Genomic DNA, 57,671 nt, shown 5'->3' with positions numbered 1-57,671 from the left:
GTTTTAAACGCATTGCAGATGACAGAGCCAAAATTGTCTTTTGTTCTGTCTTAGCGGTTGGCCAGTGATTTTTAAAAGCTACCTTCTTGATAATAACAAAATAAATATTAAAGCCGAATAAATTGAAACCATTTTTTGACTTGTTTGCTATAAATTTACAATGGTTGAAGGAAGGACGGCATCCGTTTCAAATACAAGAAGCGGGTGTCGCTTTGTCACTCAAAAGAAGCGATTTTCAGGTAAAAGAGGCTGACTCAAGTAGTCTTTGTCAGCTGTCATCCAGAAAGTAGAGTCAACGCTGCGTTGTCTCATATGAAAACACGGCGGAATTCCTAGGAAGACCAGAAGTTAACGAAACCATCGTCAATACAGTTTAGCACAGATGCTAAAACAGCATCTGTGCTTTTTTTTGATGGCAGTATGGCGTGCGTGAATGAAAACCAAAAAAATTTTTTTAGAGCGTCTGGTCGAACAGTGTTAGTCTTAGCTGATCATATAACGGTGGAATATTGCGAGATAAGTGTTGACTTTCCATAAAAAATTGGCAATAATGTAAGTGGTAGGTACCAGTTGGTTTTGGTACGGAATCCTTTATTGTCTGTCCGTAAAGGGTGAAAATAAAAAATTGACAAAGGAGATAAGCAATATGTTGAAATGGTCTGAAACGCAGCTTGAGCAAGCCGGTGCAGCAATTACCACGAAAGAAATTATGCAGCAGCCTGAACTCTGGGAGGAAACGCTGGCGATATTTGAGGACAAGCGAACCGACTTGTATCAGTTGTTAGAAGATTTTCAGCAGGAAGCAGCGCAAAGAATCAGAGTGATTTTTACAGGTGCTGGCACATCAGCCTATGTAGGCGATGTTGTGCGTCCGCATCTGATACGCTATGGGGACACGGATGCGTATCAATTTGAATCGATTCCGACAACAGACATTGTTGCGGCACCGCATGATTATTTGAAAGGCAACCAGCCGACCCTGCTTGTGTCGTTTGCCCGCAGCGGAAACAGTCCTGAAAGTCTTGCGGCAGTGGATTTGGCAAATAAATTAGTGGACAACATCCGGCATTTGATTATTACGTGTGCAGCGGATGGCCAGCTGGCTGTGAACAGTCAAGGAGATACAAACCGTTTTGTGCTGCTGATGCCGGCACGTTCGAATGACAAAGGATTTGCCATGACCGGCAGCTTTTCCTGTATGACACTGGCAACGCTGCTGACATTCGATCAGGCACACCGCAACCATAGCGAGCTGGTGGCGGGGATTGTGGCAATGGGCAACCAGGCGCTTGCGCTGGAGGAGCGTGTGCAGACAATTGTGGAGACCGACTTTGACCGGGTCGTTTACTTGGGTTCAGGCAGTCTTTCAGGGTTGACCCGCGAGGCACAGCTGAAGCTGCTGGAGCTGACTGCCGGAAAGATTGCGACTGTGTTTGATTCGTCGGTCGGCTTCCGGCACGGGCCGAAATCATTTATTGATAACCGGACCATCGTCTTCGGTTTTGTCAGCAATGATGCGTACACGGCTAATTACGATTTGGATGTCTTAGAAGAAATCAAAGAAGACGGCATTGCCGCAAAAGTCACGGCGATCGCGCAAAACACTGCCGGTTTCAGCGGAGATACTTTGGCACTCGACAGTCCGACAGTCATTCCTGACGGTTTTGCCGCATTGCCGTTTATTATAATCGGTCAAGTAGCGGCGCTTTTGACCTCTGTCAAAGTTGCCAACAAACCCGACACACCTTCACCAACAGGAACAGTCAACCGTGTCGTGCGCGGCGTCGTCATTCATGATTTGCCAGTTCAGTAAAGGGGAACATTAAAAATGAAACAGTTAACACAACGAAAAAAGCAATTGATGACTCAATTATCCACCAGTAACGGCATCATCGCCGCATTGGCTATTGACCAGCGGGGAGCTTTGCGAAAGATGCTGCAGAAAGAGCAGTTCAGCGGTGACGTAGAGGAAGCGGTCGTCACCTTTAAAAAGCTGGTGTCGGAGGAGTTGACACCTTACGCGACCGCCATTTTACTTGACCCGGAGTACGGTCTGCCGGCCGCCCGTGCTAAAGATGCCGATGCCGGCCTGCTTTTAGCATATGAACAAACCGGGTATGACGCGACTGAACCGGGTCGTTTCCCTGATTTGATTGAAAACATGTCTGTGCGCCGGTTAAAAGAAGCCGGTGCCGATGCGGTCAAATTCTTGCTGTATTACGATGTTGATGAACCGGCGGCGATCAATGACCGCAAGCATGCGTTCGTGGAACGAATCGGTTCGGAGTGTCTGGCAGAGGATATCCCGTTTTATTTGGAACTGGTGTCTTATGATGCCGAGCTTGCCGACACCGGCAGCAAAGCGTACGCGGCTATAAAACCGCATAAAGTCAATGACATGATGGCGGAATTCTCGAAAGAAAAATACCACGTGGACGTGCTGAAGATGGAGGCGCCGGTCAATATGAATTACGTTCAAGGCTTTGCGGAAAATGCTGCGGATGTGGTTTATACACGCGAAGAAGCACTGGCACATTTTCAGGAACAAAGCGCCAAGACCAATCTGCCGTTTATTTTCCTCAGCGCTGGTGTCAGTGCCGACTTGTTCCGGAAGACACTGGAGTTTGCCCATGAAGCCGGTTCGACGTTTAATGGTGTGCTTTGCGGACGCGCCACATGGAAAGGCGGTGTGCCGGTCTTTGCTCATGAAGGCGAAGAAGCTGCAAGAGCCTGGCTGAGGACACAGGGCCGACAAAATATTGAAGAACTGAATGAGGTGTTGAGCCGGACAGCCCGGTCATGGCACGATAAATTTTCGACAGGAGAAGAATAGCCGATGATACTCACAGTGACAATGAATCCTTCAGTAGACATTTCCTATCAGCTGGCTGAATTTTGCATCGACGACATCAACCGGTGCGAACAATACAGCAAAACAGCCGGCGGCAAGGGCTTGAACGTGACCCGGGTCGTTCATCAGATGCGGCACCCGGTATTGGCCACCGGGCTGCTTGGCGGTGAACTGGGCGCGTATATCGAGCGCCAATTGCAACAAGAAAAGATTGCCCACCGCTTTTCACCCATCGCCGGGGACACGCGCAACTGCATCGCTGTTCTCCACGATGACGGCAAGCAGACCGAAATACTGGAAAGCGGTCCAGTCGTCTCATCAGTGGAGGCGGCCGACTTCGAACAATTGTATGACAGATTGCTGGCTAATGTCGATGTGGTGACTATTTCCGGAAGTTTGCCAAAAGGGGTGGATGATGCCTTATACACGCGGCTGATTCAGCAGGCCAATACATTAGGAAAAAAAGTGGTTCTGGATGTGTCGGGTGCTGCATTGACACAGACACTGCAGTCTGACAGCAAACCTTACGCCATCAAACCGAACCGCGACGAACTTTTGGCGATTGCCGCTTATCAGCCGACCGGCGATGATGTTTCTGATTTGCAGGCAATATTGAACTCCGAGTTGTTTGCTGGTATTCCGCTAATTGTTGTCTCGCTGGGAGCGGACGGTGCGTTTGTCAAGCATGGGGAAATGTTTTACAAGGTAACAATCCCCCGTATCAAGGTCGTCAACCCTGTCGGCAGCGGCGATGCAACAGTCGCCGGCTTAGCGCTTGCGCTTGCGGACGGGCGCGATTTAGCTGATGTTTTGAAAATAGCGATGACACTGGGCATGCTGAATACCATGGAACAAAAAACAGGTCACGTAGATGTTACGAAATTTGCTGAATACGTCGCACAAGTACAAGTTGCAGCGCTTTAGTCGGCTTTGCTGTTTGATGCAGTGCTGAAAAAAGCTGACACACTCTCTTGGTAATTTTTCTGAGGGTGTGTTTTTTATTTTCACCTGAGTGTTTGTACAGATGTGCTATACTGGATTCATCAACAGGAACAGAAGGGATGACAGCATGAGTTTATTTTTGGAAATTCCGGAGTGGCCGCTGGGTATTCGTTTTAGAACATTCAATAACTCCGGCGAAATCGTCGTTCCGCCGCACTGGCATAAAGAAGTTGAAATCATCTATGTCACAAAAGGGTCGGTGAACATCGGCTATAATCACAAAATTTTACAAGTCCATGAAGGCGAGATTTTTGTCTTTGAAAGCGGCGTATCGCATTTTTTTCTGGCATCGCCGGAAAGTGAGCGTCTTGTTTACCAGTTTGATGAAGGTCTGTTCCGTGAGGGCTTGTTGGGGATTGCCGAGCCTAAACAGATAAGCACCTTGTTCAACGAGGCCGAGAACCACAGCGCGCAGTGGCCGCATCAGACGACTATGACGATGCGCCGCCATCTGGAGACAATCTATCAGGAAATAACCGCGCAGCCCCCCGGCTTTCAGTTTGCTATTATCGGTGCTCTCAATGATTTAGTCACATTGTATTTCCGGGAAATACCCAAAAAGCAGCCGTCGCATATCAGTGAGTCTTTTTCCGAGGCGGCCCGCAATGCAGAAACGCTGGCACGTCTGAACCAAGTGTTCATTTTTCTGGAGGAACACTATCATGAAGGTATCCAAATCAAGGACGTCGCCGACCATGCGGGGTTCAGCCCTTATTACTTCACCCGTTTTTTCAAAAAACATACTGGCTCAACGTTTATGCAGTTTTTGACAGAATACCGCATCAATCAGGCAAAATATATTTTAGCCCATGAAAATCTGCCAATGGCGGAGGTGGCAGAAAAAGCCGGCTTCAATAGTGTGAAAACATTTCATCATGTGTTTAAAGAAAAAGTCGGCCAGTCGCCGCTGAAATATCAAAAAGCAATATTCGGGAATAATTAGCCGTTATTCAAGGAAGAAAACCTTGTCAATGTTTTGTATAGTTAAACTAACAAAACAGGTGATGGAGGTTTTTTTTATGATGTTAAAAGTCGGAATTATCGGCTGCGGCGGTATCGCCAACGGCAAGCACATGCCGAGTTTAGCGCAAGTCGACGGGGTTGAAATGACTGCTTTCTGCGATGTCATCGTCAGCCGTGCACAAAAGGCAAAGGAAGAGTTTGGTACGGCCGAAGCGAAGGTGTATGAGGATTACAAGGAAATGCTGGCAGATGCGGACATTGATATTGTCCATGTGTGTACTCCGAACAGTTCGCATGCGGAAATATCAATTGCCGCGATGACTGCCGACAAACATGTCATGTGTGAAAAACCGATGGCCAAGACAGCTGAAGAAGGTCGGAAAATGGTGGCAACAGCTAAAGCAACCGGCAAAAAGCTGACGATTGGCTATCAAAACCGTTTCCGCAAAGACGCGGTCTACTTGCATCAAGTATGCGAAGAAAACGGTCTGGGTGATATTTATTTGGGGAAAGCGCATGCCATCCGCCGCCGGGCAGTACCAACTTGGGGCGTGTTCCTTGATGAAGACGCGCAAGGGGGAGGTCCGCTTATTGATATTGGTACTCATGCCTTGGATTTAACGTTGTGGATGATGGATAATTACCAGCCGAAGTTTGTTGTCGGTAATACATATCACAAATTGTCTGCAACCGAAAACGCTGCGAATGCATGGGGCCCGTGGGATCCGGAAAAATTCACAGTGGAAGATTCTGCATTCGGCTATATCGTGATGGAAAATGGTGCTTCTGTCATGCTGGAAGCCAGCTGGGCGCTGAACAGTCTTGACGTCGGGGAAGCACAAACCACGCTTTGCGGAACTAAAGGCGGAGCAGACATGAAAGACGGTTTGCGCATCAACGGTGAAGACCACGGCCTATTGTACGAAAAGCGCATTGAACTGGAAACAGGCGGCGTGGATTTTTATGACGGTGCATCATCGACACCGGAAATACTGGAAGCCCAGTCTTGGATTGATGCTGTCCGAAACGATACAACGCCGGTCGTTACACCGGAGCAGGCGCTAGTCGTCACTGAAATACTGGAAGCTATTTACCGTTCAGCTGAAACAGGCAAACCTGTCTATCTGGCAGAGTAAGGAGAAGAAACGATGAAACCAAGCATCAGCTTGCAGTTATGGAGTGTCAAAGAAGACTGTGAGCGGGATTTTTTACACACGTTGACCCAAGTCAAGGCATACGGCTACGATGCAGTTGAGTTTGCCGGCTATCACGGGGTACCAGCCGAAACATTGCGGGCCCATCTGGACAGTATCGGCTTAGGCATTACCGGTTCCCATATCAGTTTTGAACAATTGACAGATCGTTTTGAAGAAACACTGGCGTTTGAAAAAACACTGGGTAACCGCCGCATCATCGTTCCTTACCTAACTGCTGCAACAATGGCGGAGTGGCACAAGTATTTTAGACAGCTCAGCCGTTTGTCAGGGCGTCTGGCACAAGAAGGATGCCAGCTGGGATATCACAACCACGCCCATGAATTGACGGAAACCGGTCAGGATGTACTTGATGCCATGACGAAAGAAGTTGCCGGACTGACGCTGGAAGTGGATACTTACTGGCTGGCCTACGCGGGTGTGCCGGTTGTTCCGTGGTTGACGGCACACCGTTCAGTTATCCGGGAGCTTCATTTGAAAGACATGCTGGCAGAGAATAGAGAAAGCACTGAGCTGGGCAAGGGCTGTTTGCCGCTTGAGGACTATGTCGCTTTTGCCAGAGAAAATGATATCCGGCATTTAGTAGTGGAACAAGAAGCTTTTCAGCAGCTGACACCCATGGAAAGTGCGCGCATGAATGCGAAAGTACTGAAACAACTCGTTGGTAACGATTAGACAATGTTAAAAAGAAAGCAGGGAATCTTATGAAATTAGGTGTCTTTACGCCATTATTTAACCAATTATCGTTTGAAGAAATGATTGAAGCGGTAGCGGAAAAAGGTCTGCAAACCGTGGAAATCGGAACAGGCGGTTCACCAGGAAACGCGCACTGCGACATCGATAAATTGTTGGCAAGTGCCGAAGCCCGCCAAGACTATTTGGCCAAATTAACGGATAAAGGTTTGACAATCAGTGCGTTCAGCTGTCATAACAATCCAATCTCGCCAAATGCCAAAGAAGCCGCAGAGGCAGATACACTGATTCGAAAAACTATTAAACTGGCGTCATTGATGAATGTGCCGGTCGTTAACGGTTTTTCGGGGGTCGGCGGCGGCAGCGATACAGACCAGACTGTCAATTGGCCTGTATTGCCTTGGCCGACAGATTATACGGACATTTACCATTATCAGTGGGAGAAAAAACTGATTCCTTACTGGAAAGAAATTAACGGTGTGTGCGCCGCTGCCGGTGTGAAAATCGGCATCGAGCTGCACGGCGGATTTTTGGCACATACACCTTATACAATGTTGAAACTACGTGACGGAGCCGGCACAAACATCGGCTGTAACTTGGACCCGTCACACTTGTGGTGGCAGGGTATCGAGCCGGTCGGCGCCATCAAAATACTTGGCAAAGCCGATGCCATTCATCATTTTCATGCCAAAGACACGTTTTTGGACCAGGAAAATATAAATATGTACGGGGTAACTGATATGCAGCCGTACAGCAATGTCCAGACACGTGCCTGGACATTCCGCTCAGTCGGCTGCGGTCATAGTCTGCAAGAGTGGTCCGACATCATCAGTGCATTGCGACTGTACGGTTACGACTACGTGCTGAGTATCGAACATGAAGATCCGCTGATGTCGGTTGATGAAGGTCTGGGCCGCGCCGTGACTAATTTGAAATCCATTATGATTAAAGACACACCGACTGATATGTGGTGGGCATAGGGAGTGACACAAATGACAACAATCAAGCTGGATATTATCGGTTACGGCGGCATGGGACGCTATCATGCCACCACCATCATTCCTAAAGAAACAAACATCATGGTCAACGGTGTGTATGACATCGACCCCGAAAGGTTGACATTGGCAGAAAAGGAAGGGTTCCGCATCTATTCCTCTTTGTCTCAGCTGTTGAACGATACGGACAGCGAAGCCGTACTGATTGCAACACCTAACGACTCGCATAAGGAACTGGCGTGTAGGGCAATGCGTGCCGGCAAACACGTAGTGTGCGAAAAACCGGTCATGATGAATTCTCAGGAATTTGCAGAAGTGCTTGACGTAGCCGAAGAGACAGATCGAGTGTTTATGGTCCATCAAAACAGACGTTGGGATGAAGATTTCCTGATCATAAGGCAGCTTTACCAGACACAGGAAATCGGTGAACTGTTTCAAATCGAATCACGCGTCCAAGGTGCAAACGGTATCCCCGGCGACTGGCGCCATCTGAAGCAGCACGGCGGCGGCATGCTGCTTGACTGGGGCGTGCATCTGCTTGACCAGCTGCTGTTTTTGGTGGACAGTCCGGTGAAGTCGGTAGTTTCCGAGTTGAGCTATGTCTTAGGCGATGAAGTCGATGACGGCTTTATCAGTTACATTACTTTCGACAACGGCGTCAAAAGTTTAATAGAAGTCGGTACATCCAACTTTATAAAACTGCCTAGATGGTATGTCAAAGGCTATTCAGGCACAGCTGTGATACATGACTGGGATTTGTCAGGCGATCTGGTGAAACAAGTCGGTCAAGTCGCACATCATGAGTTGATTCCGGTCCAAGCAGGTCAAGGTTTGACGAAAACGATGGCTCCACCTTCAGAAGATGCCGCACAAAGACTGTCCTTGCCGGCACCAGTGTTTGAACACCCGACATTTTACACCAATTTTTATCAGGTAATCAGACAAGATGCGGCACCAGTGGTAAAAAATGCAGAGGTCATGAGAGTCATGCAATTAATTGAAGACATCTTCGCATCCGCCGAAAAACGTGCCGTTATTCATTACTAAACAGTGGACTGTAACAATTAAAAGACAGATGCTTGTTTATTAAAGCATCTGTCTTTTTTATCAAAAAGTAAGAGTATGATTTTAATTTAAACCCGCTTTAATAAGCGGAGGCCGTTAAACAAGACAATCAATGTACTGAATTCATGGGCGATAACGCCGACCGGCAAGTTCATCAAGCCAAACACATTCAGCACCACAAGGATAACTACAATCAGCATGGCAAATGCAATATTTTGTTTGACGATGGTATCCAGCTTTTTGGCCACGCGATGGGCATAGGCCAGTTTTTCCAAATCATTTTTCATCAGCACAGCATCTGCGACATCAATTGCTATATCGGTCCCTTCACCCATGGCGATACCGATTGTTGCTTCTGCCAGAGCCGGCGCATCGTTCACTCCATCGCCGATCATCACAGTTGTGCCGTTTTCAGCCTTGATTTGTTTGACCATAGCAGCTTTATTTTCCGGCAAGACATTACCGATGACTTCATCAATACCGATTTGCTTTGCAACAGCCAGTCCTGTCTGCTCGGCATCGCCGGTGATCATGATGGTGCGGATTCCCTGCTCTCTTAAATAGCGGACGGTGTCTTCCGCCTTGGCATCCGGCAAATCCATCAGTGCGATGATGCCAACAACGCGTGTATCTTGAGCAAAGTAAACAACCGTTTTTCCTTCTGCAACATATTGTTTTTTAAATGTTTCCAGCTGCTCAGGCACATCATTGAAAAGTGACGGTTTGCCAATACGGTAACGATGTCCTTGATATGTCCCGACTAATCCGGAGCCTAACTCAACATCCGTGTCGACTGTTATTTCGTCGGTTGGTGTGAATGCGTTGATGATGGCAGCGGCTAGCGGGTGATTAGCCTGTTTTTCCATCGCCGTGATAATGTTGATGAACAGCTGTTTTTCTTCTGGTGTGTCGCTGTCGATAAAGACATCGGTCACTTGCGGTTTGCCGGCCGTTAATGTACCGGTTTTATCAAAAGCAACGGCTTGCACTTCCGCTAAGTTCGCCAAATAAGAACCGCCTTTGAAAAGCACGCCATGTTTAGCCAGATTGGAAATAGCCGCCAATGTTGCCGGCACAGCACTGGCCGCCAGCGCACACGGCGAAGCAACTGTCAGAAAGACCATTCCTCGGTAAAAGCTGGTGTACCAGCTGAGGTTCAAAACAAACGGCGCCAACAGAATAAACAATACGGTCAGCAGCAGAACAATATTCACATAGGCCGGTTCAAATCTTTGAATCCAAGTCGCTGTTTTAGATAAATCTTTTTGTGATTGTTCCACCAGTGTGATGATTTTGGCGAAGACGGTGTCGCTGCTTTCTTTTGTCACCGTCATAGTAAACATGCCGCTTTGATTGATAGTACTGCCAAAGACAGCATCTCCGGTCGTTTTTTCGACGGGGATACTTTCGCCGGTAATGGCTGATTCATCAATCGCACTGTGCCCTGAGGCAATAATGCCGTCTGTCGGAATCTGGTCGCCGTTTAGCACTTGCAGCTGATCGCCAACGTTCAACGTTTCAACAGCAACAATGGTTGTCGAGCCGTCTTCTTGAATTAAGCGTGCTTCGGCAGGATTCATTTCCATCAGACTGGTAATTTCTTTTTGACTTTTCTTCTCCACATAGTCTTCCAAAAAGTGGGCGCCGCCAAAAATCAGAATCAGCAGAGCACCTTCCCTGAAATCACCGATGACGGCTGCACCGAATGCAGCGAGAGCCATCAAAACATGGACATTTGGCGTAAACTTTTTCGCTTTCTTAGTTGCTTGCCACGTATCTATGAAGCCTTCCTCAATAACATGGTAGCCGGACAAGATAATCGTTGCAGCATACAATACATTTTTTACAATACTTGCCGGCAGAAAAAGCGCGATTAAAAAAGTGATCAATCCGATGAAAAACAATACGACGGGCAGTTTGCCGTGTGCATGTTGGTGCTCATGATGCTGGTCATGCTGATGGCTGTCCGCTAGTGTATGTGTGTGATTGGTCATCATAATCATCTCCTTAGGTTTCGTGAGGGTTCGTTTATATATGAACCACTGTTCATATATTCATTATAAATCATCTCAAACGAAAAGGCAAGTTTTCTTTCGTGAAAGTTGCGGCATTAAAATTAAAAAATGATGAGAATATGTGCTTAAAAAAAGAAAATGATTTGTTTTTTCTGAATTTAATAATAGCGTAAAATTTTTTCAGTGAAAGTTGTGCATGTATGTGCCAACAGTTAACTAAAAGAGTGGAGGTAGTTGTATGGACAGTTTTATGACGGGGATTAATGTTGTGAGGGATATTTTATGGGATTATCTGCTGATTTTTGCCCTTATCGGGACAGGTCTTTTCTATTCTTTCAAGACGCGTTTCATTCAATTCCGCCGGTTTGGCAAAAGTTTTAAACTGACTTTCGGCAATGTCAGTTTATTCGGTGACAAAGCCGGGGCAGAAGGTATGACATCATTTCAATCATTGATGACATCCATTGCGGCGCAAATCGGTACGGGAAACTTGGCAGGTGTGGCAACTGCAATGGTACTTGGCGGTCCGGGGTCGATTTTATGGATGTGGCTGAGTGCGATTCTGGGTATGGCAATTATTTATGCGGAAGCCACTTTATCACAAATCTACCGCCAAGTCGTGAAGAACGAAATTGTCGGCGGCCCTGTATACTATATCAAAGCGGCTTTTTCCGGTCGGCTGGGACATCTGCTGGCTGTTGCTTTTTCCGTTTTGATTATCCTTGCACTCGGTTTTATGGGCAACATGGTCCAGGCTAATTCGGTCGGGCAGGCAGTCGAAGCCGCTTTTGGGATTGACGCAGTTATCACAGGTGTTGTGTTTGGGTTGATGTGCCTGATTGTTTTTGTGGGAGGGACGCAGCGTGTTGCCGCCGTTACAGAAAAAGTCGTTCCCACGATGGCTGTTTTCTTTGCAGTGATTTCGATAGGCGTAGTCATCGTCAATTACCGGATGATTCCTGAAGCGTTTCGCGAGATTTTTCTTGGCGCATTCAAACCGGAAGCTGTGGCCGGCGGTGTGCTCGGAGCGACTGTCCGCGAAGCCATGCGTTACGGTATCGCCCGCGGTCTGTTCACCCATGAAGCTGGTATGGGTTCTACACCGCATGCGCATGCGCTGGCGAAAGTCAACAATCCTTGTGAGCAAGGACTGGTCGCGATGATGGGTGTCTTTATTGATACGATTGTCCTTTTGCCGATGACAGTGCTGGTCATTTTGACTACCGGTGTTTTGGGAACAGTCAACGAAACAGGTGAATTTCTTGACGGTATCGAACTGACACAGATGGCTTACTCGCAAACACTGGGTGAATGGGGCTATCCGTTTATCGCCGTGTGTGTCGCTCTGTTCGCTTATGCCACAACAATCGGCTGGTATTTTTTCGGCGAACAAAACGTGAAATATTTGTTCGGCAAAAAAGGGGTCCGTGTGTATTCGGTGCTCGTAGCCATTTTTATTGTTGTCGGCTGTGCGCTGAAAGTGGAATTGGTCTGGTCTTTGGCTGACCTGTTTAACGGTTTGATGGTCATCCCGAACCTGCTTGCGCTATGGGCGCTGTATAAAGTAGTCATCACCCACACGAAGGATTTTGAACGAGAACTGGATGACCGGGATTGAGTAAATCCCGCTGCTCATGTTTTACAAAGAAAAGGGAAGGATGTATAATCGGTTATAGCGAAAGCGCTTAAATAAGGAGGGGTTTTAGTGAAGTTTTTCTTGGATACAGCTAATGTTGCCGATATCAAACGCATTAATGCCTTGGGACTGGTGGACGGAGTCACGACTAATCCGACACTGATTGCTAAAGAAGGCCGTGATTTTGAACAGGTCATCAAGGAGATCGCCGGAATCGTGGACGGCCCGGTTAGTGCGGAAGTCATCAGTCTGGACGCTGAAGGCATGATTGAAGAAGCTAAAAACCTTGCTCAGTGGGCAGACAATGTGGTGGTTAAGATTCCAATGACGGAAGAAGGCCTGAAGGCGACGCACGAATTGAAAAAACTGGGCATCAAGACCAATGTCACACTGGTTTTCAGTGCCGCTCAAGGGCTGCTGGCTGCCAAAGCCGGAGCTACTTACATCAGTCCGTTTTTAGGCAGATTGGATGATATCGGTACAGACAGTCTATCACTCATTTACCGTCTACAAACGATTATGGACAATTATGATTTTGACACAGAAATTATTGCTGCAAGCATTCGCCACATGGACCATGTCATTGATGTAGCAGAAGCCGGTGCGGATATTGCGACAATACCAAGCTCGCTCTTCCCTAAACTTTGGTCCCATCCGCTGACGGATGCGGGTATTGATCTATTTTTGAAGGATTGGGAAGCCTTTAAACAATAATCTCCAAGAAACAGAAACACGCCGAGCAGCTGGACTGCTAGGCCTGAATCAGCGTATCATGCCGGAATAGAGCAAGCTATTCCGGTTTTTTGTGTGCCGAGCACGCATCTTTACTGAAATATTACAAAAAACAAACGAAAGGCAAACATCCTTTAGGTAGACTGTTTTTGTAATAAGAATGCAAGGGAGTGTTTCTGTGAAAAATTTGAAAGTTATGATGTTATTATTAGTGAGTTTTATCAGCACGGGCTGGACTGTGAGTGCTGTACATGGCGAAACGACGGATACTGTTCTTTTGCCTGCAGCCAGTCAGTGGCATTACCATGATTTAGGACCTGACCAGTATCCGGGAGACAACTGGATGGCTCAGGATGCGGATGTGTCGCAATGGAAAAACGGGGCGGCACCATTAGGCTATTCGACTAAGGCCAACATAGCGACGACACTGAACTATGGTGAAAACCGCGAAAAAAAGCACCCCGTTTATTTTTTTAGACAGCAGTTTGATGTGGCGAACGCAGAATCATTAAAAGAAGCCGGCGGATTTCTAAATTTACAGTATAAAATTGATGATAGTGCGGTTATTTATTTGAATGGTCATGAAATCAGCCGGATTAATTATCCGGAAGATGCGGTGGTTAATTTTAAAGATTATTCTGGCAGACTTGGAGACGACGGCACGGCATACACCAAGCTCATGCTTGATATGAATCAAGTCTCCGATTATTTCGTTGACGGCACGAATACAATTGCCGCAGCAGTTTTCCAGCAATCGGGGACAAGTTCGGATTTGGTATTCGATTTAGGGGTGAGCGTTGGAGAGGCGGCGGCTGAAGCGTACCAGCCGACAAAAATCAGTTCTGTTTACCACGGATCGCCCGCATCGACTAGGGGGTTGACTTGGCATACGGCACTTGCCGCATCGTCCATTGTCCGCTATGTTGCTTCGCCTGTCGCTCCGACAGACTGGTCGCAAGCTGAGGTTGTTGAAGGCACGTCCACATCAGTACCGGTAATCGACGGGTTTAGTCATAAAGCAATTTTGGAAGGTTTGCAACCTGACACAACTTACTGGTATCAAGTGGGCGATGCAGTGCATGATGCCTGGAGCGACACACACACATTTAAAACCGCAAAGACAGGCGGGCCTGTCCGCTTTTTATACTTTGCGGATGTCCAAGGTAGTTCCGAGTATGATTATGACATTGTGGCAAAAACCTTTTATAAAGGGCTGACTGTCAACTCGGCGCCGGACTTTATTATCCAAGGCGGGGATTTGGTCAATGACTCGGACAACAGTGAACAGTGGCACTGGCTGTTTTCCAAAATGCCTGATATCTGGGCCAACCAAACGATTATGGCGGTGGCCGGCAACCATGATGCTGTCCAGCAAACATTTGCCAATCACTTTAATTATTTGACGCCGGCGTCAGGCACCCAAGCAACTGGCAGCTATTATTCCTATGATTATCAATTTGCCCACTTTGTTATGCTGAACACCAATGATCTAGTGAATAATCAGCTGAATCCTGTTCAAGTGGAATGGATGAAGTCAGATATTCAGCAGGCTAAAGCGAGAGGTCAGAAATGGGTGATTGTCACAATGCATAGAGGGGTTCAAACAATCGGCAACCATATCGGCGCACGGACCACTGTCGGTCTGAGACGTCAGCTGCAGCCTATTTTTCATGAGCTGGGTGTGGATGTGGTGCTCCAAGGGCATGACCACACTTACGCGCGCACCAATCAAATGGGACCGGAGACGCCGATTGACACGATAACTTACGAAACAGTTGATGGTGTCATGACAGCTAAGAAGGCAAGCGGTGTATTATATTTGACTGCGAACTCAAGCGGGACAAAATTTTACAGCATGAAAAGTGCTGAGGTGATTAAAGAGCAAGGCGTATACCCTGCAGTGAAAGGCCAGAACTACAAACAAATGTTTACCGACTTTATTATCACAGCCGACAAGCTGTTGTTGACTTCCTACGAATATGATGCGGAAGATACTGAAAGTCTGACGATCTTTGACCGGTATGCCGTCGAAAAATCAAGCGAAACAACAGAAAGCAGCACGACGGAAGGCAGCAGCACGACGGAAAGCAGCAGCACGACAGAAAGCAGCAGCACGACAGAAAGCAGCGGCACGACAGAAAGCAGCGGCACGACAGAAAGCAGCAGCACGACGGAAGGCAGCAGCACGACGGAAGGCAGCAGCACGACGGAAGGCAGCAGCACGACGGAAAGCAGCAGCACGACGGAAAGCAGCAGCATGACAGAAAGCAGCGGCACAACAGATACCCGCGGGACAACAAGCACAAGTGACGTAACAAAAACCGGTATGACATCAACTTCCAGTCAGACATCGCGTTCAAGCAACCGGACAAGCGGCATTGTTTACCCGACTAATAAGAAAAATCAAGGAAAACTGCCGCGGACTGGTCAAAAACCCGCTATGACTATCGTGATTGCAGGTTTGTCCATAGTAGTGGGAACAACGGCGGTATGTGTATCGGCACAGCGACGCAAAAAGAATGAGCGTTAAGCAAAGAACCATTAAAAAGCCAGTAGATATGATAAGTCACTATCATCTCTATTGGCTTTTTTTATATCTAAATGTGTATATTTGATTTCTATTTTGCTGAAGTATCTGGAAGTTTTTCAATTTCATCCCATGAAACCAAAAGTTTTGATGTGTCTTTGATAGAAGGAGGTCCTGTACCATCTTCCATCGTCTGAACGGCTTTTCTTTCTTTTTTTGGGTCCGTGATACAAATACTTCTTCCAATATTTAAATGATAGTCATTAAAAATATTTTCCCTCTGGCTCAAGATAACAATGGTACTTTCTTTATTTCCGCCGAATAGTTTATATTCTCCATGTATGAAGACTTGAATGTTTTCAGAATCCTCAGCATTCCTTAACCCGCTCCGATTGGCTAAATGAACGAATGGCTTGTCGGTCTTGAAGTGAATGGTAGTTTCAACATCTTCCGGGAGAGTGATGATTTCACCGCTGCCGGGAAGCGATACTTTTTTCTCAGGCAAGATTTTCTTTTCTACCTTCGTTACGGTAATGTCATTATATTGAAGAAAGGCGCCATCAATATATAAACCAAAACCAATAATTGACAGCAAACTGATAGTAGCAATGGTCAGCACTACTAGTAAAATTTCCAGTAATTTTTTCTTAGCAGTGTCAAAGGTTAATTCTTTAACAATGTATTCATCTCCCTTTAAAAGCTCATCTAAAGAAAGATTGAAACGTTCACTCAGTTTGACTACTTGTTCCAAGTCAGGATAGCTTTTGCCATTTTCCCATTTTGAGATGAGCTGTCGCGAGACGAACAGTTCTTTTGCCAAATCCTCTTGGGTCAGATTTAATTCTGTTCTTTTTTGCTTGATTACTTTTCCAATCTCCATTTATATCTCCTTTTAACACATCTAACTCATGCGTCTGAACCCCGTATTGACGGGGATGCAACATAAGGTGACACAATAAAAAACAGTTTAATTAGTCTGTCACTATACGTATCATTCTTATTTTTCAAAGTCATGTTTTGTTTCTTTATTTCTCTTTGACTGATTAGTATGATGTGATTCAAAAAGAAAGGAGTTATTATGAATCACTCGCAGTCATCAAACTACACACTAATCACCATTATACAATATATTGCTTCTGTTCTGATCATTTTGGTCCATTGCGGCCGGCTTTTTCAACAGGATGCTCTCCATTTTTTTATCAAAAGCATATTATGCCGGACAGCTGTGCCATTTTTTCTGATAACCACTGGATACTTTTTTTATGAGAAAAGCCGGAAGTTTTCAGGATATTACTCACAATATACACGGCGTTTACTGAAACAATATTTATTTTGGAGCGTCATTTATTTGCCCTTTGCGGTGTCATTTTTATGTCAGCAAAATGTACCTTTTGTTTTGTTTCCCTTGGCACTGGCCGGTGCTTTTTCTTACATCGGCACTTGCTATCATTTATGGTATTATCCCGGCTTATTTGCAGGACTATGGATTACCCGAAAGCTGAGTAAATTCAAACGCATATTTGTCCCTCTTAGCTTGTTGCTGCTGCTTTACAGTTTTGGCGCATTAGAAACATATTCATCTTATATAGAAAATACAATGCTCAATCTTATTTATTCTTCATACCGCAAGTTGTTTTTCACCACCAGAAACGGTTTGTTCTACTCTCCGATATTCGTTTGGCTAGGGTTTATTTTAGCACAGAATCAGCATCGGTCAATTTTTCAAAAGTATTTGAATGGGAAATTATTTTTTAGCATTTTATGTTTCAGTGCGGAGGGCTGGGTTGTTTTTCAACGTCAGGGAGATGATAAAAATTTCTTTTTCAGTCTCATCCCATTTTCTTTGTTTTTTTTAGCACGGATATTGCAATTGAAACAGCCGGTATGGCGGCAGCAAAAATTTGTCCGCTTTTTAACACAAAAAAATTTCTTGTTACACCCGGCTTTCTTGGAGTCTATCAAACAAGTGTCGGCAATGTTTTTCAATGGAAAAGAGATTACAGGCATGGAGTTATTTGCCGCAACTTTTGCGGTCACCAGCTTTGCCGGTCTCGCGCTTTGGAAAATGAAAAGTGCCGCATATCATTATCCAATTGGAGGTGAGACAAAATGAGAATTATGGGTGAAAAAGATGATTATAGGTTCTGATGCGTCGGTTCATTCTAATAGAGGATATGACCGACTGCTTTCTTATTCCACGATACTTACCACGGCTTTCACAATCTGTTGACTGCTTTTAGGAGCAAAGATGCTGCCAATACTTAAAAGACTTGCCGGGCATTGAAACAGAAAGTACAAAACCTGCTAAAATAGGAAGCAGGCCTCCCTCATATTAAAGTATTGAAACTAGTGTCTAATTCTACTTGATTCCAAACTAATTTTTACTCATCTTTGGAAAAAAAACCCAAAAAAGCCGCTGACCTGTAACAATCAGCAGCTTTTTTGCATATGATCATAAAGATGATTTGAAATAGTCAGTTCTCCTACTTTGGAAAACCCTTTGTTGACATACAGACTTCTGGCATGATGATTGATCTGGTCGACATTGAGACCAATTTTGTCATGTCCCGCTTGGTTTGCCAAATCGGGTAATGTCTGTAACAAACGAGTGGCAACTCCTTTGCCGCGAAAGTTTGCTGAAGTGACCAGAGTATCCAAATACCACTCGTTTTCATAAACTTCTGGTTCATTAAACAGTCGATAGTGCTCAGGAACTGACTGGGATTTTAAAATCGTGTTGAAAACGTCATCGATAATCGGTTCATCATTGGCGGAATAGCCGAAGGCAATACCTGCCACTTTGCCGTCAAGTTCGTTGACCAGCGCATTTTTAAAACCGTAGCGATACGTTTTCGTCGAATGAAATGCTTCGATGAGCATGTCACGCAACTGTTCTTCTGGCAATTGTGTCAAAATAGGCAGCTCCATGTCCCGCAGGACGATGGTCAATAAATCAACTGCTTCTTCAGCGTCGGCCGGTGTAGCTAAACGAATCATAATACTATCTCTCTCCTAACAGGCTCCATCTTAGCGCACCGTCAGGGATATTGTCAATTGAAGTGATTTGCCGGTCGGAAAAACAAACTGTATGCGGTATTGTCTGTTGAAAGCGAGAACGAGATTGTTTTTAATTACCTCAGCTGGCTCCCATCATCTGGCTGATAATCCGTGCGACGATTTCCAACAGGACGGTGAAGGTGAAGCTAAGAGCGATAAACACTAAATGGCGGGTTTTCGTCATTTCCAAGTAACCGATGTACTCGCGGATGAACGCCGCAGGAATGTAATATCCTTTTGTTTTGGCACCGGCCCCTCTTGCGCGGATGCCGAGTTTCTTCGCAATTTTGCCGGCTCGCAGCAGGTGATAGCTGCTGGTGGCGATGGCGATTGTCTGATGTTGAAAATTTTCAATACCGTCGTTGGCAACTGCCAGCTGCTCGGAAAACGTGATGTTTTCGTAGGTGCTGGTTGATTTGTCTTCTATATAGAGCGTATCGATATGATAGCCTTTTTCTTTGATATAGTTGTACATAGCATGGGCTTCCGGGATTTTTTCATCCGCGCCCTGACCGCCTGAAAGGATGATGGTCGGATGGTGATTCAGCTTCTCCGCCTGTTTATTGTACAGGGCGATACCGGCCTCGATTCTGCCGGCAAGGAGCGGCGTCACTTTATCTCCGCTTAACCCGGAACCAAGAACGATGATGTAGTCGACTTTTGAACGAATCGGCACCAGTTTATAAAGCAGTGCCGTCAAGGAATACATAAAGAAAATCACGACAAAATAAGTCAGGCAGCTGTTAAAGAACGTAAAGAAATTAAACAGCAGGCTGTTGCTGAAAAAGCGGTTGACAATGAAAAAGCCGACTTCAAATAAAATCAGCAGCACGGCAATGATGGCAGGCAGGAAATTCCCCAGTGATTTGCCTTCTTTTTTTATCAGTATCCGCTCATTCAGCAGGAGAAAGATGATTGAGATTTGACTGCTCAATGTCAACAGTGCAAGGGCAGCCAAAATCGGGATACTGACGACATACATCAGAGTTGAACTGATTTTATACAGTGTCAAGATGATGATGAATGAGCAATCTGCGATAAAGACGATTCCCCAAAAACCGGTCCACAGACTAGTCGGCCGGCAGGCTAGATAAAAACCAAAAATAATAGTGCACAATAAAAAAAACAGCCCAAACAACGTGATAATTGGATCATCAAAAAATGGCATAACAGACTCCTCCAGACTGGTAGATGTGAATGAATACATGTTGAGTGTATCAAAAAAATTCCATCGGTGCTACAAGTATCGCATGAATCAATCTGAAAGATGTTCCGTTGTATGTGACAAGGTGTTTTATTTGTGTGAAAAAATCCTATTTCAGATAGCTGACACTTTTTGATTCGGAGCGGCTGTATTCACTCTCGGGCTGGTTTATACTGACAGTGAGGAAAAAAACAAGGAGGAATCATGATGACCAAAGGATTAAAGATTGTCACAATCGGGGGCGGCTCCAGTTATACACCGGAATTGATGGAGGGGTTTATTGACCGCTATCAGGAACTGCCGGTCAAAGAATTTTGGCTGGTGGATATCGAAGCCGGGAAGGAAAAATTGGACATCGTCGGCAACATGGCCAAACGGATGGTCAAGGCAGCCGGCATTGATTGTGAAGTGCATCTGACGCTGGACCGCAGAGAAGCACTGAAAGATGCGGACTTTGTCACGACACAACTGCGGGTCGGCTTGCTGGATGCCCGTATTCAGGATGAACGGATTCCGCTGAGTCATGGCATGATCGGTCAGGAAACGAATGGCGCAGGCGGTATATTCAAAGCACTGCGCACGGTACCTGTTATTTTAGATATTGTGGAAGATATGAAAGAGTTGTGCCCGGATGCTTGGCTCATCAACTTTACCAATCCGGCCGGTATGGTGACAGAAGCAGTCTTGCGCTACGGCAAGTGGGATAAGATCATCGGTTTGTGCAATATACCGGTCAACGCGGTCGTCGAGGAGGCCAAACTGCTGGGGCGGGATACGCGCGATTTGTTTTTCCACTTTGCCGGGTTGAATCATCTGCATTGGCACACGGTCAAAGACAACCGCGGCAATGATTTGACAGCTGAACTGGTTGACGTCATGTACGGTCAAAAAGGAACAGATTCAATCGTTGCCAATATTAAGGACAACGAGTATCTGCTGGAACAAATCAAGCATTTGGGAATGATGCCGTGTCCGTATCATCAGTACTACTACATGACGGACAAGATGCTGAAAGAGGAGCTGGCGGATTTTGAAGTCAACGGCACCCGGGCGGAAAAAGTCAAACGGATTGAACATGAGCTGTTCGAACTTTACAAAGATCCGGCGCTGGATTACAAACCGCAGCAGCTGGCCGAACGCGGCGGAGCCAGATACAGCGAAGCGGCTTGTGAAATCATCAATGCCATTTACAATGACAAACGGCGGGTGATGACTGTCAGCACACGGAACAACGGCACGATTACCGATTTGCCGGATGACGTTGCTGTGGAGGTGACGTGCATGATTACCGGAGCAGGTCCTGTTCCGTTTCAGTTTGGCAGCTTCCCGCCTCAAGAAAGAGGGTTGCTGCAGTTGATGAAGGCCATGGAGCTGCTGACTGTGGAAGCGGCAGTGACGGGTGACAAGGGCACGCTGCTACAGGCATTCACAATGAATCCATTGATACTCAGCGGGTATGCCGCCAAAGAGGTCATGGAGGAACTGCTGGCAGCGCACAAAGAATATTTGCCGAACTTTTACCGGAATTAAGCTAAAACACCTTAACTAGTAACAACTACTGGTTAAGGTGTTTTTTTACGGAACTGGCAAGCTGTTCCAAAATATACATCGCCGGAATTTGCGACGTGACATCTGCATCCTGAATCTGCTTTTTTGTAATGTAGTAAGGGATGTTGACATCAGACAAACGGGCGATGGTGCTGTTTTGGCTGTTGGTGATTGAAATAATGGTTGCCTGCTTGACTGTCATCTTGTTCAAAAAGCGGATGATTTCCCGTGTTTCGCCGCTGACAGAAAGGATGATGATGCCCATATTCCGGGCATCTGTTTCATTGAGAAAATCGAAAGGATAATTTTCCGGGTCTTCTATCCGCAAAGCCATTTTGCACACAGACGAAAAATGTAGCGCCCCGTAGCTGGCCGTGACACCGGAGACGCCTTTGCCGATAAAAAGCAACAAGCTTTTGTCTTGCAGCTGCTCGGCCGCTTGAGTAATAATCTGCTGAAAATCAGGTTCCAGTGTGCGGCTGATAAAATGTTTGATGGCGTATGCATCAAATGTTTCGCCGCCGGCAACAGGCGCCGATTCTTTGAGGTAGAGGTTTAATCTGATTTTAAATTCGGAAAAACCGCTGCATTCAAATTTCTGACAGAACCTGAGGATGGTCGTGGTACTGACGTGGGTTTCCTGAGCCAGCTCGCGAATGCGCATATAAACCACTTTGTCCAAGTGATTGGCGATGTATTTGTAGACATCCAGTTCGATTGGTGTCAAATCCGGTGTGAAATCTAAAAAAAGCATAGTGTTCCTCTTTTCGCATGGACAGGGGAAATGCCTAGAAAAATTAATTCTAGGCATTGTGTTGTCCAGTTACTCCTCTTCTTTTTTCTTTTGCGGCAAGGTGCGATTGTCCAAATCAGTGCGTACAATCAGCACATCGCACAGCGCATGTCTGGATACGTAGCTGGAAACTGAACCGATTAAAATCCGTTCGACTGCGTTCAAACCAGTGGCGCCCATCATGATTAAATCAATTTTGCGTTCTTCCGGGAGCTGTTTCGATAATAGCGGTTTTGGCGAACCGTATTCAATGCTGTAGGAAACATTTTCCAGCCCGTGTTCGTTTGCGTATGTGATGTAGTCGTTCAGCGTTTCTTTTGCAATGGCGGTTGCTTCATCTGCCAAAGTTTCGTCAAAGGATGAAATGGACTGAAAAGCTCTCACATCAATGATATGGCTGATCAGCAATTCCGCTTCGTTTCTTTTGGCTACCTCGACAGCCTTTTTAAAGGCCAGCTCGGATTCTCTGGAACCATCAACTGCAACTAAAATTTTCGAGTATTGTTTCAACATGGTATTCATCCTTTCCGGTTCGAAATTCATGACAGACAGTGTCGAGCAACAAGTAATGCCGATGTATAAACAAAAAGCAACTTGCCGATGCAAATTGCTTACCTGTCTCTTTAAAAATATCCGTAGATGCCGTTTGTCGTTCCTGAGTATTGAACCCGCTTCTAAGCAGGTGGGACTTGCTGCAGCAATCGCAAACTACCAAGTGATAAGGCATGTTTTTAAAAGCTGCTCGTTAAATCCCAATGTAATACTAATTTGTTCGGTCAACACTAAATGGAACAATGCGCACATCACAGATATTCTATTAGTATAGTATCATAAGAGAGGAAAATGAGCAATTTAAAGGAAAACAGTTTTTCTATTTTTGACTTTTTTTCTTCAGCTTGTGCAGCTGCTGGGCGAGTACTTGTTCGTATTTTCCTGAGAGTTTGGGCTGATAGTAGGAACGGTTTTTCAACTTGTCCGGCAAATACTGCTGGTCGACCCAGTACTCTGGAAAATCGTGGGGATATTTGTAGCCGACGCCCCGGTTTAATTTTTCTGCCCCGCTGTAATGGCTGTCTTTCAGGTGGTCAGGCACTTGCCCGATTTGGCCTTTGCGGATATCACTCAGTGCGGCATCAATAGCTGAGATGCTGGAGTTTGATTTAGGCGACAGGCATAAATCAATGACCGTTTCTGCTAATGGAATCCGCGCTTCCGGCAGCCCGAGTTTTTCAGCCGCCTGCACTGCGGAAACCGTCCGCGCGCATGCTCCCGGGTTTGCCAGCCCGATGTCTTCATAGGCTATCACCAGCAGTCGGCGGCATAGAATAACCAGCTCGCCGGCCTCGCACAGCCGGGCCATATAATGCAAGGCAGCATCCACATCACTGCCGCGGATCGACTTTTGAAAAGCCGAAATGACATCATAATGGGCGTCGCCGTCTTTATCATGGACGAGGGCTTTTTTTTGAATGCATTCTTCCATGATTGGCAAAGTGAGATGAATCGTGCCGTCGGCTTCGGCAGGTGTCGATTTGGCGGCCAGCTCCAGACCGTTCAAGGCACTGCGCAAATCGCCGCCGGTGGCTCTGGCAAGATGTTGCAGCGCTTCCGGGTCCAGAGTGATAGGCATTTCGCCGAGCCCCCGCTGTTTGTCTGTCAGTGCCTGCTGTACCGCCAGCTCGATTTCCTGCGGCAATAGCGGCTTTACTTCAAAAATTTGAGTTCGGCTGCGAATCGCCGGATTGATGGTGATATACGGGTTTTCAGTTGTGGCGCCAATCAGGATGATTTGCCCGCTCTCAAGATGGGGCAGCAGAAAATCCTGTTTGGTTTTGTCCAGACGGTGGACTTCATCCAGCAACAGGATGACCGTTCCGCTCATTTTGGCTTCTTCAGCCACTACTTGCAAATCTTTTTTTGTGTCCGTCGCTGCATTCAGCATGCGGAACGCATAGCGTGTCGAGCCGGCAATGGCACTTGCGATACTTGTTTTACCTGTCCCCGGCGGCCCGTAGAGTATCATCGACGACAACATCTTGGCATCGACCATCCGGCGAATGATTTTTCCGGGACCGACCAGATGCTGCTGCCCGACGACTTCATCAATCGTTGTCGGCCGCATTCGAAAAGCAAGGGGTTTTTGCATCGAATACCCTCCTTCCAGTCACCTATATTATAACATAGTTTTTTCAGACCACTCTATCATAGCAATCAGTAAAAGATTCCTGTATGATAGAGAAGAAAAATAAAATGGAAAGTACTGAGTAAGCGAATGAAAAAAGAAAATATGTTGACGCGGTTAGAGCGTGCCGTGGAGAAAAAATTGCCGGAAGATGCTGACTTTGCCATCGACTGGGACCGTAAAAATCACACTGTGGAACTGATTGTCGTCCTCTATGCAGCCAATCCTGAAAGTCAGCAGATTGAGGATGCAGATGGTGTCCTGTCAGAAGAGACAGTTATTGAATTTGAAGACAGCATCTTGTTGTATCATCCGGAAAAATCAGTGTTTGATGCGGAAGATTATTTGGCGGTCTTTCCGTATCAGGGGAAAAAAGGTTTGCCGACAGCCTTCATCGACCAGCTGGCCGGCTATTTGGCTGATGTGGTGACCGACGGACTGTCCGATTTGCTGGATTTTTTGGCAGACGAAACGGCTGAGGTTTTTGAGCTGAACTGGCAGGATGAAGAGTTTGAAAGACGTCTTGCCTCAGCCGACTTGACGGACTTTGCGGCATATCCAAATTATTAGGTAGGAGGTCAAAAGATGAAGTGGCATGAAGTAAAAGTCGAGACAGCAAGCGAGGCAGTCGAAGCTGTTTCTAATATCATGATGGAATTCGGCGCCAGCGGTGTGGCCATTGAAGACGCACTGGACATTGAAAACTTCAGCAGCGACCCGTTTGGCGAATATTTGGACAAATCCGTGTTTGACCATATCAGCGAAGGTGCGCAGGTCATGGCTTATTTTCCGGAGACAGTTTTTTTGCCGGAGATATTGCCGGCCATCACCCAGCGCATCACCGAGTTGGCTGATTTCGGGCTGGCCATCGGGAAAAATCAGGTGTCGGTTGCGGAAGTTGAGGAAAGCGACTGGGCAACGGCTTGGAAAAAATATTATCATCCGGTCGCCATCACCCGTTACTTGACAGTGGTGCCTGATTGGGAACAGTACGAGCCGGCACACGCGGACGAATGTGTCATCACGCTCGACCCGGGCATGGCATTTGGTACGGGGACGCATCCGACGACCCGGCTGAGCCTGCAAGCACTGGAGACGGTGATGCGCGGCGGCGAAACGGTGATTGACGTTGGGACGGGGTCTGGTGTCCTCAGCATTGCAGCAAAATATTTGGGTGCCGATTCAGTTTATGCGTATGACCTTGATGAGGTGGCGGTGGACTCGGCCAAGGCCAACATGGCGCTGAATGATATTGCCAAAGACGTCCACGTGTCGGCTAACAACCTGCTTGACGGCATCAAGACCCAAGCAGACGTGATTGTAGCTAATATACTGGCCGACATCATCATCCGGCTAGTGCCGGATGCGTGGCGCTGTCTGAAAGCCGACGGTTCGTTTATCATCTCAGGCATCATTTTAGATAAAGAAGATGACGTACTGGAAACAGTCCTGGCGCAAGGGTTTGAGGTGGACCAGCGCTTGCAGCAGCAGGACTGGCTGACGTTTATTTTAAAGAAGAGAGAAGAGGATTAGGGCGTGCAACGGTATTTTTTGACAGAGACATATCGGGAAAATCAGGTAATAGAGGTAGCCGGCGAAGTGTTCCACCACGCAGTGCATGTCATGCGCATGACTAAAGGCAGCACGTGCTATCTGGTGTTTTCTGACGGACCGGTGATTTTGGCCGAAGTCGTTGCAATCGGTGAAGACACTGTAGAGTTCCGCGCAGTGTCGCAACTGACCGAGCAGACCGAACTGCCCGTTGCCGTCACTATTGCCTGCGGCTTTCCGAAAGGCGACAAGCTGGAATGGGTCGCACAAAAAGCAACGGAACTGGGCGCTCATCACATCATCGGTTTTCCTGCTGCGGCTTCGGTGGTCAAGTGGGATGATAAGAAACGCCGGAAAAAACAACAGCGTCTGCAAAAAATCGCTCAGGAAGCGGCTGAACAGTCGCACCGGACACATATTCCGAAAGTTTCCTTGTTGGAGTCGCTGGACGGTTTGCTGGACAGTTTTACCGGTTATGACGTTGTACTGGTGGCCTATGAGGAATCTGCCAAACAGGGCGAGTTGTCCCAATTTGCCCAAGCTGTCCGCCGGTTAAAACCAGACAGCCGGGTACTGGCCGTGTTCGGACCGGAAGGCGGTCTTTCACCGGATGAAATCAAAAAAATGACATCACAGCAAGGACTGCTTTGCGGCTTGGGTCCCCGGATTTTGCGAGCAGAAACCGCGCCGCTGTATGTTTTGTCGGCAATCAGCTATCATTGGGAACTGCTGGCTGAACAGGAGGCATAAACCGCCCTGTATTTCAGGTATTTGGAATTGCATTCACCGGCTAAACTCAGTATAATAAGAGTACGAATAGTGAGGAGAAAAGTACTGATTCAGTACTTTTTTTTGATAAGGAGTGAAGAGGCATGCCAAAAGAAGAAGTGATGACTGCGCAGACAGTTATAAAACTGGTTTCTTATTATATGAGCCCGGAGCATGTGGCATTTGTGCAGAAGGCATGCGACTATGCATACGCTGCTCATGAGGGACAGGAGAGAAAATCCGGTGAACCGTATATCATTCACCCCGTGCAAGTCGCAGGTATTCTGGCAGAACTCAGGATGGACCCGCACACAATCGCCACGGGTTTTTTGCACGATGTGGTTGAAGATACGGACGTGACGCTGGACGATTTGAAAGAGGTGTTTGGTGCGGACGTTGCCATGCTGGTGGACGGCGTCACCAAACTAGGAAAAATCAAATACAAATCTCATGAAGAGCAGCTGGCTGAGAACCACCGCAAGATGCTGCTTGCCATGGCGCAGGATTTGCGCGTTATCATGGTGAAGCTGGCCGACCGGCTGCACAATATGCGTACGCTGAAACATTTAAGAGAAGACAAACAACGCCGCATTGCTAAGGAAACGCTGGAAATTTATGCACCGCTGGCCCACCGTCTGGGTATCAGCCGTATCAAGTGGGAACTGGAGGATATCGCGCTGCGCTACCTTAACCCGAGGCAGTACTACCGCATTGTTCATTTAATGCAAAGCAAGCGGGAAGAACGGGAAAACTACATTGCAGAAGCAGTGGATGAAATCGTCAAATCGACGGAAGAGCTGGGGATTTACGGCGAGATTTACGGCCGGCCGAAGCATATTTATTCCATTTACCGCAAAATGCGCGACCAGAAAAAAGAATTCGCTGAAATTTATGATTTGCTGGCGATTCGAGTGATTGTCGATACGATTAAGGACTGTTATGCTGTGCTCGGTGCGATTCACACAAAATGGAAGCCGCTGCCGGGACGCTTTAAAGATTATATCGCCATGCCCAAAGCGAACATGTATCAATCACTGCACACGACAGTTATCGGTCCGAAAGGCAATCCGATAGAAGTGCAGATTCGGACGCACGAGATGCACGAAATCGCAGAATTTGGTGTGGCAGCGCACTGGGCATACAAGGAAGGCAAGACGGACAAGGTCGATGAAACAACAGAGAGCCGTCAAATCAGCTGGTTCAGAGAACTGCTTGAGCTGCAAGACGAAAGTTATGACGCTTCCGAATTTATGGAAAGTGTGAAAGGCGATATTTTCAGCGATAAAGTCTACGTGTTTACCCCGAAAGGCGATGTGACGGAACTGCCTAAGGGTTCCGGACCGCTGGATTTTGCCTACAATATCCATACAGAAATCGGCAACAAAACGACCGGCGCAAAAGTCAACGGCAAAATGGTGCCGCTGGACTACAAGTTGAAAACCGGCGACATCATCGAAGTGTTGACGTCACCCAACTCATTCGGTCCGAGCAGGGACTGGGTCAACATGGTGGCCACCAGCAAAGCCCGCAATAAAATCAAACGGTTCTTTAAAGTCAAAGACCGCGAAGGCAATATCGATAAAGGACGGAGCATGCTGGAGAAAAATCTGCTCGAACAGGATTTTCTGCCGAAAGAATTTTTAACTAAGGACAAACTGGCCGAGGCGCTGGACCGCTTCAACTTTCAGACGGCGGATGATTTATATGCCGCTATCGGCTTTGGCGAAATCACGGCGCAAGTGGTTGCCAATCGTCTGACAGAAAAAGAACGGCGTGAGCGCGGACGGCTGAAACAAAAAGAAGAAGCAGAAGAGCTGATGAAACAGCCCATCCAGAAAAAAGATACATCAAAAATGAAAGTGCGCCATGAAGGCGGAGTGGTCATCGAAGGGGCAGATAATCTGCTGGTGCGTATCAGCCGCTGCTGTAATCCGGTACCGGGCGATGAGATTATCGGCTACATCACGAAAGGCCGGGGTATCTCCATTCACCGTGCGGATTGTCCGAACGTGACCAATGCCAAAGATGCTGCCGACCGTCTGATTGAAGTGGAATGGGAAGATGCGGCTGTCAGCGGTTCGCAGGAATACAACGCCGACTTGGAAGTCTATGGCTACAACCGTTCAGGACTTTTGCAGGACATTTTGACGGTCGTCAATGCCACGACTAAAAATCTGTTGGGCGTGGAGGCACGTCCGACAAAAAATAAAATGGCGGTGATTCATTTGACTGTCGCCATTCAAAATTTATCCCATCTGGAACGAATCGTGGATAAAATCAAGAGCGTGCCGGAAGTTTACAGTGTGCGCCGGACAAACGGATAGGAGTGACAAGATGAGAATCGTACTGCAACGGGTCAGTCATGCGTCTGTGACCGTCGCCGGTCAAACGATTTCCAACATAAATCAGGGTTTTATGCTGCTGGTCGGTGTCAAAACAGGCGATACTAAAGACGATGCTGATTACTTGGCAAAAAAAGTCAGCAAATTGCGGGTATTTGAAGATGCCCAGGGCAAGATGAATTTGTCGATTCATGATGTCGGCGGGGAGATTTTGTCGGTGTCGCAATTTACCTTGCTGGCGGACACGCGCAAAGGTAACCGCCCCAGCTTTATCAAAGCGGCGCAGCCTGACGAGGCAACAGCGCTTTACGAATACTTCAACGAACAGCTGCGCAGCGAAGGGCTGACGGTTGCAACTGGGGCATTCGGCGAGCATATGCAGGTGGCGCTTGAAAATGACGGACCGGTGACGATTATTTTTGATACGGAAAATAAATAACTTATGAACTGCTGAAACAACGATTAAGGATTAGACAAGAAAAACCGGAGAGAATTCTTTCTCTTCGGTTTTTCACTCTTTATTAAAATCGAGATGTTATTAGGAATTTTCTTTGACAATGATTTCTTGTCTTTCCCGAGTATCAGAAATAAATATCGGAAATCTATTTTCTTTTTTTATAATCTCTTTTAGTGATTGTTTCGCCGCTGTAATCACTAAAAGAGATTGCTTTATTATTATATGCCTCTGCTATTACGATTATCCTCCGCTTCAATAAGGCCGAAGTAGCAGCTTTGACTAAAAATCACAATTTGCAGTTAATGTGTTAGACACAAGCTAGTAATCAGTTTGATGACTCTTTTTATACCCACCAGACGAATTCCAGAACAGTTTATCTGCATAAGTAACGCACGGATTGGTCATATTTTTATGTTGAATTTGCTGAATTTGGCAATAGTTATCAGTTGGTTTGATGTTACTAAAAATTTTTCGCCAAAACATCTGCATTCATATCACCGGAAAACAGGCTGCTGAGAGATACCCTTTGGTGTAGTATTGTGAGAAGTAGGTTATACGGTTTTTCTTTGTGTACTGAACAGTTTTATCCCGAACACGATTGAAAGAACTGTATAGGTGATAATTAAAAGTATAAACACTCCTAGTATTTGCCAATAAGAAGCAGCGACTGACTGAACCTCCGTATCGTAGCTGAATGGAATGACTAGTTTAATGATATAAGTCCATGGATTTACCCACTCTACCAGCGGCAACTGAAAGGTATTTCTTAAAATAAAAATCAATCCCATGGACATCCCCATAACAGCTAGTGGTTTGATTTTTGTGCCAAGCATAAGGGTGAACATACCCGGTAGATAGAAAGAAGTTGCCCAAAGTAGGACCAATGAGATGGTTAGCTGGACTGTATTCGCTCCTAACAAATTACCTGAAAAGTATGTCACCTCTTTTAGTGCAGCTATTTGATAGAGAATGAACTGGAAAATAAGCATAACGAAATACACAAGCACACTATAAATCGTGAAAGCCAGAACTTTGCTCAAATAGATTTTTCTTTTATTTTGAATACGCTCAATATAGAGTGTTAGAGTTTTTTCCTCCAGTTCCGTTGACAAAAGTCGCGTACCCATAAAAGCCGTGATAAATGGGGAAATGTATAATGCGGTAGTGTTGAATACTTGAGATTCGAGCCAATAAAGAGCACTTTGGTTGTTTGGTCCAGTATAAGTCCCGGAAAAGGCTGCTCCGGCAAATAATATGCCTATAACTGCGACAGCAAGGACAGAGATCCAATCTTTTCGTTTAATAAATTTTCTCATTTCGATCTTGACTAGCGAGCGTGTTGACATTGTATCATTCCTCTCTAAAAAAATCATAAAGTGAATTTTCCTGAATCATCATATCCTGAATGGTCAAGCCGTGCTTTATCAGTACAGGGAAAATTTTTTTTAAATAATTGTGATTATCAGTTGACACTAAGTGATTGTCAGAGTCGACAGTCGCTAGATGTTTATCAAGCGTTAAGGCTAAACGCTCTAAGTTGCCAGACACTTTTATTTTGTATGTCTTGTGTTGTTTGAAAGTACCATCATACACGAAGTGACCGTCTTTGAGGTAAAGTATCCTGTCTGCAATCTCTCCAATGTCATACAAGTCATGACTTGAACAAAGGATACAGGCACCGTTGCGGGCCAGTCTTTTCAAGTCTTCTTTTAATAAATCCTTCCCGTGGGGATCAAGCCCTACGAAAGGCTCATCAAGTAAAAGTAATGCTGGTTCATGGTTTAATGCTTGAATCAGTCCTATTCTTTGCCGTTGCCCAAAACTAAGGTTTTTAATCTTTTCATGTTTTTTATCCAGTAGTTTGTATCGTTTCAACCAATAATCGATTTTTTCCAGTTCCGTTTTTCTGCGGTATCCTAATGCCTCTTGCAAGAGTAATAAATTTTCTTGCACGGTTAAATATGTAAAGAACTGCGGTTCGAGCAGACTGCCCATCTCGCGGATCATTTCCGGATTATCACCTAAACAATGGTTTTTGAACAAGATTTGTCCCATTGAAAATGACTTGTGACCGAGAATAATATCAAACAGAGTTGTTTTACCAGCACCATTGATGCCGATGACACCAATCAGTTCACCTTTTTCAGCATGAAAATCTATATGTTTCAAGACACAGCGCTGCCCGTAAAATTTTACTAAATTTTTAACTCTTAACATTCTTATCCCCCCATACTCATAGATGATTGATGGTCAGAAGTGCCAAAGCTGCAAGAGAAAATACCAACAAGCAGACGATGGCCAGACCAGCTCTTTTTTTTCGCTGATTCATCAGTTGTAAATCAGCTTGGGACATATTAGACACAAACTTTCTGCGTCCAATCAAATAAAGCAGCAACCCTTGTCTGTTTTCCTGACCCGAGGCAAAAAAAGACCAGAAACGAGGATGTTTCAATCCTCTACTCAGTGCATCGGTTTCAATCATTTTGTAGAGTTGATACCAGAGAAATCCGGCGCTGACTATTGCACCGATAATAAAAATGAGTTCATACCACTTCATGCGGTTATCCTCCCGTATAATATATTTATAAATGACAAATGCTCTTTGCAAACTTCCTATGTTTTGTTTCAGACTAATCATCATTGCCGATGATTATTGCTTGGATGATATGGGATTTCCTTGAATAATAGGTATACAGAAAATGATCTGTCAGGAAACTGCTCCCACCTCCTATATTCTTTGAATAAGCTGATAAATTACACTGCCTGATATTATGAACATAACAGCAAAAATACCAGCTGTCAGTATGTGATTGGATAGAGGAACGACAAAAATAAATAAGATTACCATCAATAATACGTTTATCAATAACAAGAATGCTATACATTTGTTGCTTTTCACAATATTCGTACTCTCCTCTAAATGCTGCATCATTTGCTCATCTCCTTTGAGCAATACATCCAAGCTGACTCCATATAGCTCACTCAACTGGATGACGCTGATTATATCAGGATAATTTTTTTCATTCTCCCAATTTGAAATAGACTGACGGGACACACCGATTGCTTCTGCAACTTGTTCTTGTGTCATGTCCGACTTTAAGCGAGACTCTTTTAATTTGCTTCCGATGTCCATAATACCCTCCTTAATCATTTATCACTTTCACTATAGGCTAATGACTTCATACTGTCTATCAAACATCTTGTTCACACGTGAAAAACAGTGTGTCCAATTTTTTTGACATAGCATTTGATCTCATAGATTATCAAATGTTATATGCTTAATTGGCTGAGAGTTAACAACTAAACGATTATATTTGAATCATCAACACTGAAGAGAAACTGGAACGCAAATAGAAAAATCCTACTTAAGTCCCAGTTTCTCTTCAGTGTAATTTATTCGCTATGTGCAATAGCCAAGGCTTTGGCAAAATCAGTGATCAAATCATCCGCATCTTCAATCCCGCAGGACAGCCTCACCAAGTTTGGTGTAACCCCCATCGCCAATCGTTTTTCCTCCGGCATGATAGCATGGCTCATCGTCCACGGATAAGACACTATCGACTCCACACCCCCCAGACTGACAGCGACGATGGGAATCGTCAATGCGTCAAAGAACCGGCAGACGGCATCAGCTGATGCCAGTTCAAAGCTGAGGACGGCACCGCCGTTTTCGGCTTGGCGCAAATGGCAGTTGCGGTTCGGGTGTTCAGGCAGTGCCGGATAGTAGACATGCCGGACATCATTTCTCTTACCTAAGAATGCTGATAGTTTTTCGGCATTTTCCACGGAGCGTTCCATCCGCAGGCCCAGTGTTTTGACACCGCGCAGTGTCAGCCACGCATCTTGCGGCGCTAAAATACCGCCGAGAGCTTTCTGTAATTTTTTTAATTTTTCGTATAACTGGTCATCATTCAGTGCAAGCAGACCGGCGACCACGTCACTGTGTCCGTTAATGAACTTGGTCGCACTGTGGATGACGATGTCGACACCCAGTTCAATCGGGTGCTGGCCAAGCGGTGTCATGAACGTGTTGTCGCAGGCGGTGAGGATGCCGTGTTTTTTTGCGATACGGCAGACGCTGGTGATATCGGTAATGGTCAGCAGCGGATTGGATGGCGTTTCCAGATAAAACATGGCTGTGTTTTCTTGAATAGCCAATTCCCACGCTTGCGGGTCACTTTCGTCGACAAAGGTACAGGTGACGCCAAGGTCAGGCAGTATATCTGTGACCATTTGAAAGGTGCCGCCGTAAATATTTTCGCCTAAAACCAGATGGTCACCCTGTTTCAATAAAAACAGTACTGCATTTATGGCGGCCATGCCGGATGAAAAGGCCAGACCATAGCGGGCTTGTTCCAATGCGGCGATACACTCCTCCAGACAGGAGACAGTGGGATTGCCGAAACGGGTATATGTGTAGTCTTGCTGTTGTGCGATGTCTGCCTGATGAAATGTGCTGGTTTGATGGATGGCTATCGAAGCAGCGCCTGTCGCTTCGTCAATCACCGGGTAATTATGGAGCAGGCGTGTATTGATATGCATAAGCGAACTTCCTCTCTTTGAATGTATTCGCTTTCACGATATCATCGAAAAAAAGCAGTGTCAATAAAGATGAGAAAGCTCTCAGCGTTGACTTTGTTTTTTTAACATGTTAGTTTTTAGGTGAACTGTAATTGAATATGAAGGAGAGGGATGACATGGAAATTGTAGTGATTGGCGGTGTGGCAGCTGGGATGAGTGCCGCGGCAAAAGCGGCCCGCACATTTACACATGCGACGATCTCTGTCATTGAAAAAGAAGATTATGTGTCTTTCGGTGCATGCGGTTTGCCTTATTATATCGGGGGAGAATTTTCGGACCCGAATGAGTTGTATGCCCGCAGTCCGGCTGAGGTGCGGCAGTCAGGCATCCAATTGTTTTTGGGGCATGAGGTCACATCGGTGGATGTTGATGCAAAAATAGTCAGCATGATTGACCACGCAACCGGCAAAACCAGCACGAAAGCGTATGACAAGCTGGTGATTGCCTCGGGTGCTCTGCCGATCGTGCCGGCAATGCCGGGGGTGGACAGCCAAAATGTCTACACCTTCACGAAAGAGCGGGATGCCAACCGTCTGCTGGCACACCTGCCGGACTATCAGCACGTTTTGATTGTCGGTGGCGGCTTTATCGGTGTCGAGGTGGCCGACCAGCTGATCAAGCGGAATGTGCAGGTGACGCTTTTGGAAGGGCAGGATGCCATTCTGTCGCAAGTCTTCGATGCAGAAATCACAGAGAAAATGTGTGATGCCCTGACGGAAGCCGGCGTGCAGCTGTACACCAATGAACTGTTGACGGATTTAATTGCAGAGGACGGTCAGGTGGTCAAAGCAGTAACGACGAAGCAGGAGCTGGCGGTCGATTGTGTCATCATGACAATCGGGTTTCAGCCGAACACGGCATTTTTAGGGGATAGTTTGGAAAAATTGCCCAACGGCGCAATTGTGGTGGATGCGTACGGGCGGACTTCCGTCAAGGATGTCTTTGCGTGCGGTGATTGTGCCACGGTGCCGCACCGGCTGGCCGGCGATGTCTACTTGCCGCTGGCAACGGGTGCAAACAAGTTGGGGAGAATCGTGGGAAGCAATGTCGGGTGCAGCTCGGTTGAGCAGATGACAGCATTTTCCGGCACGCTGGGCAGCAGTGCCATCAAAGCCGGACATTATGAAGCCGGCAGCACCGGCCTGAATGAACGGCAGGCAGCAAAGCTGGGGCTGGCAGTCAAGACGTCGGTTGTGACTACGACGAATCATTCCAACTATTATTCGGAGCAGGAACCGTTGACCATTAAAATGATTTATGATGCTGAAACACAAGTGCTGTACGGTGCACAAATTTTTGGAAAAAATGAAGCAGTCCTCCGTATGACCGGACTGACTGCGGCAATTCATACAGGGATGACGACCAGTGAGTTGGGATTTGTGGATTTTGCTTACGCTCCGCCATTTGCCTCAGTGTGGGAAGCACTGAATGTCGCTGGGAACGCCTCAAAATAAAAGGAGATTAACGTGATGATAGAACAACCGTTTTTTACACAGTTTTTGAAAGCCAGCAACTGGCTGACGCTTGTCGGACTTATTTTATTATTGATTGGTTTATGGATTTTGAAACGCTTGAAAGCACAAAAGGTCAGTTTCTCAAAACGCATGGTCATCGGTCTGGTCATCGGCCTGATTATTGGTGTCGGCATTGACCTTGCCGGCAGCGGCACGCCGCTTTACAATGACTTTGCCCGTATGGAGATTGCCACATGGTACTCGCTTCTCGGCAGCGGATTTTTAAAACTGGTCCAGCTGCTTGCTGTCCCGGTAGTCTTTCTGTCCATCATTCAAGTCGTGACACAGGCGGAAGCTAAAACGATTAAAAGCCTGACCGGTAAGACTTTCGCAACGCTTTTGGGGACAACTGCCATCTCGGCGCTGGTCGGTATTCTGGTTGTCAAACTCTATCGTTTAAACGGTGCTGATTTTGCCGGGGATTTGACTCCGGAAAAGGTCGGACGGATGAGTGAGCTGTCCGCCCAGAGTTTTCCTGAATTTTTTGTCAATTTGATTCCGAACAATATTTTTGCTGTCATGGGCGACAATGGCAGTATCGTCTCGGTCGTCATCATTGCCGGTCTCTTCGCTTCGGCCATCCGCTTTTTGAAGGTGAAAAAACCGGAACAGGTCGCGCCGGTCGTTGCCTTGTTTGATTCATTGCGCGTGACTGTCAATTCTGTGTTGACGAATATCATCAAGCTAATGCCTTACGGGGTCGTTGCGCTGATTGCCAACACAATTATCGCCAATGGGATTCAAGCGATTGTCGGCATGCTCGGATTTATCGCGGCGCTGTATACCGGCGTGGTGATTATGCTGGTTGTTTATTGCTTTATCTTGCTGGCGATTGGTGTCAATCCGCTGACGTTCTACAAGAAAGCTTACACTACGATGATTTTTGCCTTTTCTTCCCGTTCCAGTGTCGGGACATTGCCGTACACAATGGAAACGTTGGAAGAAAAACTGGGTGTCTCCAATGAAACCGGCAAATTTGTCGCAACTCTCGGGACATCTGTGGGGATGAACGGCTGTGCGGGCGTCTTTCCCGCCATGCTCGGCGTGCTGATTGCATCAGCCGTCGGCACGGAAATGAACATTGCTTTTTATGTGCTGGTCGTACTGGTCGTGACAATCGGCTCCATCGGGATTGCCGGCGTACCGGGGACAGCGACTGTTGCGGCGACTGTCACACTGAATGGTCTGGGTTACGGCGCAGCTGTCTCCAGTATCGGTGCGATTTTCGGCGTCGATCCGATTGTCGATATGGGACGGACCATGTTGAACGTAACAGGGAATATGGTCTCGGCCATCATCGTTGACAAAAGCGAGGGGCGTTTCAACCGCGATTTGTATAACAGCTGATAAGATACACACAAATAAAAACACCTTGGGCGCAATCAGCGGTTGCTTCCAAGGTGTTTTATTTGTCAGATACAGGTGCGCCGGTCATTGTCAGCCGCCGTTGAAATAGTGAATCAGCCCTTTGCGGACCGCTTTGGCCACTTTTTCCTGATAGCTGTCTTTGACGATGATACTGGCATCGTAGTCGCTGTTCATATAGCCCAGCTCCAGCAAGACAGCCGGCCGCCGGTTGTCCCGCAGTACTTGGTAATCAGCATACTCAGTTCCCCGGTTTTCAAGCGGCAGGGTACTTTTGATAAATTTGTTGATGGTGTGCGCCAAGTCGATGTCCCGGTCGTGATAATAGTAGGTCGTCGTGCCCGACACTGCATTCGGCACATCATAGGAATCAAAATGGAAACTGATAAAGGCGTCGGCATTCGCCTGATTGCTGACAGCTGCTATGTCGGCAAGGTCAATGTAGGTGTCGGTATCACGTGTCATGATGACATTGAAACCGTATGACACAAGCTCTGCCTGCACGGCTTGTGCTGTGCTCAGAGTCACCTCTTTTTCAACGACGGTCCCGTTGTTCGTTTCAGAGCCCGGGTCGTTTCCGCCGTGTCCGGCATCCAGTACGACAGTATACTCCGCCATCGGCACGATACCGTAATAACTGTCTTCTGTCAGTTTGGATTGGCTGACCGCCCAAGGCCGGACATAGCCGCTGCGGCCGTCAGCCACCGTGACTTCGAACCAGTCTTTTGTCTTTTTGGCAAAGGCGACCTGTTCGCCGTATTTTAAAGTGAGAAATCCTCTGCTCTCCAAGTCGGGATTGGTGCGCACCACCAGTTCCGCTGTATTAACGTAGAGAGGTGTTTGTTTTTCGGGCGTCGGGATGCCTTTTTCTGACGGCGTCAGTGTGTGCGACGGCACCCAGCCGAACACATTGTCAGCAATGATGCGTGCCCAGCCGTTCTTTTCCAGCACCACAGTCACCGTGTCGTTTTTTTTCAATGTGGTTAGTTTTTTGCCTTTGTCTGCCGGGTTTTCGCGGAGCAATACCTCGTCCTCAGTGATTACAGCCGGCAATTCTGTCACAGGGCCCGACAGGCCGTCTTTTGCCAGCCAGCCGGCGACCCATCCGCTAGTTTTGTCTGCCAGTTCAATATGGTACCAGCCGTTTTTTTCGTCAAGGACGATGACATTCGTGTTTCGATGGACCTGTGCGATGACCGGATGTTCGGTGCCGGGCTTTGTCCGCACGTTCAATGCCAGCGGTTTGATGGTGAGGACATCGTCGTCGCTCATCACATAAAAAATGGCTATGACTGAGGCAATCAGTCCGAGCGTGAGCAGCAGCAGCCTAAATGTTCTGTTTGTCTGTCTTTTTTCTTTCACCGTTGAATCTCCATATACATAGTTATTTTTCTATTATAGCAAAAAAAAACGGAATAGAGAAAGGTGAATATGCTGAAGTAGGAAAAACAGTTGCATTTCCCGCTTGACTTTTAGCGGATTATTTAGTAATTTAAGTATTAATATCAATGAAAGAGCGAGTACTTTTTGCCGGTTTCTATATAATCAGAGAGAACTGCCGCGGCTGAAAGCAGTTTGGAACCACAATGAGGAAAGACACTCTGGAGATGAGCGGTAAAAAGCCGTTCCGTGACGAGCGTTAATCGGTGAAGTGGAAAGAAAAAGAACAGGTTTCTTTCAAATGTAGGTGGTACCACGTGTGTTGAAACATTCGTCCTTGTATGAAGATACAGGGGCTTTTTTTATTTTAAATGGGGGAGGCAATGAGATGAGATTTCAAAGACCGAAAGGCACAGCGGATATTTTGCCTGAACAAGTGGGAGAATGGCAGCTTTTGGAAAAAACGGCGCGTGAATTGTTCGAGCGCTATCAGGTGAGGGAAATCCGGACGCCGATTTTTGAACATTATGAAGTGATTTCCAGAAGTGTAGGTGACACCACAGATATCGTATCCAAAGAAATGTATGATTTTTATGATAAAGGGGACCGCCATATCACGCTGCGGCCAGAGGGGACAGCGCCGGTCGGCAGAGCGTTTATCGAAAATAAACTATTCGGTCCCGAACACGGCAAACCGTTCAAAACATTTTACATGGGACCGATGTTCCGCTATGAACGTCCGCAATCGGGACGGATGCGGCAGTTTCATCAAATCGGTGTGGAATGTTTCGGCAGCCGCAATCCGGCGACAGATGTCGAAGGGATGGCGATGGCGATGGCGTTCTTCCGTGCCCTTGGGGTGACGCATATCCGGCTCGTTATCAATTCGCTCGGCAGCAAAGAAGACCGCGCCGCATATCGTCAGGCGCTGCTTGATTATTTGACACCGCGTTATGATGATTTGAGCGCCTATTCCCAGACGCGCTTTGAGAAAAACCCGCTGCGTGTGCTGGACAGCAAAGAATCCCAAGACCAGCAAATCGTTGCAGAAGCGCCGTCGATTTTGGACTATCTGGGAGAAGAAGCTGCTGCGCATTTTCAAGAGGTGCAGTCACTTTTGCAGTATCTGGGTATCGACTATGAAATCGATCACCGGATGGTTAGAGGACTGGACTACTATAACGACACGATTTTTGAAATCATGAGTGATGCTCCGGGCTTCGGCGGCACGCTGACCACGATTTGCGCGGGCGGACGGTATGACCATTTAGTCGAAGAGCTGGGCGGCCCGGCGACTCCCGGTTTTGGATTTGCGCTGGGAATGGAGCGGGCACTGATTACGATGAAGGCGGAAGGTGTTGAACTGCCGCATGCCAATCGTCTTGACATGTATGTTGTCGGGATAGGCGAGGCGACATCCGCTGAAACACTGAAGCTGGTGGAAGCATTGCGAGCGGCCGGCTTTTCGGCGGAGCGTGATTACTTGCACCGCAAACCAAAAGCCCAATTTAAAATGGCGAACAGACTTCAGGCCGAGTATGTCCTGACATTGGGAGAAACAGAGTTGTCTGAAGGCCGGGTCAATATCAAACAAATGGCGAGCGGCAACGAACAAAGTGTGCCGTTAAAGGATGTCTATAACGACATCTCCGCCTTATTGAATCAATTAACTCATTAAAAACGAAGGAAAGTAGGAAGTACAATGAAAAAAAGGACAGGGTACTGCGGTGATATTTCAGCAAAAAATCTTGGGGAAATCGTCACGCTGAAAGGTTGGGTACAAAAAAGAAGAGACCTGGGCGGGGTTATTTTTATCGATTTGAGAGACCGCGAAGGGATTGTGCAAGTCGTCTTCAATCCGGCTGTTTCTAAAGCGGCATGGGAGGTAGCCGACACATGCCGCAGCGAATACGTCATCGGTATCGTCGGACAAGTTATTGAGCGCGAACCGGAGGCAATTAATCCTAAGATGGCTACCGGCCGCTATGAAATCATGGCGGAAGACATAGTGATTTACAATCAGGCGAAGACACCGCCGTTCATGATTGAAGACGAACAGCAGGTGAATGACGATTTGCGGCTGAAATACCGCTACCTTGATTTGCGCCGCCCGAGCATGCTGCAGGCAATGAAACTGCGCCATAAGGTGACTAAGAGTGTCCGCGACTATCTGGACGCGAGTGATTTCATAGATGTGGAGACGCCTTATTTGGCAAAATCCACACCGGAAGGCGCCAGAGATTATCTGGTACCGTCGCGGGTGCATCCCGGCAGTTTCTATGCGCTGCCGCAATCGCCGCAAACAAATAAACAGCTGCTGATGAGTGCCGGACTTGACCGCTACTATCAAATCGTCCGTTGTTTCCGGGATGAGGACTTGCGCGGCGACCGTCAGCCGGAGTTTACCCAAATTGATATTGAAACGACATTTCTTGAGCCTGAGGATATTCAGGAAATCACGGAAGGGATGCTGGCAAAAGTAGTCAAAGACGCCTTGGATATTGATATTCCGCTGCCGTTTCCACGAATCAGCTATGATGAAGCAATGGCCCGCTACGGCAGCGACAAGCCGGATACGCGTTTTGACATGGAGCTGATTGACATTGCGGACATCGTGAAAGATGTCGACTTCAAAGTCTTCCAGTCCGCTCTGTCGGCCGGCGGTGCAGTCAAAGCACTAAATGCCAAGGGAGCAGCCAGCCGCTATTCCCGCAAGGACATGGACCATCTGGCATCTTACCTGAGCCAGTTCGGTGCCAAAGGTCTGGCTTGGCTGAAAGTCGAAGAAGACGGCCTGAAAGGTCCGATTGCGAAGTTCCTGGCACCTGTTGCTGATGCGCTGATTAAAGCGACTCAGGCGGAAGTTGGCGACTTGCTGATGTTCTGTGCTGACAGCAAAGCAGTGGTTGCAGCATCACTTGGCGCATTGCGTACCCGTCTCGGCAAAGAACTGGATTTAATTGATGAGAAAAAACTTAATTTCCTATGGGTTGTTGACTGGCCGTTATTGGAGTATGATGAAGATGAAAAACGTTATGTTGCTGCACACCATCCTTTCACACTGCCGAAAGAATCCGACCTAGGCCTGCTGACTTCAGCGCCGGAAAAAGTCTATGCGGAAGCATACGACGTCGTGTTGAACGGCTATGAGCTGGGCGGCGGTTCTCTCAGAATCTACAAACGCGAGATTCAAGAGCAGATGTTTGAAGTTCTCGGCTTTACACGGGAGTCGGCTCAGGAGCAATTTGGTTTTCTGCTGGATGCGATGGAGTACGGTTTCCCGCCTCACGGAGGCATTGCCCTGGGGTTGGACCGTCTGGTCATGCTGCTTGCCGGCAAGGACAACATCCGTGAAGTCATTGCGTTCCCGAAAAACGGCAAAGCGATGGATTTGATGGTTTCTGCACCGAGCCCTGTTTCGCCTTTGCAGTTATTTGAACTGAACATCGACGTGACAGCAACAGAAGAATAACCTATCCGATACTCAACTGGGGAGAAAAAAATGTATAGCGACTTCAAGCGGAAATTTACCGACAAGAATGATACGACTAAACTGTCTGTTGCGATTATTTATGCGGTCTTGGCTTCAGTGGCGTTGAATTTGTTTTGGCAGCCGGGCAACATTTATGCAAGTGGTGTCACAGGTTTTGCGCAAATCATCGTCACTGTCTTGGAAAACAAGTTTCAGATTTCCGCGCCGATTTCAGTCATCCTGCTGTTGATCAACGTACCGTTGATTTGGCTGGCCTGGCAAAAAATCAGCCACAAATTTGCGGTCTTCACCTCGTTGTCTGTGTTATTGTCGTCATTTTTTATTCAGATTTTGCCGGAGACGGTCTTGACGACCGATCCGATTATCTGCGCCATCTTCGGCGGCGGCATCAGCGGGTTCGGCATCGGCTTTTCGCTGAAAAACGGGATTTCCACCGGCGGACTTGACATCATCAGTCTGACTGTACGGAAAGCGACCGGCAAAAATGTCGGGTCCATCAACATTATTTTTAACGGCTGTATCGTATTGATTGCCGGTTTTCTATTTGGCTGGCCATACGCTTTTTACAGCGCCTTGTCGATTTTTGTCAGCGGCAAAGTCGTGGATGCAGTGTACACCAAACAGAAAAAAGTGCAAGTGATGATTATTACCACTAGACCGCAGCAAGTCATTACAGAAATACAAAACCGGCTGCGCCGCGGCATCACGATACTGAATCAGGCGGAGGGAGCCTATACGCACGAGCAGCAGACCGTGCTGATTACTGTGCTGACCAGAGACCAGATTCCGGTGCTGCGCACAGCCATCAAAGAATCCGACCGCCATGCGTTTGTCAGCATTGCTGACAACGTGACGATATTGGGGAATTTTTTTGACCCGGGAGTATAGAGAGTAAATAATATAAACCAAACCCGCGGAATGTCTAAGCAAATGACACTCCGCGGGTTCGTGTTTATGCTGAAGAATTAAGCGAATATTCAGAAAATTTAAAAAATGTGTTGACAATGTCAAAATAAACGTTTATAGTAGTTAGCAACACTAATTCACATAGTATTTTAATAAAATTCATCAAATTCTAAAAAAAGGTTGGTCATCCATCATGAACACTCACAAGAATCAATTAGTCGTCATTATTTTATTGCATTCAAGGGCTTAGAGTATATGTAAGGTTTTGGTACATATATTTGAGTCCTGTTTGTCGTAAGATAATGGGATTCTTGTTATAAAGCATTCCATTTTGAGCGAATCAAAGTGGAATGCTTTTTTCATTCATGAACCAGAAAAGAGGCGTAGATATGAGAAGCGACAAAATTAAAAAAGGCATTGATGCTGCTCCGGCAAGAAGTTTGCTGTATGCGACCGGTCAGGTGAAAAATGCCAAAGACATGAACAAGCCGTTTATTGCCATCTGTAATTCCTATATCGACATTGTTCCGGGACACGTTCACCTGAGGGAGCTGGCAGACATCGCCAAAGAAGCCATCAGGGAAGCCGGCGGGATTCCTTTCGAGTTTAACACAATCGGTGTCGATGATGGTATCGCCATGGGACACATCGGGATGCGTTACTCTCTGCCAAGTCGGGAAATCATTGCCGATGCAGCGGAAACGGTCATTAATGCTCATTGGTTTGACGGGGTATTTTACATTCCCAACTGTGACAAAATCACCCCGGGGATGATTATGGCCTCAGTGCGGACCAATGTCCCGAGCGTCTTTTGTTCAGGCGGTCCGATGAAAGCCGGGCTCGACCCGAAAGGACGCGCGACAACTCTGTCATCCATGTTCGAAGCGGTGGGTGCGTTTAAAGAAGGCAGCATGAGCAAAGAAGATTTTCTGTTCATGGAACAGAATGCCTGTCCGACGTGTGGGTCCTGTGCCGGCATGTTCACCGCCAACTCCATGAACTGTTTGATGGAAATGCTCGGGCTGGCTCTGCCGGGCAACGGCACGGCACTGGCGGTATCCGACGAGCGGCGGGAGCTGGTCAGAAAAGCGGCCTTCCACCTGATGGACTTGGTTGAAAAGGACATCAAGCCGCGGGATATCGTCACAAAAGAAGCGATTGACGATGCCTTTGCACTGGATATGGCGATGGGCGGTTCGACCAATACAGTTCTGCATACGTTGGCTATCGCTAACGAAGCTGGCATTGACTATGACTTGGATGAAGTGAATGAGATAGCCAAGCGCGTGCCGTACTTGTCAAAAATCGCGCCATCTTCGGCTTACTCGATGCATGATGTGCATGAAGCCGGCGGTGTGTCAGCCATTATTAAAGAACTGGTGGATTTGGGTGATGCGATTCATCCGGACAGGATTACCGTCACAGGCAAAACATTGCGGGAAAACGTGGCGGATGCCCGTATTCTCAACCCGGAGGTCATTCATCCGAAAGAAACACCGTATAGCCCGGTGGGCGGCTTGTCGATTCTTTACGGCAACATTGCACCGAAGGGAGCTGTCATCAAAGTAGGCGGCGTGGACCCGTCGATTACTGTTTTTAAAGGTCAGGCGATTTGTTTTGATTCACATGATGAAGCAGTGGCGGCTATTGATGATCACACTGTCGGCAAAGGTCATGTCGTTGTCATCAGGTATGAAGGGCCAAAAGGCGGCCCGGGCATGCCGGAGATGCTGGCACCAACGTCCAGTATTGTCGGCAGAGGATTAGGCAAGGACGTGGCGCTGATTACAGACGGACGGTTCTCCGGCGCGACGCGGGGTATCGCCGTCGGGCACATGTCGCCGGAAGCGGCGGCGGGCGGTCCTATCGCCTTGATTCAGGATGGCGATGACATCGTGATTGATTTGGAAAAACGGACATTGAATGTGTTGGTGAGTGATGAAGAGCTGGCTGCACGCCGCAAGGAACTGCCGGCTTTCAAGGCAAAAGTTAAGACTGGTTATCTGGCACGTTACACGGCGCTGGTGACATCAGCTCATACCGGAGGAATTATGCGGATTCCCGAAGAGCTGCTTGATGAATGAAAATGAGGTGAAAAACATGACAAACTCAATTGAAGAATCTCAAGGCACCAGACTCATCATCGATGCCTTGAAGCAGCAAGGAGTGGAGATGATTTTCGGTTATCCGGGCGGCGCAGTCCTGCCTCTCTATGATGCGTTGTATGACAAGTGTATCCCTCATATTCTGACGCGCCATGAGCAAGGGGCAGTGCATGCGGCGGAAGGATACGCCAAAGCGACCGGCAAACCCGGAGTCGTTCTCGTGACGAGCGGTCCGGGTGCCACGAATGCGATTACCGGCATAGCGGATGCCATGAGCGACTCAGTGCCGCTGATTGTCTTTACCGGTCAAGTGGCAGCACCGGGCATAGGCAAAGATGCGTTTCAGGAGGCCGATGTCGTCGGATTGACGATGCCGATTACAAAGTACAACTATCAGGTGCGTTGTGTCAATGATTTGCCGAAGGTCATCAAAGAGGCGTTTCATATCGCCAATACCGGGCGCAAAGGGCCGGTCGTGATAGACCTTCCGAAAGATATCACTATTATGACAGCCGATAAAGTCAAGTCGTCGACAGTTCATCTGCCGAGCTATCAGCCCAATTATGAACCGCACGACAATCAAATCAGCAAGCTGATGAAACAGCTGGCACAATCAGAAAAACCGGTGCTGCTGGCAGGGGCAGGCGTTCTTCACGCACAGGCGGGGGAACAGCTGGCGGCTTTTGCAGAAAAATATCAGATTCCGGTGCTGACGACTTTGCTCGGCTTGGGAAGCATTGCCAACGAGCATCCTCTGTTTTTGGGAATGGGCGGCATGCACGGCTCGTTTGCGGCAAATATGGCGTTGACGGAATGCGACCTGCTGATAAATGTCGGCTCGCGTTTCGATGACCGGCTGGCATGTTCGCCGTCAGAGTTTGCGACCAATGCAGTCATCGCCCATATCGACATCGACCCGGCGGAAATCGGGAAAATCGTCGAGACGGAAATCCCGATTGTCGGCGATGCCGGACGTGCCTTGCGCAAAATGCTGGCTGTCGATATTCAAAAAGAGCCGCATGAGCAGTGGCTGAAGCTGAACACACAGAGAAAACAGCGGCACCCGTTCACGTACAGCAAGGAACAGTCGCCGGAAATCAAAGCCCAGCAAGTCATCGAGCTGGTCGGCAAAATGACGGACGGGGAAGCGATTGTTGCTACAGACGTGGGCCAGCATCAGATGTGGACGGCGCAGTTTTATCCGTTCAAGTACCAAAACCAGCTGATTACAAGCGGCGGACTGGGAACGATGGGTTACGGAATACCGGCTGGTATCGGCGCCAAGCTGGGAAGACCTGACAAAGAAGTCGTCGTCTTTGTTGGCGACGGCGGTTTCCAGATGACGAATCAGGAGCTGGCGATTCTCAATGTGTACGGCATCGATTTGAAAATCGTCCTGCTGAATAACCGCTCGCTCGGCATGGTCAGACAGTGGCAGGAGAGTTTCTTTGATGAACGCCGTTCGGAATCGGTCTTTGAGGACCAGCCGGATTTTGTCAAGATGGCAGAAGCCTACCGGATTAAAGGCGTCCGTCTGACTAATCCGGAGACACTGGCTGACGAGTTGGCAGAAGCGTTTGCTCATCAGGGTCCGGTGCTGATTGAGGTGGAAGTGTCGCCGACAGACCATGTGCTGCCGATGGTTCCGCCCGGCAAGCCGAATTACCAGATGTTGGGGGTGGATTAGCATGAGACGGATTATTTCAGCAAAAGTCAACAACAGCTCAGGTGTCCTGAACCGTGTCAGCGGTGTGCTGACACGCCGCCAGTTCAATATTGAAAGTATTTCCGTCGGGATAACGGAAACCCCCGGTATTTCCCGGATTACCATCGTTGTCCTCGTGGATTCGGATTATGAAGCGGAACAGATTTTGAAACAGCTGAACAAGCAGATTGATGTCATCAAGGTGGTTGACATCACGCAAGATTCACATTTGGAGCGGGAGTTGGCGCTGATACGGGTAAATGCGCCGGCAGCTTCGCGGCAGGAGATTTTTTCAGTCATTGAGCCGTTTCGGGCCAATGTGATTGATGTGGGTATCCGCTCAGTCGTGATTCAGGTGACAGGCACCAGCGAAAAGATTGATGCGTTCGTGGATGTCATCAAACCATACGGCATTCAGGAAATTGCCCGGACAGGTGTTACTGGTTTGGTCCGCGGCAGCCGCTGAGGCACAGACTGAGTGTGGTTATTATAAATTTGCAAGCAACCAATTAAATGGAGGGAAAAAATTATGGCAAACGTATATTATGAAGAAGCAGTGACAACAAATGAATTAGCAGGAAAGACAATCGCTGTCGTGGGCTACGGCTCTCAAGGACATGCACATTCGCAAAACTTGCGGGACAACGGCAATCAGGTTATCATCGGCGTTCGGGAAGGCAAGTCGGCTGAAGCTGCTCGCAACGACGGGTTTGATGTGTATTCTGTGGCGGAAGCTGCGAAAAAAGCAGACATCGTCATGATTCTCGCCCCGGACGAAATTCAAGGAAAACTGTATTCAGAAGAAATCGCACCGCATTTAGTTGCCGGCAACGCGCTGGTTTTTGCTCATGGTTTCAATATTCATTTTGATGTGATTACACCGCCGGCAGATGTGGATGTGTTCCTCGTGGCACCGAAGGGACCGGGACATCTGGTTCGCCGTACATTTGTCGAAGGCTTTGCGGTGCCGGCATTGTTCGCCGTGCATCAGGACGCGACCGGGAAAGCCAGAGAGTTGGCCTTGTCCTACGCAAAGGGCATCGGGGCAACGCGTGTGGGAGTACTGGAGACGACCTTTAAAGAAGAAACGGAAACAGATTTGTTCGGCGAGCAGGCCGTTCTTTGCGGAGGGACGACACACTTGGTGCAAGCAGGTTTTGAAACCTTGGTCGAGGCAGGGTATCAGCCGGAAATCGCTTATTTTGAAGTGCTGCATGAGCTGAAGCTGATTGTTGACTTGATGTATGAAGGCGGCATGGAAAAAATGCGCTACTCCATCTCCAACACGGCTGAGTATGGTGACTATGTGTCTGGTCCGCGCATCGTGACGGCTGAAACCAAGCAGCACATGAAAGAAGTGCTGGCCGATATTCAAAGCGGCGCATTTGCCAAAGACTTTATAGCCGATAACGCCAACGGCTTCAAGAAATTCCATCAGATGCGTGCGGAACAGCAAGGCCATCAAATTGAAAAAGTCGGTGCGGAGCTGCGTGCAATGATGCCATTTGTCAAAGAAGACGCATAGAAAAGTCAGATAAGGGCGTGAATGTATGGTGGAATTAGTTAAAAAGAAGGATGTGCTGGCCGCCTATGCTGCATTGAAGCAGGTCGTGACGCAGACTCCCTTGCAGTATGACGGCTATCTGTCACAAAAATACGGCTGCCATGTTTACTTGAAACGGGAAGATTTGCAAAAAGTACGCTCATTTAAAATCCGCGGTGCTTATTATGCCATCAAACAGCTGTCGGAAGAGCAGTTGAAAAACGGTGTGGTCTGTGCCAGCGCAGGGAATCATGCCCAGGGAGTCGCGTATACGTGCAATGAAATGAACGTGCCGGCCACGATTTTTATGCCGACGACGACGCCTAACCAGAAAGTATCGCAAGTCTCTTTCTTCGGCGGAGAAGCTGTGACTATCAAGCTCGTGGGCGACACCTTTGACGAGTCAGCCGATGCGGCAAAACAATATGCGGACGAAAATAACATGGCGTTCATTGCGCCGTTCAACCACGCGGATATCATTGCCGGTCAAGGGTCGCTGGCCGTGGAAGTGTTTGATGAACTGAATAAAAGTGCCCGCTCAGCCGATTATTTATTTTCAGCAATCGGCGGCGGCGGGCTGATCAGCGGGATTGCGGCTTACGCCAAAGAGGAAAGCCCCGACACGCTGATCGTCGGGGTGGAACCGGCGGGCGCCGCTTCCATGAAGTTGTCGCTCGACAACGATTGCGTGACGCCGCTGGCCAAGGTCGATAAATTTGTTGACGGGGCGGCTGTAAAAGAAGTCGGCGACTTGAACCTCGCTCACGTGAAAGCCCATGTGGATGAACTGGTTCAGGTAGATGAGGGTCAAGTGTGCTCGGTGATACTGGAGTTGTATACTAAACAGGCGATTGTCGTCGAGCCGGCCGGAGCGTTGAGCGTCGCCGCACTGGAACAGTACAAAGAGGCCATCAAAGGCAAAACAGTTGTCTGTGTCATCAGCGGCGGCAACAACGACATCAACCGGATGCAGGAAATCGAAGAACGTTCGCTGATGTTTGAAGGGCTGAAACATTATTTTGTCGTGAACTTTCCGCAGCGGGCCGGCGCTCTGAAAGAATTTGTCACCAACATTCTTGGACCGCGCGACGATATCACCAAATTTGAATACACGAAAAAAGTCAACCGCGGCAGCGGACCGGTCGTCATCGGCATCTTGCTGGCAGACAAAGCGGACTATCCGTCTTTGCTGGAACGTTTGGCCGAGTTTGATGCCAACTATATTGACTTGAGCCAGAATCAGTCGCTGTATACCTTGCTGGTTTAAATTAGCTGATAGATTGTGTTGTTTGTTATAATGAAAGTAACAACTTATATGGAGGAAAAAGATGTTTACTTATGACAACAAGCAGCAAGGCGGTGTGCCGATCAAAATCTGGCTGAATGATTTGTCGCAGCTTGATGAAGGCTGCTTGGCGCAAGCGCAGCAAGTGGCCAGCCTGCCGTTTGTGTATCGCTGGTTTGTGTTGATGCCGGACACACATATCGGGGCCGGCATGCCCATCGGCGGTGTTCTCGCTGCCCGAGATGTAATTGTGCCCTACGCGGTCGGCATGGATATCGGCTGCGGCATGAGCTACATTCAAACAGACATTCCGTATGACGACATCAAATTATTAAAAGCAGGCAACGGCTATTTTTTGGATGAAACAGTGGCCCGCGTTCTGGAAGAAATTCCGGTGGGGACCAGCAAGTATCGGCGCAAACAGCACTCGGCTGTGCTTGACCGGCTGGCGGACTATGACATTGATGTGACCAGTCTGCCGGATGCTGACAAGATACTGGACAATGCCTATTATCAAGTAGGCACATTGGGGGGCGGCAATCACTTTATCGAATTTCAGGCAGATGATGACGGCAACATCGGCATCATGCTGCACTCCGGAAGCCGTCATCTCGGTGCCCGGATTTGCCAGCACTTCAACCGGCTCGCTGCCGATTTGAACACTCTCTGGTACAGCCGGCTGCCGGAAAATTCCCAGCTGTCGTTTCTGCCGGTCGAGTCATCCGAAGGCAAGACCTATATCCGTTGGATGACTCTGGCGCTTGATTACGCAGCTGAAAACCGTGCCCGCATGCTGGAAAAGGTGATGGCTGTTTTCAGTCAAATGATTGAAACGTATCTGCACCGCTCAGTGACCTATTCGGACAGCATCACTTGCCATCACAATTATGCGGCACTGGAAGAGCACTACGGGGAAAAAGTTTGGGTCCACCGCAAAGGCGCGACGAAAGCCGACGCCGGCGACCTCGGCATCATACCGGGGGCGATGGGTTCGTCCAGCTATCTGGTGATGGGACTGGGGAATCCTGAAAGTTTCCATTCGTCTTCCCACGGTGCCGGCAGAATTCATTCGCGGACACAAGCCAAAGCCCTGTTCCCGGTCAAAGACGTGCTGAAGGATTTGAAGCAGCGTGACGTCAGCCTCGCCAAACGCGGCATGGCTGATGTAGCCGAGGAGAGCCGCTTTGCGTATAAAGATATTGATGAAGTCATGGCGCATCAGCAAGACTTGGTGCGGCCGCTGAAAAGATTACGTACAGTGGGAGTTGTGAAAGGCTGACAAGGGAGAGTGTTTACTCCCTTGTTTTTTTTTAGGTACGCTTCTTTTTGTTTGCGCGACAGTTGTTTGAACCGGTACTCGGCACTCATCGCTTCGCTTTTGGTCGCAAAGGATTCCAGATGAATCATCGTGACCGGTCGCCTTGACGGCACGCGGGTGTATTTGGCGCCGGTGCCGGCATTGTGTTCTTCTTTCCGGCGTTTCGGGTCAGTCGTATAACCGGCATAAAAAGTCCCGTCATTGCAAAGCAGAACATAAAAGTAAAACGTCTCAGCTGCCATAAAGCATCTTCCTCACTTCCGGCAAGTACTGATTGTCCTCATCATAAACTACTAACGGCGGCAGCACCTTAAAGCCGTCTTGTTTGCCGTGCTTGATGCCTTCAATCAGCAGAATGTTTGCCTCCCTGTCCTTCTTAGGATAGACAAAGCGGCAGCGCTTAGGCATCACGTTGACACGCCTCATTTCATCAAGGATGTCGAGAAACCTGTCGGGACGGTGGACCATTGCCAGTTTGCCGTTCATCTTCAGCAGACCGGCTGAAATCGTCAAAATGTCTGCCAGATTCGTGTGGATTTCATGCCGGGCGACAGCCAGATAGTCATTCGGATTTGTTTTGTTTGCAGGCAAGTGTTTAAAATAAGGCGGATTGCAGACGACCATATCCGCCGAGTCGTGCGGCACGACCGAAAACGTCTCTGCTACATCCAGATTGTGCATGACGACTTGGTGTTCAAGATGATTCAATTGGACGCTCCGTTGAGCCATGTCCGCCAGCTTTTCCTGCAGTTCAATGCCGATGATTTCAGCTTCGGTTTTTTTACTCACAAAAAGGCCGACCGCGCCATTGCCTGCACATAAATCAACGACACGTCCGCGCCTGGGCACTCGCGCAAAATCCGCCAGCAGGACAGCGTCCAAAGAGAATGAAAAGACATCTTTGCTCTGGATGATTTGGATATCGCTGGCATAAAGCTGGTCGATGCGCTCGCCGGTTTTCAACAAGTGTTTCATGATTAACTTCCTTCGTTTATTATCTGAGATACCGTCTCATTATATCACGTTTATAAAAAGTCAGAAATACTTGCATGTTTTTTACATTTTAGGCATACTAATGGAAGATGAAAAAGGTGAAGGTGGAGTGATATGTTTTATTCGTTTATCGCAGGACTGATTAGATTCCTGTTGTTTATCATCAATACAAATGCCCGGTATGAAGGCAAAGAAAACTTGCCGCAAGACCGCAATTACGTCTTGGTCGGCCCGCACCGGACATGGTACGAACCGCTGTACTTTGCGCTGGGTGCTTACCCGAAACGGTTTTCCTTTATGGCGAAAAAAGAGTTGTTTAAAAACCCGGTGCTGTCTTTTATTTTAAGAAAATGCAATGCTTTTCCGGTTGACCGGGAAAAACCGGGCCCCAGTGCAATCAAGACACCTGTCAAAGCACTTAAAAATACTGACCTGAGCGTCATGATTTTTCCAAGCGGGAGCCGTCATTCGGAAGAATTAAAAGGCGGAGCTGCGCTGATCAGTAAAATGGCCAAGGTCGATATCGTTCCGGCTGTATATCAGGGGCCGCTGTCTTTCAAAGCGTTATGGACGAAAAAACGTGTCACAGTCCGCTACGGTAAACCAATCAGCATCACGGACATTGCTAAGATGGATAAAGACGGTATCAATGAAGTCGAACGGCGGATGCAGGCCGCGTTTGATGAGCTGGATAAGATGATTGACCCGAATTTTAAATATGAAGTGAAAAAGAAAAAATAACCTGACCGGCGTGGTCGGGTTATTTTTCTTGCGACTTGTTTGTTTGATTGACCGCAATCGCCTGACTGCCGAATTGTTTCCACGAGGCAATAAAATCATCTTTGTCCGCTTTGACCTCTTGACCGTACGGGTCGTTTAAATAAACAAAGCTGTCATCATATCCGGTTATGACGGCTGAATGCTCGTTCATCGAGACTGCCACGTCACCGTCGGCTGTTTCCCAGAGAGTCATGTCGTTGGTTACCTGATAAGTGACTGTGATGATGACCCAGATCGGCGAGCCGCTGCTGAGGTAATAGGCGAGTTCGGAAAAATTTTCGCCAGTCAGGTTGACAAATTCCAGCTGGTCGGTTTCATAAGTTTGTGCCAATTCGAATACGGGTTCGGCGTACACGAAATAGCCCGGCTGTACACCGGTGATATCGCCGACAAATCCCACGTGGGGATTGCCGTATAAGCCCTCTGTATCATAAAGCGGCTGTTTGGGAATGGCTTCTGCCAACTCGTTTTTAGTGACCGGCAGACCGCAGTAGTTCAGCAGCATGGCTAAACTAGTGACTTCACAGCCGTTGTACAGTGGCGGCTCGGACATTTGGTCCAACAGCGGGACATCCAGCTGGACGCTGTCTTTGATGATTTTTTCAGTGGTCATTTTGCTAGCGGCGACCGTCTGTTCTGTATCCTCGGCCGGCCGGCTGGCCATAAAAAAAGCTTCCAATGGTAAAAACAGCAGGCAGCCGGTAAAGATAGCCAGTGTTGTTTTTTTGTTGATTATCACCGGAATGAACGCCTCTTTCATAAAACACATATTATTAAAACGTGTTAATTATATTCAGGATAAACATATCATAAAATAAAACCGGAATCGCTTTGATTCGCTAAATATACTATATAAGGAGGATATTTTGGCAGAGACGTTTGAGCGGGCAGGTTATTTAAAAAAGTGGCGGCCGGTCACGCTGCATTGTTTTGCGGCAGACTGTGCCTCCTTCTTTCTATTCAGTTTTAAAATTTGATATAATGGTGGGAAGAGTCTTTTTAAGGAGGGCTGACATGAAATTTTTACATACTGCAGACTGGCATATCGGGCGCAAGCTGAACGGGTTTTACTTGCTGGAAGAACAGCGCGATGCACTGGAGAAATTGATGGATGTGGCGGAGGAAGAACAAGTGGATGCGATTGTGATCGCCGGCGACGTGTTTGACCGTGCAGTGCCGCCCGTTGAAGCAGTTCAGTTGTTTAATCAGATATTAAAGAGGATGAACAGAGAAAAGCAGTTTCCGGTGTTGATGATCTCCGGCAACCATGACAGTGCCACGCGGCTGGCGACCGGCAGTTCGTGGTACAAGCTGTCCGATTTGCATCTGCATACGAACATCGCACAGAGTCTGACGCCAGTTGTCATCGGCGACACGCAATTTTTCCTGCTGCCCTACTTTGAGCCGTTTGAAGTGCGCCATTATTTTCAAGATGAGACAATTCGTACCGTTGACGAGGCAATGACGCGGCTGGTTGATGCCATGGCTGCCGTTTTTGAGCCGGATATGCAGCACGTTCTCGTCAGTCATTTTTTTGCAGCCGGCAGTGAACGCAGCGATTCGGAAACGAAAGTCGAGGTCGGCGGGTTGAATGCCATACCGGTGGATAAGTTGACGCTGTTTGACTATGTCGCACTCGGACACCTCCACAGCAGGACGGCCCTGCATCATCCGAGTGTCAAATACAGCGGCTCATTGTTGAAGTATTCCCTGTCGGAAAGAAATCAGACCAAGGGCGTCTGGCTGGTGACTTTGTCGGAAGCAGGGCTGGAGACAAGATTTCGGGAAATTACGCCGTTAAGAGATGTGGTACTGCTGGAGGGCAGCTTTGACCAGCTGACAGACGCTGCTTTTTATCAGCATATCGATCGTGATGACTATATTGCAGTGTCCTTGACCGACAAAGCGGTAATCCCCAATGTCATGCAGCATTTGCGCGACATTTATCCGCGTATCATTGGTCTGGAAAGAACACGCGGCAATGAACGCGCCCGGCGACTGCGCACGCAGCAGGATATTACCCGCTTGAGTCCGCTTGCTCTCATGAGCGATTATTTTAAAGAAGTGACCGGCGAACCGGTGTCGGCAGCGCAAAAACGCTGGCTGAAACAAACTGTACAAGGGATACAGCGAGAGGAGTAGGATGAGATGCAGCCTTTATTGATTGAATTAGTCAATTTCGGTCCGTACCGACATGCAGTGATAGATTTTCAGGCGTTTTACGAGCACTCGCTTTTTCTCATCAGCGGCAAGACCGGGGCGGGCAAGACGACTATTTTTGACGGGATGTGTTTTGCCTTGTATGGTATTACCTCAGGCGGTCTGCGTCAGGGAAAAGAGATGCGCTCGACGTTTGCCGATACGGGAGAAGAAACGCGTGTCCGCTTTGTCTTCCGTCATGGCAGCTATACATATGAAATTGTGCGCAGTCCGGAACAGACCGTTGCCAAAAAGCGGGGCAGCGGGACTAGGGAACAGCCGGCGTCAGTCAGTTTGACTGTGTTTGATGACGCGCAGCAAGAAATTCAGCAATACACGAAACAAAAAGATATCGGTCCGTTGCTGGAAGATTTGCTGCACTTGAATGCGGCACAGTTTGCCCAAATCGTGATGCTGCCTCAAGGCGAATTCCGCAGGTTCCTCAATGCGGACAGCAGCGAGAAAGAAAAAGTCCTGCGCAAGCTGTTTGGTACAGACATGTACCGCCGCGCAGCTGAACAAATCAAAGAGCAGCAGAAACAGCAGTCGAAGAAAATTGAAGGGGACCGTCAAAAGGTGGTACACTACATCGATACGCTGGAATGGGAGCCGGAATTTGCTGAAAAAAAACCGGAAAGCACCGCGGTGGATGATGTGCTGCGTTTGGCCGAGGAACAGCACCAGTCGTATCGCGACAGCATAACCCGGTTGGATGCGCGCCGTCAGCTGGTAACGGACAAACAGGAACAGCTCGAAGCGGTCATCCGCCAAAAAGAACAGCTGCTCAGCCAGTTTGCAGCCCGTGATGAACTGCTGGCGGAGCAGACACGGTTGACAGCTCAGGCTGACGACATCACCAGCCAAAAAGTGCAGCTGAAAAAAATGCAGGACGTACAGGCGATGCAGACTGATTTGCGGCTTGAGCAGGAGCTGCTTGCGGAGCACGCGGAAACGGAGCGCGAACATCAAACAATTAGCGCACATTTGACCGCTTCTGAAACAAAATTGGTGCAGCTGCGTCAGCAATTGGCCGAGGTGAACGGCCGGGAACAGGCAATGACGGAAAAAACGCGGGAATTGACCGAGATGAGGCGGGTCTTGCCGTTGTTTGAAGAAACGGACAAGCTGAAAGCCCAACAGAAAACATGGCAAACGGAGCTGAAACAGCAGACCGAGGCACTGCAAGCTGTCCAGCAGCAGCAGACCGTTTTGGAGAACAGGCGAACGGAATTGAACCAAGCGCTTCAAAAAAGTCAACAGCTTTGGTCCGATAAACATTCGCTGGAAATCAGGCAGCAGCAGCTGGAACAGACAGAGAAAACAGTTCGGCGCCTGCACCAGTTGTCATTAGAACAAAAGACACTGGCAGATTCTGCGGGCCGGATAAAAACAGATATCAGCCGTTTGACTGCGGAGCTGGCAGAGGCTGAAGCGGACTATAATCAGTGTAAAAGCGACTGGGCAGCGATGCAGATAGCCCGCCTGAGCATGGATTTGATTGAGGGGTCGCCTTGTCCGGTATGTGGGGCAACGGAGCATCCGGAACCGTACCACGCTGTTGCATCGACATCTGAGGAAATAGCCCGGGCGGAACAACTGATGACAGAAGCGGAAGAGATGGTCCAGCTTGTCAGAGAAAAACTCGCGGCCCGGCAGGAGTCGGCCAAGCATCTTGATAAACAACTGTCTGACAAGCAAAAGACAGCCGCCGACACTCGGTCCGAGCTACTGGACATGCCGTCTGCTGAAGTAGTTGCAGCAGAGGCCATCAGCGGCGACTGGGATGCGGCGCTGACTGTGGTACAGGCGGAACTTTCCGGTGCAGAAGCCCAGAGCAAGGCGGTCAGCGAGGCGCTTACCCGTCTGGAGGAGTCCAGACAAACACTCAATGAAACAGAAGAACAACTGAAAACAGTCACTGAGCAAAAAACAGTACTGACTGATAAGCTGAACAGCCAGCAGCAGCAGCTGGTGCGGATCGAAGCCGGCATTGCGGAACGCACTAGTCAGTTTCCGCCGGACTGGCATGACGCCGCACAGCTGACCGGCCTTATCGCACGGGAAGACACGGCACTTGCCGAATGGAACAAAGAGCGCCACGGTCTGGGCGATGAGTTGAACGAACTGGACAAACAGCGGGCACAACAGACCAGCACACAGTCGTATTTTGCCGAGCGCTTGACAGTGCTTGGGAAAAAGCTGGACACCCAGCAAACACTAGTTGCCGACAAGTTGGCCAAAGCAGCTATTGCCGCCGCAGAAGTGCCGTCACTGCAAGCTGAATTGTCCCGAATGCCGGAAATTGAGGCGGTCGTTGCCGCCTATCAGTCCGCAGTTGCCTTGAATGCCGACAAACTAACAGATGTCACGGCTATACTGCAAGGACAGGAAAAACCGGAAATGACAGCAGACAAGGCGGCATTGGCAGAGCTGATGCAGGAAAAATCTGCGGTTGAAACGGAAAAAATCGTGCGGCAGGAAACAATGAAACGAAATGACAAGACCATTGCACGTATCAAAGAAGTTCAAGCGAGTGTGCGGCAGGAGTTGGTTGAACTGACGGAGCTGACAGAGTTGTCTGATGTGCTGAACGGCGACGGGGCAAACAAAATGAGCATCGAGCGGTATGTGCTGCAGACTTATTTTGAAGAAGTCCTGGATGTTGCCAATGAGCGCCTTCAGCACTTGACGCGGAACCGGTATGCCTTTGAGTTGAACGAGGCGCAAGGGTCATATAAAAAACGGACAGGGCTTGAAATCAATGTCTACGATGACAACGTCGGCGGCGTCCGCAGTGTCAACACATTGTCGGGCGGCGAGAGCTTTATCGCAGCCTTGTCACTTTCCCTGGCGCTGGCAGAAGTGATTCAGCGTCAGGCCGGCGGGGTGCAGATTGATGCGCTGTTCAT

At 47.9% G+C, this 57,671-nt stretch carries 48 protein-coding genes, 1 other RNA gene and 1 other annotated feature (1 of these 50 only partly in view); of the genes, 32 read left to right on the top strand and 17 right to left on the bottom strand.

Annotated elements, in window-relative coordinates; translation table 11 throughout:
* Nucleotides 1-646 precede the first annotated feature (646 nt).
* The 8 genes from CBF27_RS09010 (at nt 647) to CBF27_RS08975 (ending at nt 8,765) form a co-directional block, all read left to right on the top strand.
* Nucleotides 647-1,813: an AgaS family sugar isomerase gene (locus tag CBF27_RS09010; RefSeq protein WP_126813983.1), complete on the top strand. Its 1,167-nt coding sequence runs from the start codon at nt 647-649 to the stop codon at nt 1,811-1,813.
* 15 nt (nt 1,814-1,828) lie between these two features.
* Entirely contained in the window at nt 1,829-2,833 is a 1,005-nt protein-coding gene (gene lacD / locus CBF27_RS09005) for a tagatose-bisphosphate aldolase (protein ID WP_126813982.1), read from the top strand.
* 3 nt (nt 2,834-2,836) lie between these two features.
* Nucleotides 2,837-3,775 carry a hexose kinase gene (locus CBF27_RS09000; protein WP_126813981.1) on the top strand — a complete coding sequence of 313 codons (939 nt, stop codon included), beginning with the start codon at nt 2,837-2,839 and terminating at the stop codon, nt 3,773-3,775.
* Nucleotides 3,776-3,920: 145 nt separating this feature from the next.
* The gene (locus CBF27_RS08995) at nt 3,921-4,796 is read left to right on the top strand and encodes an AraC family transcriptional regulator (RefSeq protein WP_126813980.1); all 876 of its coding nucleotides are present in this window, start codon (nt 3,921-3,923) and stop codon (nt 4,794-4,796) included.
* Nucleotides 4,797-4,872: 76 nt separating this feature from the next.
* Nucleotides 4,873-5,952, top strand: coding sequence for a Gfo/Idh/MocA family protein (locus CBF27_RS08990; protein ID WP_126813979.1), 1,080 nt, complete (start codon nt 4,873-4,875; stop codon nt 5,950-5,952).
* Between the two features lie 12 nt (nt 5,953-5,964).
* Nucleotides 5,965-6,705: a sugar phosphate isomerase/epimerase family protein gene (locus tag CBF27_RS08985; RefSeq protein WP_126813978.1), complete on the top strand. Its 741-nt coding sequence runs from the start codon at nt 5,965-5,967 to the stop codon at nt 6,703-6,705.
* Nucleotides 6,706-6,734: 29 nt separating this feature from the next.
* Nucleotides 6,735-7,703 carry a sugar phosphate isomerase/epimerase family protein gene (locus CBF27_RS08980; protein WP_126813977.1) on the top strand — a complete coding sequence of 323 codons (969 nt, stop codon included), beginning with the start codon at nt 6,735-6,737 and terminating at the stop codon, nt 7,701-7,703.
* Nucleotides 7,704-7,715: 12 nt separating this feature from the next.
* Nucleotides 7,716-8,765 carry a Gfo/Idh/MocA family protein gene (locus tag CBF27_RS08975; RefSeq protein ID WP_126813976.1) on the top strand — a complete coding sequence of 350 codons (1,050 nt, stop codon included), beginning with the start codon at nt 7,716-7,718 and terminating at the stop codon, nt 8,763-8,765.
* Nucleotides 8,766-8,851: 86 nt separating this feature from the next.
* Here the strand turns inward: CBF27_RS08975 and CBF27_RS08970 are convergent, their stop codons facing one another.
* Nucleotides 8,852-10,780: a heavy metal translocating P-type ATPase gene (locus tag CBF27_RS08970; protein ID WP_211334645.1), complete on the bottom strand. Its 1,929-nt coding sequence runs from the start codon at nt 10,778-10,780 to the stop codon at nt 8,852-8,854.
* A 256-nt stretch (nt 10,781-11,036) separates the two neighbouring features.
* Between CBF27_RS08970 and CBF27_RS08965 the strand changes: the two genes are divergently transcribed.
* From CBF27_RS08965 to CBF27_RS08955, 3 genes are all read left to right on the top strand, one after another.
* The gene (locus CBF27_RS08965) at nt 11,037-12,416 is read left to right on the top strand and encodes an alanine/glycine:cation symporter family protein (RefSeq protein WP_126813974.1); all 1,380 of its coding nucleotides are present in this window, start codon (nt 11,037-11,039) and stop codon (nt 12,414-12,416) included.
* Between the two features lie 87 nt (nt 12,417-12,503).
* A complete protein-coding gene (gene fsa, locus CBF27_RS08960; protein WP_126813973.1) occupies nt 12,504-13,148 on the top strand; it encodes a fructose-6-phosphate aldolase in 645 nt (214 codons plus the stop codon).
* Between the two features lie 196 nt (nt 13,149-13,344).
* On the top strand, nt 13,345-15,696 hold the full coding sequence (locus CBF27_RS08955; RefSeq protein ID WP_170175068.1) for a fibronectin type III domain-containing protein: 2,352 nt from the start codon (nt 13,345-13,347) through the stop codon (nt 15,694-15,696).
* Between the two features lie 88 nt (nt 15,697-15,784).
* Here CBF27_RS08955 and CBF27_RS08950 read toward each other — a convergent pair whose 3' ends face one another.
* Nucleotides 15,785-16,573 (bottom strand): helix-turn-helix domain-containing protein, encoded by a 789-nt coding sequence (locus CBF27_RS08950; RefSeq protein WP_126813971.1) that lies wholly within the window; start codon nt 16,571-16,573, stop codon nt 15,785-15,787.
* A gap of 198 nt (nt 16,574-16,771) precedes the next feature.
* On the opposite strand from CBF27_RS08950, the gene CBF27_RS08945 reads away from it, so the two are divergent.
* Nucleotides 16,772-17,806, top strand: coding sequence for an acyltransferase family protein (locus tag CBF27_RS08945; protein WP_126813970.1), 1,035 nt, complete (start codon nt 16,772-16,774; stop codon nt 17,804-17,806).
* A 317-nt stretch (nt 17,807-18,123) separates the two neighbouring features.
* Here the strand turns inward: CBF27_RS08945 and CBF27_RS08940 are convergent, their stop codons facing one another.
* Complete coding sequence (locus tag CBF27_RS08940; RefSeq protein WP_126813969.1) at nt 18,124-18,690, bottom strand: GNAT family N-acetyltransferase; 567 nt, start codon at nt 18,688-18,690, stop codon at nt 18,124-18,126.
* A 139-nt stretch (nt 18,691-18,829) separates the two neighbouring features.
* Complete coding sequence (locus tag CBF27_RS08935) at nt 18,830-19,918, bottom strand: YdcF family protein (protein WP_170175067.1); 1,089 nt, start codon at nt 19,916-19,918, stop codon at nt 18,830-18,832.
* Between the two features lie 243 nt (nt 19,919-20,161).
* On the opposite strand from CBF27_RS08935, the gene CBF27_RS08930 reads away from it, so the two are divergent.
* On the top strand, nt 20,162-21,484 hold the full coding sequence (locus CBF27_RS08930) for a 6-phospho-beta-glucosidase (protein ID WP_126813967.1): 1,323 nt from the start codon (nt 20,162-20,164) through the stop codon (nt 21,482-21,484).
* Nucleotides 21,485-21,509: 25 nt separating this feature from the next.
* Here the strand turns inward: CBF27_RS08930 and CBF27_RS08925 are convergent, their stop codons facing one another.
* The 4 genes from CBF27_RS08925 to CBF27_RS08910 all read right to left on the bottom strand — a co-directional run bounded on the left by CBF27_RS08925 (nt 21,510) and on the right by CBF27_RS08910 (nt 24,441).
* Nucleotides 21,510-22,256 carry a MurR/RpiR family transcriptional regulator gene (locus CBF27_RS08925; protein WP_126813966.1) on the bottom strand — a complete coding sequence of 249 codons (747 nt, stop codon included), beginning with the start codon at nt 22,254-22,256 and terminating at the stop codon, nt 21,510-21,512.
* A gap of 69 nt (nt 22,257-22,325) precedes the next feature.
* On the bottom strand, nt 22,326-22,808 hold the full coding sequence (locus CBF27_RS08920) for a universal stress protein (RefSeq protein WP_126813965.1): 483 nt from the start codon (nt 22,806-22,808) through the stop codon (nt 22,326-22,328).
* Nucleotides 22,809-22,921: 113 nt separating this feature from the next.
* A non-coding RNA gene (gene ssrS / locus CBF27_RS08915) (6S RNA) lies at nt 22,922-23,110 on the bottom strand.
* 56 nt (nt 23,111-23,166) lie between these two features.
* The gene (locus CBF27_RS08910) at nt 23,167-24,441 is read right to left on the bottom strand and encodes a replication-associated recombination protein A (RefSeq protein ID WP_126813964.1); all 1,275 of its coding nucleotides are present in this window, start codon (nt 24,439-24,441) and stop codon (nt 23,167-23,169) included.
* Nucleotides 24,442-24,567: 126 nt separating this feature from the next.
* Here CBF27_RS08910 and CBF27_RS08905 point away from each other — a divergent pair, with 126 nt between their 5' ends.
* The 5 genes from CBF27_RS08905 (at nt 24,568) to dtd (ending at nt 29,577) form a co-directional block, all read left to right on the top strand.
* Complete coding sequence (locus CBF27_RS08905) at nt 24,568-25,047, top strand: DUF3013 family protein (RefSeq protein WP_126813963.1); 480 nt, start codon at nt 24,568-24,570, stop codon at nt 25,045-25,047.
* Nucleotides 25,048-25,062: 15 nt separating this feature from the next.
* Nucleotides 25,063-26,010 (top strand): 50S ribosomal protein L11 methyltransferase, encoded by a 948-nt coding sequence (prmA, locus tag CBF27_RS08900; RefSeq protein WP_126813962.1) that lies wholly within the window; start codon nt 25,063-25,065, stop codon nt 26,008-26,010.
* 3 nt (nt 26,011-26,013) lie between these two features.
* Nucleotides 26,014-26,778, top strand: coding sequence for a 16S rRNA (uracil(1498)-N(3))-methyltransferase (locus tag CBF27_RS08895; protein WP_126813961.1), 765 nt, complete (start codon nt 26,014-26,016; stop codon nt 26,776-26,778).
* Between the two features lie 122 nt (nt 26,779-26,900).
* On the top strand, nt 26,901-29,120 hold the full coding sequence (locus tag CBF27_RS08890; protein WP_126813960.1) for a RelA/SpoT family protein: 2,220 nt from the start codon (nt 26,901-26,903) through the stop codon (nt 29,118-29,120).
* A 10-nt stretch (nt 29,121-29,130) separates the two neighbouring features.
* Nucleotides 29,131-29,577: a D-aminoacyl-tRNA deacylase gene (gene dtd / locus CBF27_RS08885; RefSeq protein ID WP_126813959.1), complete on the top strand. Its 447-nt coding sequence runs from the start codon at nt 29,131-29,133 to the stop codon at nt 29,575-29,577.
* Between the two features lie 569 nt (nt 29,578-30,146).
* On the opposite strand, the gene CBF27_RS08880 is transcribed toward dtd, so the two are convergent.
* From CBF27_RS08880 to CBF27_RS08860, 5 genes are all read right to left on the bottom strand, one after another.
* On the bottom strand, nt 30,147-30,941 hold the full coding sequence (locus CBF27_RS08880) for an ABC transporter permease (RefSeq protein WP_170175066.1): 795 nt from the start codon (nt 30,939-30,941) through the stop codon (nt 30,147-30,149).
* Nucleotides 30,942-30,945: 4 nt separating this feature from the next.
* The gene (locus CBF27_RS08875) at nt 30,946-31,812 is read right to left on the bottom strand and encodes an ABC transporter ATP-binding protein (protein ID WP_126813957.1); all 867 of its coding nucleotides are present in this window, start codon (nt 31,810-31,812) and stop codon (nt 30,946-30,948) included.
* A 16-nt stretch (nt 31,813-31,828) separates the two neighbouring features.
* Complete coding sequence (locus tag CBF27_RS08870) at nt 31,829-32,152, bottom strand: hypothetical protein (protein ID WP_126813956.1); 324 nt, start codon at nt 32,150-32,152, stop codon at nt 31,829-31,831.
* Between the two features lie 171 nt (nt 32,153-32,323).
* Complete coding sequence (locus tag CBF27_RS08865; RefSeq protein ID WP_126813955.1) at nt 32,324-32,728, bottom strand: helix-turn-helix domain-containing protein; 405 nt, start codon at nt 32,726-32,728, stop codon at nt 32,324-32,326.
* Nucleotides 32,729-32,988: 260 nt separating this feature from the next.
* The gene (locus tag CBF27_RS08860) at nt 32,989-34,137 is read right to left on the bottom strand and encodes a trans-sulfuration enzyme family protein (RefSeq protein WP_126813954.1); all 1,149 of its coding nucleotides are present in this window, start codon (nt 34,135-34,137) and stop codon (nt 32,989-32,991) included.
* Nucleotides 34,138-34,292: 155 nt separating this feature from the next.
* Between CBF27_RS08860 and CBF27_RS08855 the strand changes: the two genes are divergently transcribed.
* Both CBF27_RS08855 and CBF27_RS08850 read left to right on the top strand, forming a co-directional pair.
* Nucleotides 34,293-35,630 carry a CoA-disulfide reductase gene (locus tag CBF27_RS08855; RefSeq protein ID WP_126813953.1) on the top strand — a complete coding sequence of 446 codons (1,338 nt, stop codon included), beginning with the start codon at nt 34,293-34,295 and terminating at the stop codon, nt 35,628-35,630.
* 15 nt (nt 35,631-35,645) lie between these two features.
* Nucleotides 35,646-37,037 (top strand): cation:dicarboxylate symporter family transporter, encoded by a 1,392-nt coding sequence (locus tag CBF27_RS08850; RefSeq protein ID WP_126814004.1) that lies wholly within the window; start codon nt 35,646-35,648, stop codon nt 37,035-37,037.
* A 90-nt stretch (nt 37,038-37,127) separates the two neighbouring features.
* Here the strand turns inward: CBF27_RS08850 and CBF27_RS08845 are convergent, their stop codons facing one another.
* Nucleotides 37,128-38,417, bottom strand: coding sequence for an N-acetylmuramoyl-L-alanine amidase family protein (locus CBF27_RS08845; RefSeq protein WP_126813952.1), 1,290 nt, complete (start codon nt 38,415-38,417; stop codon nt 37,128-37,130).
* A gap of 137 nt (nt 38,418-38,554) precedes the next feature.
* Nucleotides 38,555-38,777 (top strand) — a binding site (T-box leader).
* A gap of 46 nt (nt 38,778-38,823) precedes the next feature.
* On the opposite strand from CBF27_RS08845, the gene hisS reads away from it, so the two are divergent.
* The 9 genes from hisS (at nt 38,824) to CBF27_RS08800 (ending at nt 50,751) form a co-directional block, all read left to right on the top strand.
* The gene (hisS, locus tag CBF27_RS08840) at nt 38,824-40,113 is read left to right on the top strand and encodes a histidine--tRNA ligase (protein WP_126813951.1); all 1,290 of its coding nucleotides are present in this window, start codon (nt 38,824-38,826) and stop codon (nt 40,111-40,113) included.
* Nucleotides 40,114-40,137: 24 nt separating this feature from the next.
* Nucleotides 40,138-41,907: an aspartate--tRNA ligase gene (aspS, locus tag CBF27_RS08835; RefSeq protein ID WP_126813950.1), complete on the top strand. Its 1,770-nt coding sequence runs from the start codon at nt 40,138-40,140 to the stop codon at nt 41,905-41,907.
* Nucleotides 41,908-41,937: 30 nt separating this feature from the next.
* Nucleotides 41,938-42,816: a YitT family protein gene (locus CBF27_RS08830; protein ID WP_126813949.1), complete on the top strand. Its 879-nt coding sequence runs from the start codon at nt 41,938-41,940 to the stop codon at nt 42,814-42,816.
* Between the two features lie 407 nt (nt 42,817-43,223).
* A complete protein-coding gene (ilvD, locus tag CBF27_RS08825) occupies nt 43,224-44,918 on the top strand; it encodes a dihydroxy-acid dehydratase (RefSeq protein ID WP_126813948.1) in 1,695 nt (564 codons plus the stop codon).
* A gap of 16 nt (nt 44,919-44,934) precedes the next feature.
* Nucleotides 44,935-46,626 carry a biosynthetic-type acetolactate synthase large subunit gene (gene ilvB / locus CBF27_RS08820; protein WP_126813947.1) on the top strand — a complete coding sequence of 564 codons (1,692 nt, stop codon included), beginning with the start codon at nt 44,935-44,937 and terminating at the stop codon, nt 46,624-46,626.
* A 1-nt stretch (nt 46,627) separates the two neighbouring features.
* Nucleotides 46,628-47,110 carry an acetolactate synthase small subunit gene (ilvN, locus tag CBF27_RS08815; protein WP_126813946.1) on the top strand — a complete coding sequence of 161 codons (483 nt, stop codon included), beginning with the start codon at nt 46,628-46,630 and terminating at the stop codon, nt 47,108-47,110.
* A 42-nt stretch (nt 47,111-47,152) separates the two neighbouring features.
* Nucleotides 47,153-48,169, top strand: coding sequence for a ketol-acid reductoisomerase (gene ilvC, locus CBF27_RS08810; protein WP_342774791.1), 1,017 nt, complete (start codon nt 47,153-47,155; stop codon nt 48,167-48,169).
* A 28-nt stretch (nt 48,170-48,197) separates the two neighbouring features.
* A complete protein-coding gene (gene ilvA, locus CBF27_RS08805; protein WP_211334646.1) occupies nt 48,198-49,454 on the top strand; it encodes a threonine ammonia-lyase IlvA in 1,257 nt (418 codons plus the stop codon).
* Between the two features lie 61 nt (nt 49,455-49,515).
* Nucleotides 49,516-50,751, top strand: a complete 1,236-nt coding sequence (locus tag CBF27_RS08800) for an RtcB family protein (RefSeq protein ID WP_126813943.1) — start codon at nt 49,516-49,518, stop codon at nt 50,749-50,751.
* Here the strand turns inward: CBF27_RS08800 and CBF27_RS08795 are convergent.
* Nucleotides 50,691-51,032 carry a GIY-YIG nuclease family protein gene (locus CBF27_RS08795; protein WP_126813942.1) on the bottom strand — a complete coding sequence of 114 codons (342 nt, stop codon included), beginning with the start codon at nt 51,030-51,032 and terminating at the stop codon, nt 50,691-50,693. The two genes, CBF27_RS08800 and CBF27_RS08795, sit on opposite strands and share 61 nt — an antisense overlap.
* Nucleotides 51,022-51,756: a tRNA1(Val) (adenine(37)-N6)-methyltransferase gene (locus CBF27_RS08790; protein WP_126814003.1), complete on the bottom strand. Its 735-nt coding sequence runs from the start codon at nt 51,754-51,756 to the stop codon at nt 51,022-51,024. Before CBF27_RS08790 ends, CBF27_RS08795 begins: the two co-directional genes overlap by 11 nt.
* A 141-nt stretch (nt 51,757-51,897) precedes the next feature.
* Here CBF27_RS08790 and CBF27_RS08785 point away from each other — a divergent pair, with 141 nt between their 5' ends.
* Nucleotides 51,898-52,524 (top strand): lysophospholipid acyltransferase family protein, encoded by a 627-nt coding sequence (locus CBF27_RS08785; RefSeq protein WP_126813941.1) that lies wholly within the window; start codon nt 51,898-51,900, stop codon nt 52,522-52,524.
* 19 nt (nt 52,525-52,543) lie between these two features.
* Here CBF27_RS08785 and CBF27_RS08780 read toward each other — a convergent pair whose 3' ends face one another.
* Entirely contained in the window at nt 52,544-53,302 is a 759-nt protein-coding gene (locus tag CBF27_RS08780) for a C39 family peptidase (RefSeq protein ID WP_170175065.1), read from the bottom strand.
* Between the two features lie 275 nt (nt 53,303-53,577).
* Here CBF27_RS08780 and CBF27_RS08775 point away from each other — a divergent pair, with 275 nt between their 5' ends.
* Together CBF27_RS08775 and CBF27_RS08770 are read left to right on the top strand one after the other, a co-directional pair.
* Nucleotides 53,578-54,705, top strand: coding sequence for an exonuclease SbcCD subunit D (locus CBF27_RS08775; RefSeq protein WP_126813939.1), 1,128 nt, complete (start codon nt 53,578-53,580; stop codon nt 54,703-54,705).
* Between the two features lie 6 nt (nt 54,706-54,711).
* Nucleotides 54,712-57,671 carry the 5' portion of an AAA family ATPase gene (locus CBF27_RS08770; RefSeq protein ID WP_126813938.1) on the top strand. It continues 199 nt past the right edge of the window, so only the first 2,960 of its 3,159 coding nucleotides appear in the window; its start codon is at nt 54,712-54,714; its stop codon lies beyond the right edge, outside the window.

It is taken from the genome of Vagococcus acidifermentans, assembly GCF_003987655.1.
GTDB lineage: Bacteria > Bacillota > Bacilli > Lactobacillales > Vagococcaceae > Vagococcus_B > Vagococcus_B acidifermentans.
This window is presented reverse-complemented; position numbering and strand designations above follow the sequence as displayed.

Bases quoted from the DNA above. Each gene is read 5' to 3' on its own strand.
- CBF27_RS09010 (WP_126813983.1), top strand. From the start codon at position 647: ATGTTGAAATGGTCTGAAACGCAGCTTGAGCAAGCCGGTGCAGCAATT.
- lacD (WP_126813982.1), top strand. From the start codon at position 1,829: ATGAAACAGTTAACACAACGAAAAAAGCAATTGATGACTCAATTATCC.
- CBF27_RS09000 (WP_126813981.1), top strand. From the start codon at position 2,837: ATGATACTCACAGTGACAATGAATCCTTCAGTAGACATTTCCTATCAG.
- CBF27_RS08995 (WP_126813980.1), top strand. From the start codon at position 3,921: ATGAGTTTATTTTTGGAAATTCCGGAGTGGCCGCTGGGTATTCGTTTT.
- CBF27_RS08990 (WP_126813979.1), top strand. From the start codon at position 4,873: ATGATGTTAAAAGTCGGAATTATCGGCTGCGGCGGTATCGCCAACGGC.
- CBF27_RS08985 (WP_126813978.1), top strand. From the start codon at position 5,965: ATGAAACCAAGCATCAGCTTGCAGTTATGGAGTGTCAAAGAAGACTGT.
- CBF27_RS08980 (WP_126813977.1), top strand. From the start codon at position 6,735: ATGAAATTAGGTGTCTTTACGCCATTATTTAACCAATTATCGTTTGAA.
- CBF27_RS08975 (WP_126813976.1), top strand. From the start codon at position 7,716: ATGACAACAATCAAGCTGGATATTATCGGTTACGGCGGCATGGGACGC.
- CBF27_RS08970 (WP_211334645.1), bottom strand. From the start codon at position 10,780: ATGATGACCAATCACACACATACACTAGCGGACAGCCATCAGCATGAC.
- CBF27_RS08965 (WP_126813974.1), top strand. From the start codon at position 11,037: ATGGACAGTTTTATGACGGGGATTAATGTTGTGAGGGATATTTTATGG.
- CBF27_RS08950 (WP_126813971.1), bottom strand. From the start codon at position 16,573: ATGGAGATTGGAAAAGTAATCAAGCAAAAAAGAACAGAATTAAATCTG.
- CBF27_RS08945 (WP_126813970.1), top strand. From the start codon at position 16,772: ATGAATCACTCGCAGTCATCAAACTACACACTAATCACCATTATACAA.
- CBF27_RS08940 (WP_126813969.1), bottom strand. From the start codon at position 18,690: ATGATTCGTTTAGCTACACCGGCCGACGCTGAAGAAGCAGTTGATTTA.
- CBF27_RS08935 (WP_170175067.1), bottom strand. From the start codon at position 19,918: ATGCCATTTTTTGATGATCCAATTATCACGTTGTTTGGGCTGTTTTTT.
- CBF27_RS08930 (WP_126813967.1), top strand. From the start codon at position 20,162: ATGACCAAAGGATTAAAGATTGTCACAATCGGGGGCGGCTCCAGTTAT.
- CBF27_RS08925 (WP_126813966.1), bottom strand. From the start codon at position 22,256: ATGCTTTTTTTAGATTTCACACCGGATTTGACACCAATCGAACTGGAT.
- CBF27_RS08920 (WP_126813965.1), bottom strand. From the start codon at position 22,808: ATGTTGAAACAATACTCGAAAATTTTAGTTGCAGTTGATGGTTCCAGA.
- CBF27_RS08910 (WP_126813964.1), bottom strand. From the start codon at position 24,441: ATGCAAAAACCCCTTGCTTTTCGAATGCGGCCGACAACGATTGATGAA.
- CBF27_RS08905 (WP_126813963.1), top strand. From the start codon at position 24,568: ATGAAAAAAGAAAATATGTTGACGCGGTTAGAGCGTGCCGTGGAGAAA.
- prmA (WP_126813962.1), top strand. From the start codon at position 25,063: ATGAAGTGGCATGAAGTAAAAGTCGAGACAGCAAGCGAGGCAGTCGAA.
- CBF27_RS08890 (WP_126813960.1), top strand. From the start codon at position 26,901: ATGCCAAAAGAAGAAGTGATGACTGCGCAGACAGTTATAAAACTGGTT.
- dtd (WP_126813959.1), top strand. From the start codon at position 29,131: ATGAGAATCGTACTGCAACGGGTCAGTCATGCGTCTGTGACCGTCGCC.
- CBF27_RS08880 (WP_170175066.1), bottom strand. From the start codon at position 30,941: ATGTCAACACGCTCGCTAGTCAAGATCGAAATGAGAAAATTTATTAAA.
- CBF27_RS08875 (WP_126813957.1), bottom strand. From the start codon at position 31,812: ATGTTAAGAGTTAAAAATTTAGTAAAATTTTACGGGCAGCGCTGTGTC.
- CBF27_RS08870 (WP_126813956.1), bottom strand. From the start codon at position 32,152: ATGAAGTGGTATGAACTCATTTTTATTATCGGTGCAATAGTCAGCGCC.
- CBF27_RS08865 (WP_126813955.1), bottom strand. From the start codon at position 32,728: ATGGACATCGGAAGCAAATTAAAAGAGTCTCGCTTAAAGTCGGACATG.
- CBF27_RS08860 (WP_126813954.1), bottom strand. From the start codon at position 34,137: ATGCATATCAATACACGCCTGCTCCATAATTACCCGGTGATTGACGAA.
- CBF27_RS08855 (WP_126813953.1), top strand. From the start codon at position 34,293: ATGGAAATTGTAGTGATTGGCGGTGTGGCAGCTGGGATGAGTGCCGCG.
- CBF27_RS08850 (WP_126814004.1), top strand. From the start codon at position 35,646: ATGATAGAACAACCGTTTTTTACACAGTTTTTGAAAGCCAGCAACTGG.
- hisS (WP_126813951.1), top strand. From the start codon at position 38,824: ATGAGATTTCAAAGACCGAAAGGCACAGCGGATATTTTGCCTGAACAA.
- aspS (WP_126813950.1), top strand. From the start codon at position 40,138: ATGAAAAAAAGGACAGGGTACTGCGGTGATATTTCAGCAAAAAATCTT.
- CBF27_RS08830 (WP_126813949.1), top strand. From the start codon at position 41,938: ATGTATAGCGACTTCAAGCGGAAATTTACCGACAAGAATGATACGACT.
- ilvD (WP_126813948.1), top strand. From the start codon at position 43,224: ATGAGAAGCGACAAAATTAAAAAAGGCATTGATGCTGCTCCGGCAAGA.
- ilvB (WP_126813947.1), top strand. From the start codon at position 44,935: ATGACAAACTCAATTGAAGAATCTCAAGGCACCAGACTCATCATCGAT.
- ilvN (WP_126813946.1), top strand. From the start codon at position 46,628: ATGAGACGGATTATTTCAGCAAAAGTCAACAACAGCTCAGGTGTCCTG.
- CBF27_RS08800 (WP_126813943.1), top strand. From the start codon at position 49,516: ATGTTTACTTATGACAACAAGCAGCAAGGCGGTGTGCCGATCAAAATC.
- CBF27_RS08795 (WP_126813942.1), bottom strand. From the start codon at position 51,032: ATGGCAGCTGAGACGTTTTACTTTTATGTTCTGCTTTGCAATGACGGG.
- CBF27_RS08785 (WP_126813941.1), top strand. From the start codon at position 51,898: ATGTTTTATTCGTTTATCGCAGGACTGATTAGATTCCTGTTGTTTATC.
- CBF27_RS08775 (WP_126813939.1), top strand. From the start codon at position 53,578: ATGAAATTTTTACATACTGCAGACTGGCATATCGGGCGCAAGCTGAAC.